General features: G+C 57.9%; 63 protein-coding genes (2 of these 63 only partly in view). 41 read left to right on the forward strand and 22 right to left on the reverse strand.

The features are described 5' to 3' along the window. The 5 genes from QDY28_RS05495 to QDY28_RS05515 all read left to right on the forward strand — a co-directional run. Positions 1–174: the 3' portion of a hypothetical protein gene (locus QDY28_RS05495; protein ID WP_331380652.1), read on the forward strand. 258 nt of this gene lie to the left of the window's left edge; the window shows 174 of its 432 coding nt (coding positions 259–432); its start codon lies beyond the left edge, outside the window; it ends in the stop codon at positions 172–174. A gap of 110 nt (positions 175–284) precedes the next feature. Further along, positions 285–1,358 carry a hypothetical protein gene (locus tag QDY28_RS05500; protein WP_331380653.1) on the forward strand — a complete coding sequence of 358 codons (1,074 nt, stop codon included), beginning with the start codon at positions 285–287 and terminating at the stop codon, positions 1,356–1,358. 19 nt (positions 1,359–1,377) lie between these two features. After that, complete coding sequence (locus QDY28_RS05505) at positions 1,378–1,815, forward strand: hypothetical protein (RefSeq protein ID WP_331380654.1); 438 nt, start codon at positions 1,378–1,380, stop codon at positions 1,813–1,815. Further along, complete coding sequence (locus QDY28_RS05510; RefSeq protein ID WP_331380655.1) at positions 1,812–2,426, forward strand: DUF6362 family protein; 615 nt, start codon at positions 1,812–1,814, stop codon at positions 2,424–2,426. The genes QDY28_RS05505 and QDY28_RS05510 overlap by 4 nt, the downstream gene beginning before the upstream one ends. 147 nt (positions 2,427–2,573) lie before the next feature. Beyond that, positions 2,574–3,578, forward strand: coding sequence for a DUF2806 domain-containing protein (locus QDY28_RS05515; protein WP_331380656.1), 1,005 nt, complete (start codon positions 2,574–2,576; stop codon positions 3,576–3,578). Positions 3,579–3,772: 194 nt separating this feature from the next. Here the strand turns inward: QDY28_RS05515 and QDY28_RS05520 are convergent, their stop codons facing one another. Beyond that, positions 3,773–3,958: a hypothetical protein gene (locus QDY28_RS05520; protein WP_331380657.1), complete on the reverse strand. Its 186-nt coding sequence runs from the start codon at positions 3,956–3,958 to the stop codon at positions 3,773–3,775. Between the two features lie 150 nt (positions 3,959–4,108). Here QDY28_RS05520 and QDY28_RS05525 point away from each other — a divergent pair, with 150 nt between their 5' ends. The 18 genes from QDY28_RS05525 (at position 4,109) to QDY28_RS05610 (ending at position 22,897) form a co-directional block, all read left to right on the forward strand. Further along, positions 4,109–4,324 (forward strand): Acb2/Tad1 domain-containing protein, encoded by a 216-nt coding sequence (locus QDY28_RS05525; protein ID WP_331380658.1) that lies wholly within the window; start codon positions 4,109–4,111, stop codon positions 4,322–4,324. 339 nt (positions 4,325–4,663) lie between these two features. Next, entirely contained in the window at positions 4,664–5,137 is a 474-nt protein-coding gene (locus QDY28_RS05530) for a terminase small subunit protein (RefSeq protein WP_331380659.1), read from the forward strand. Then, positions 5,118–6,575: a terminase gene (locus tag QDY28_RS05535; RefSeq protein ID WP_331380660.1), complete on the forward strand. Its 1,458-nt coding sequence runs from the start codon at positions 5,118–5,120 to the stop codon at positions 6,573–6,575. The genes QDY28_RS05530 and QDY28_RS05535 overlap by 20 nt, the downstream gene beginning before the upstream one ends. Next, positions 6,575–8,689 carry a hypothetical protein gene (locus QDY28_RS05540; protein ID WP_331380661.1) on the forward strand — a complete coding sequence of 705 codons (2,115 nt, stop codon included), beginning with the start codon at positions 6,575–6,577 and terminating at the stop codon, positions 8,687–8,689. The genes QDY28_RS05535 and QDY28_RS05540 overlap by 1 nt, the downstream gene beginning before the upstream one ends. After that, the gene (locus tag QDY28_RS05545; protein WP_331380662.1) at positions 8,686–8,997 is read left to right on the forward strand and encodes a hypothetical protein; all 312 of its coding nucleotides are present in this window, start codon (positions 8,686–8,688) and stop codon (positions 8,995–8,997) included. Before QDY28_RS05540 ends, QDY28_RS05545 begins: the two co-directional genes overlap by 4 nt. Positions 8,998–9,031: 34 nt before the next feature. Continuing rightward, complete coding sequence (locus QDY28_RS05550; RefSeq protein ID WP_331380663.1) at positions 9,032–10,099, forward strand: hypothetical protein; 1,068 nt, start codon at positions 9,032–9,034, stop codon at positions 10,097–10,099. Positions 10,100–10,116: 17 nt separating this feature from the next. Continuing rightward, positions 10,117–11,091, forward strand: coding sequence for a phage major capsid protein (locus tag QDY28_RS05555; RefSeq protein ID WP_331380664.1), 975 nt, complete (start codon positions 10,117–10,119; stop codon positions 11,089–11,091). Between the two features lie 19 nt (positions 11,092–11,110). Next, a complete protein-coding gene (locus tag QDY28_RS05560) occupies positions 11,111–11,899 on the forward strand; it encodes a hypothetical protein (RefSeq protein ID WP_331380665.1) in 789 nt (262 codons plus the stop codon). Positions 11,900–11,912: 13 nt separating this feature from the next. Further along, a complete protein-coding gene (locus QDY28_RS05565; protein WP_331380666.1) occupies positions 11,913–12,185 on the forward strand; it encodes a hypothetical protein in 273 nt (90 codons plus the stop codon). A gap of 57 nt (positions 12,186–12,242) precedes the next feature. After that, positions 12,243–12,830, forward strand: a complete 588-nt coding sequence (locus QDY28_RS05570) for a hypothetical protein (RefSeq protein WP_331380667.1) — start codon at positions 12,243–12,245, stop codon at positions 12,828–12,830. A 15-nt stretch (positions 12,831–12,845) separates the two neighbouring features. Further along, the gene (locus tag QDY28_RS05575) at positions 12,846–13,547 is read left to right on the forward strand and encodes a hypothetical protein (protein WP_331380669.1); all 702 of its coding nucleotides are present in this window, start codon (positions 12,846–12,848) and stop codon (positions 13,545–13,547) included. Next, complete coding sequence (locus QDY28_RS05580) at positions 13,544–15,097, forward strand: hypothetical protein (protein ID WP_331380670.1); 1,554 nt, start codon at positions 13,544–13,546, stop codon at positions 15,095–15,097. The genes QDY28_RS05575 and QDY28_RS05580 overlap by 4 nt, the downstream gene beginning before the upstream one ends. Next, positions 15,094–15,510: a GNAT family N-acetyltransferase gene (locus QDY28_RS05585; protein ID WP_331380671.1), complete on the forward strand. Its 417-nt coding sequence runs from the start codon at positions 15,094–15,096 to the stop codon at positions 15,508–15,510. Before QDY28_RS05580 ends, QDY28_RS05585 begins: the two co-directional genes overlap by 4 nt. Continuing rightward, on the forward strand, positions 15,476–16,675 hold the full coding sequence (locus tag QDY28_RS05590) for a tail fiber domain-containing protein (RefSeq protein ID WP_331380673.1): 1,200 nt from the start codon (positions 15,476–15,478) through the stop codon (positions 16,673–16,675). The genes QDY28_RS05585 and QDY28_RS05590 overlap by 35 nt, the downstream gene beginning before the upstream one ends. Then, entirely contained in the window at positions 16,675–19,269 is a 2,595-nt protein-coding gene (locus QDY28_RS05595) for a hypothetical protein (protein WP_331380675.1), read from the forward strand. Before QDY28_RS05590 ends, QDY28_RS05595 begins: the two co-directional genes overlap by 1 nt. A gap of 3 nt (positions 19,270–19,272) precedes the next feature. Beyond that, a complete protein-coding gene (locus QDY28_RS05600; RefSeq protein WP_331380677.1) occupies positions 19,273–21,300 on the forward strand; it encodes a hypothetical protein in 2,028 nt (675 codons plus the stop codon). A gap of 259 nt (positions 21,301–21,559) precedes the next feature. Further along, positions 21,560–22,528 carry a hypothetical protein gene (locus QDY28_RS05605; RefSeq protein ID WP_331380679.1) on the forward strand — a complete coding sequence of 323 codons (969 nt, stop codon included), beginning with the start codon at positions 21,560–21,562 and terminating at the stop codon, positions 22,526–22,528. Between the two features lie 12 nt (positions 22,529–22,540). Then, positions 22,541–22,897, forward strand: a complete 357-nt coding sequence (locus QDY28_RS05610) for a hypothetical protein (protein ID WP_331380681.1) — start codon at positions 22,541–22,543, stop codon at positions 22,895–22,897. Between the two features lie 77 nt (positions 22,898–22,974). On the opposite strand, the gene QDY28_RS05615 is transcribed toward QDY28_RS05610, so the two are convergent. Both QDY28_RS05615 and QDY28_RS05620 read right to left on the reverse strand, forming a co-directional pair. Beyond that, positions 22,975–24,075 (reverse strand): acyltransferase family protein, encoded by a 1,101-nt coding sequence (locus tag QDY28_RS05615; RefSeq protein ID WP_331380683.1) that lies wholly within the window; start codon positions 24,073–24,075, stop codon positions 22,975–22,977. Positions 24,076–24,348: 273 nt separating this feature from the next. Further along, positions 24,349–24,672, reverse strand: a complete 324-nt coding sequence (locus tag QDY28_RS05620) for a hypothetical protein (protein WP_331380685.1) — start codon at positions 24,670–24,672, stop codon at positions 24,349–24,351. Between QDY28_RS05620 and QDY28_RS05625 the strand changes: the two genes are divergently transcribed. From QDY28_RS05625 to QDY28_RS05640, 4 genes are all read left to right on the forward strand, one after another. Next, positions 24,671–25,405, forward strand: coding sequence for a peptidoglycan-binding protein (locus tag QDY28_RS05625; RefSeq protein WP_331380686.1), 735 nt, complete (start codon positions 24,671–24,673; stop codon positions 25,403–25,405). The genes QDY28_RS05620 and QDY28_RS05625 overlap by 2 nt on opposite strands. Positions 25,406–25,458: 53 nt before the next feature. Beyond that, positions 25,459–25,794: a cell wall anchor protein gene (locus tag QDY28_RS05630; RefSeq protein ID WP_104823879.1), complete on the forward strand. Its 336-nt coding sequence runs from the start codon at positions 25,459–25,461 to the stop codon at positions 25,792–25,794. A 12-nt stretch (positions 25,795–25,806) separates the two neighbouring features. Beyond that, positions 25,807–26,058 (forward strand): hypothetical protein, encoded by a 252-nt coding sequence (locus tag QDY28_RS05635; RefSeq protein WP_331380689.1) that lies wholly within the window; start codon positions 25,807–25,809, stop codon positions 26,056–26,058. Between the two features lie 128 nt (positions 26,059–26,186). After that, entirely contained in the window at positions 26,187–26,588 is a 402-nt protein-coding gene (locus QDY28_RS05640) for a hypothetical protein (RefSeq protein WP_331380690.1), read from the forward strand. A gap of 53 nt (positions 26,589–26,641) precedes the next feature. Here QDY28_RS05640 and QDY28_RS05645 read toward each other — a convergent pair whose 3' ends face one another. The 6 genes from QDY28_RS05645 to QDY28_RS05670 form a co-directional block, all read right to left on the reverse strand. Further along, on the reverse strand, positions 26,642–26,929 hold the full coding sequence (locus QDY28_RS05645) for a hypothetical protein (protein WP_331380691.1): 288 nt from the start codon (positions 26,927–26,929) through the stop codon (positions 26,642–26,644). 528 nt (positions 26,930–27,457) lie between these two features. Then, positions 27,458–27,748, reverse strand: coding sequence for a ribbon-helix-helix domain-containing protein (locus QDY28_RS05650; protein WP_331380692.1), 291 nt, complete (start codon positions 27,746–27,748; stop codon positions 27,458–27,460). A 16-nt stretch (positions 27,749–27,764) separates the two neighbouring features. Further along, positions 27,765–28,109, reverse strand: coding sequence for a hypothetical protein (locus QDY28_RS05655; RefSeq protein WP_331380693.1), 345 nt, complete (start codon positions 28,107–28,109; stop codon positions 27,765–27,767). Beyond that, on the reverse strand, positions 28,099–28,383 hold the full coding sequence (locus tag QDY28_RS05660; RefSeq protein ID WP_331380694.1) for a hypothetical protein: 285 nt from the start codon (positions 28,381–28,383) through the stop codon (positions 28,099–28,101). The genes QDY28_RS05655 and QDY28_RS05660 overlap by 11 nt, the downstream gene beginning before the upstream one ends. 80 nt (positions 28,384–28,463) lie before the next feature. Further along, positions 28,464–28,763 carry a hypothetical protein gene (locus tag QDY28_RS05665; protein WP_331380696.1) on the reverse strand — a complete coding sequence of 100 codons (300 nt, stop codon included), beginning with the start codon at positions 28,761–28,763 and terminating at the stop codon, positions 28,464–28,466. Positions 28,764–29,158: 395 nt separating this feature from the next. Further along, positions 29,159–30,073, reverse strand: coding sequence for a hypothetical protein (locus QDY28_RS05670; protein WP_331380698.1), 915 nt, complete (start codon positions 30,071–30,073; stop codon positions 29,159–29,161). A gap of 504 nt (positions 30,074–30,577) precedes the next feature. Between QDY28_RS05670 and QDY28_RS05675 the strand changes: the two genes are divergently transcribed. The 7 genes from QDY28_RS05675 (at position 30,578) to QDY28_RS05705 (ending at position 35,588) form a co-directional block, all read left to right on the forward strand. Further along, positions 30,578–30,796: a hypothetical protein gene (locus QDY28_RS05675; protein WP_331380700.1), complete on the forward strand. Its 219-nt coding sequence runs from the start codon at positions 30,578–30,580 to the stop codon at positions 30,794–30,796. A gap of 154 nt (positions 30,797–30,950) precedes the next feature. Continuing rightward, positions 30,951–31,412, forward strand: coding sequence for a hypothetical protein (locus QDY28_RS05680; protein ID WP_331380701.1), 462 nt, complete (start codon positions 30,951–30,953; stop codon positions 31,410–31,412). Positions 31,413–32,677: 1,265 nt separating this feature from the next. Further along, the gene (locus QDY28_RS05685; protein ID WP_331380702.1) at positions 32,678–33,454 is read left to right on the forward strand and encodes a pentapeptide repeat-containing protein; all 777 of its coding nucleotides are present in this window, start codon (positions 32,678–32,680) and stop codon (positions 33,452–33,454) included. 41 nt (positions 33,455–33,495) lie between these two features. Then, positions 33,496–33,993, forward strand: a complete 498-nt coding sequence (locus QDY28_RS05690; protein WP_331380703.1) for a GAF domain-containing protein — start codon at positions 33,496–33,498, stop codon at positions 33,991–33,993. 186 nt (positions 33,994–34,179) lie between these two features. Beyond that, complete coding sequence (gene msrB / locus QDY28_RS05695) at positions 34,180–34,629, forward strand: peptide-methionine (R)-S-oxide reductase MsrB (RefSeq protein WP_331380705.1); 450 nt, start codon at positions 34,180–34,182, stop codon at positions 34,627–34,629. Beyond that, positions 34,626–35,159, forward strand: a complete 534-nt coding sequence (msrA, locus tag QDY28_RS05700) for a peptide-methionine (S)-S-oxide reductase MsrA (protein ID WP_331380706.1) — start codon at positions 34,626–34,628, stop codon at positions 35,157–35,159. The genes msrB and msrA overlap by 4 nt, the downstream gene beginning before the upstream one ends. Then, a complete protein-coding gene (locus tag QDY28_RS05705; protein ID WP_331380708.1) occupies positions 35,160–35,588 on the forward strand; it encodes a DUF6314 family protein in 429 nt (142 codons plus the stop codon). 12 nt (positions 35,589–35,600) lie between these two features. Here QDY28_RS05705 and QDY28_RS05710 read toward each other — a convergent pair whose 3' ends face one another. The 3 genes from QDY28_RS05710 to QDY28_RS05720 form a co-directional block, all read right to left on the reverse strand. Continuing rightward, positions 35,601–36,500 carry an alpha/beta fold hydrolase gene (locus tag QDY28_RS05710; protein WP_331380709.1) on the reverse strand — a complete coding sequence of 300 codons (900 nt, stop codon included), beginning with the start codon at positions 36,498–36,500 and terminating at the stop codon, positions 35,601–35,603. A 215-nt stretch (positions 36,501–36,715) separates the two neighbouring features. Continuing rightward, the gene (locus QDY28_RS05715; protein WP_331380710.1) at positions 36,716–38,158 is read right to left on the reverse strand and encodes an alpha/beta hydrolase; all 1,443 of its coding nucleotides are present in this window, start codon (positions 38,156–38,158) and stop codon (positions 36,716–36,718) included. 243 nt (positions 38,159–38,401) lie between these two features. After that, the gene (locus QDY28_RS05720) at positions 38,402–39,292 is read right to left on the reverse strand and encodes a LysR family transcriptional regulator (protein ID WP_331380711.1); all 891 of its coding nucleotides are present in this window, start codon (positions 39,290–39,292) and stop codon (positions 38,402–38,404) included. Between the two features lie 169 nt (positions 39,293–39,461). On the opposite strand from QDY28_RS05720, the gene QDY28_RS05725 reads away from it, so the two are divergent. Further along, a complete protein-coding gene (locus tag QDY28_RS05725) occupies positions 39,462–40,292 on the forward strand; it encodes a class I SAM-dependent methyltransferase (RefSeq protein WP_331380712.1) in 831 nt (276 codons plus the stop codon). Between the two features lie 57 nt (positions 40,293–40,349). On the opposite strand, the gene QDY28_RS05730 is transcribed toward QDY28_RS05725, so the two are convergent. The 6 genes from QDY28_RS05730 to QDY28_RS05755 form a co-directional block, all read right to left on the reverse strand. Next, on the reverse strand, positions 40,350–41,414 hold the full coding sequence (locus QDY28_RS05730; protein WP_331380713.1) for a 3-deoxy-7-phosphoheptulonate synthase: 1,065 nt from the start codon (positions 41,412–41,414) through the stop codon (positions 40,350–40,352). A 538-nt stretch (positions 41,415–41,952) separates the two neighbouring features. Continuing rightward, positions 41,953–43,014, reverse strand: a complete 1,062-nt coding sequence (locus QDY28_RS05735; RefSeq protein ID WP_331380714.1) for a porin — start codon at positions 43,012–43,014, stop codon at positions 41,953–41,955. 408 nt (positions 43,015–43,422) lie between these two features. Further along, complete coding sequence (locus QDY28_RS05740) at positions 43,423–43,770, reverse strand: hypothetical protein (RefSeq protein ID WP_331380716.1); 348 nt, start codon at positions 43,768–43,770, stop codon at positions 43,423–43,425. 221 nt (positions 43,771–43,991) lie between these two features. After that, complete coding sequence (gene cysN / locus QDY28_RS05745; RefSeq protein ID WP_331380717.1) at positions 43,992–45,473, reverse strand: sulfate adenylyltransferase subunit CysN; 1,482 nt, start codon at positions 45,471–45,473, stop codon at positions 43,992–43,994. 1 nt (position 45,474) lies between these two features. Beyond that, entirely contained in the window at positions 45,475–46,428 is a 954-nt protein-coding gene (cysD, locus tag QDY28_RS05750; protein WP_331380718.1) for a sulfate adenylyltransferase subunit CysD, read from the reverse strand. Between the two features lie 128 nt (positions 46,429–46,556). Continuing rightward, positions 46,557–47,291 carry a phosphoadenylyl-sulfate reductase gene (locus tag QDY28_RS05755; RefSeq protein WP_331380719.1) on the reverse strand — a complete coding sequence of 245 codons (735 nt, stop codon included), beginning with the start codon at positions 47,289–47,291 and terminating at the stop codon, positions 46,557–46,559. A 489-nt stretch (positions 47,292–47,780) separates the two neighbouring features. On the opposite strand from QDY28_RS05755, the gene QDY28_RS05760 reads away from it, so the two are divergent. Next, entirely contained in the window at positions 47,781–48,227 is a 447-nt protein-coding gene (locus QDY28_RS05760) for an RrF2 family transcriptional regulator (protein ID WP_331380720.1), read from the forward strand. An 8-nt stretch (positions 48,228–48,235) separates the two neighbouring features. On the opposite strand, the gene QDY28_RS05765 is transcribed toward QDY28_RS05760, so the two are convergent. After that, entirely contained in the window at positions 48,236–49,597 is a 1,362-nt protein-coding gene (locus QDY28_RS05765) for a chloride channel protein (RefSeq protein WP_331380721.1), read from the reverse strand. A 170-nt stretch (positions 49,598–49,767) separates the two neighbouring features. Between QDY28_RS05765 and QDY28_RS05770 the strand changes: the two genes are divergently transcribed. Both QDY28_RS05770 and QDY28_RS05775 read left to right on the forward strand, forming a co-directional pair. Beyond that, the gene (locus QDY28_RS05770) at positions 49,768–50,154 is read left to right on the forward strand and encodes a DUF6152 family protein (protein ID WP_331380722.1); all 387 of its coding nucleotides are present in this window, start codon (positions 49,768–49,770) and stop codon (positions 50,152–50,154) included. 10 nt (positions 50,155–50,164) lie between these two features. Then, positions 50,165–50,635 carry a DUF6644 family protein gene (locus tag QDY28_RS05775; protein WP_331380723.1) on the forward strand — a complete coding sequence of 157 codons (471 nt, stop codon included), beginning with the start codon at positions 50,165–50,167 and terminating at the stop codon, positions 50,633–50,635. Positions 50,636–50,678: 43 nt separating this feature from the next. Here the strand turns inward: QDY28_RS05775 and betA are convergent, their stop codons facing one another. The 3 genes from betA to betI all read right to left on the reverse strand — a co-directional run bounded on the left by betA (position 50,679) and on the right by betI (position 54,576). Beyond that, positions 50,679–52,328: a choline dehydrogenase gene (gene betA, locus QDY28_RS05780; protein ID WP_331380724.1), complete on the reverse strand. Its 1,650-nt coding sequence runs from the start codon at positions 52,326–52,328 to the stop codon at positions 50,679–50,681. Between the two features lie 164 nt (positions 52,329–52,492). Further along, positions 52,493–53,962 carry a betaine-aldehyde dehydrogenase gene (gene betB, locus QDY28_RS05785; RefSeq protein WP_331380725.1) on the reverse strand — a complete coding sequence of 490 codons (1,470 nt, stop codon included), beginning with the start codon at positions 53,960–53,962 and terminating at the stop codon, positions 52,493–52,495. Next, positions 53,959–54,576 (reverse strand): transcriptional regulator BetI, encoded by a 618-nt coding sequence (gene betI, locus QDY28_RS05790; RefSeq protein WP_331380726.1) that lies wholly within the window; start codon positions 54,574–54,576, stop codon positions 53,959–53,961. Before betI ends, betB begins: the two co-directional genes overlap by 4 nt. A gap of 146 nt (positions 54,577–54,722) precedes the next feature. On the opposite strand from betI, the gene QDY28_RS05795 reads away from it, so the two are divergent. From QDY28_RS05795 to QDY28_RS05805, 3 genes are all read left to right on the forward strand, one after another. Next, positions 54,723–55,271, forward strand: coding sequence for an HdeD family acid-resistance protein (locus QDY28_RS05795; protein WP_331380727.1), 549 nt, complete (start codon positions 54,723–54,725; stop codon positions 55,269–55,271). A gap of 232 nt (positions 55,272–55,503) precedes the next feature. After that, entirely contained in the window at positions 55,504–55,755 is a 252-nt protein-coding gene (locus tag QDY28_RS05800; RefSeq protein ID WP_331380728.1) for a ribbon-helix-helix domain-containing protein, read from the forward strand. A gap of 208 nt (positions 55,756–55,963) precedes the next feature. Further along, positions 55,964–56,058, forward strand: the beginning of a protein-coding gene (locus QDY28_RS05805) for a GGDEF domain-containing protein (RefSeq protein ID WP_331380729.1). The gene runs 1,711 nt beyond the window's last position; only the first 95 of its 1,806 coding nucleotides appear in the window; it begins with the start codon at positions 55,964–55,966; its stop codon lies off the right edge, out of view.

Here is a 56,058-nt window from a genome sequence, read left to right on the forward strand (position 1 = left end):
CGCAATGCCCATAAGGCGGTGGGCTGGGTCCGGGATATCGCTGCTGTGAAGTTCGATCCTACAGGCAATCGCGCATATCGCGATCATCGGCTCGGCACGTTCGGTGCGGCTTCGGAGGTCAAGCGTATCGATCCGGCCACCTACCTTGCCGAGAAAGCAGCGCGGGGTGAATAAAGCACAACCAAGTTAGTTCGCAATACACAACCATAACATTTGTTCCGATAATGTTCTGTGGTAATTAATGCAACAACGCAACTCTCGTCGGCGGCTCAAGGAGCGACTTGATGGATGGAAGTGCTTTAGTGGTCTATCCGATTTTTAATGAACGACCCTCAGAGGAATACATCCAGGGCTGGCACAGGCACATGGATGAGACCGGATCGCCAGAAACATACGAAAACGTCTCCACGAACAAACCGGACGCCTTGGAAAATGTCGTCTTGCTATCAGGGGAGCTGCAGGTCCCGCCAGCCAAGCGGCTAGGAAATAGATTGGTGCCATGCCCGATTTGCTCGCCCACTACGCCAAAGTTTTCGAAGGGGAGGATGGCTTGGTTTCCAGATGAGCAGACGGTTAGATTTATTGGGCATGACTGTGCTGCTCGCCATTTTGGTGAAAATTATCGGATAGCTGATCGACGTTACAAGATTGAACAGCGCTGCCGTTTTTACCAGCACATGTGGCGAAACTTCGAGCCGCGGATCGATGGCCTGGAGCAGTTTATCGATGCATTGATGCCGGTCGCGAAGGCTGTGCAATTCACTAGGGAGCATTTGGACGGCAACGCCGATGGCTTCGCAGCCTTCTTACGTGGTGAACTATCGCGGCACGACGGCCGGATTTTTATCAAGGAAGATACCGGCGCGAGAGATCGAGGTCAGATAATTTTTTCAGATGTTTTATTGGGGGTGGTCGACGGTCTCACGTTTATATCTCGCAACTTCCGACCCCATTCGACCTTGCTCTCAATACTTGACGTTTGCGCCGACATTAGGATGCCGTTGCCAACTTGGCAGCCCATCGATGGAGACAACGACACCGCCAAAGAAATCATTGGGCGTGGACGCAGGGCAGAGTGGATGCTGAAAACGCTTCGTTCGCTGCGCGACGACATACAGGATGCGACACAGTTCTTGCGGGATAAAAATTTGGCATTGCTTGAACAATGGGGCCGAAATGATCAATCCCCCTTCATCTCTCTGGTTTTTCGATGGGAGGGGATCGGCGTACATTTGCGTGCCGAGACTTATGTGGGCGCCTACTACTGCAACATGGTCGTCCTTGATGATTTCTACGGAAAACCGATTCCGAGTGCGCTATCGCCAGCCTTGGATCCGCTGACATCTACGCCGGTCTAGCAAACTGGATGATGCAAAGATGTCAGAGGCAAAGAGTTATCATTGTAACATCCACAAGATTGCGCGCGAGTGCGGCGTGTCGCTGCTTGATTGGCAACTTCACAGTTCGACCAGCCGAAAAGCTCGACAATGCTTCTGCAAGCCTACCATCCGCGAAATCGGGCGCAGGCACGGCGAGGAGCACCTTCGCCTAGTCCTGATGCTCATCACCGGCAATTCGCGCAACGCCGGCGAACTCTATGCCGATGTCCTGAAAGCTGTGTCGCGTCTTCTCATCGCCAACCCGGATCTCGTGCGCCGGCCGTCGCTGGTGTCAGACTTCAATTCGATCGACTTCGGTGCCATCCGCCGCGGGGCCCGGTCCATGAAATACGGAATGCCCATGAGCGATGAGATCCTTGTGGCGCTCCGTCAGCAACTCGGCCTCTGGCCATATCAAGGGGAAGAAGCGGCATGACGATAGCATTCGCCGAATGGACTTACGAACAGGTGCGAGCCCAGATCATCGAGGCGGCATATACGCTGCGCGCCTCGCCGGGCGACCTGGGGCCGCGTTTGGCATCCGGTGCGATGTCGGACGTAGTTCGGGACATGATGGAAGCGTACGGCTACCAGGAGGCCAAAGCACCGCGCATCCCCTCGGCCGGTGCGATCAGCCGCATGTACGAGGTTTGGGATTGGGTGAATACCTACCTGAACGAAGAACAGCGCAAGCGCGTTTACGAATACGCGTTCATAAAAACCCGCAAGGGCATCTACCTCGACCGCTATTTGCGGAAAATCGACATATCGCGAAGAACTTTTGAGCGCCGCATTCAGTTTGATTGTCAACGGATTGCGGACGCTCTCAACCAAAAACACCGCGTCCGGTTGACAGTGACCTTTGACGAGGTGACGCAAATCGCCGTAGAAGACACGTCAATAACGGTAGCTTCGAAGAATTGCGCGACGGACTGGCGCGATGACGAGGTGACCGGCCAGAAGGCGCAGGTAAGAGCCGACGTTCTTGCTCACGCCCACTGGCGCAACGAACGCCGTCGGCAGCTCCTGGAGCGGACTGAACGGTAGAGCCGCAATCGACCCTTCTCGATCGAGAATTCGAACACCGGTTACCGGGCGCGGCAGATAATCCGTGAGCAATGGTAATCGCCTGAGTAAAAGACTCGACTTAACCGCGAAAAAAATGATCTGTTTCCCTCGAATGGGGATTCGATCATGTCTGAGGAATATACAGCAAAACTGCCCACAAGTTGGGTTGATGTCGTCAAGTCTTTGTCGGAAGGCGGCTTGCCTCAAATATTGGCGGGGCCAGCCGGTAAGGCAATTAGTCGATTGGTTGCTGGCGCGACAGACATTCCCGCGGCATGGCTCGACGCACGTGCGCAACGCATCAAGGACGATACCACGGCCAGGAGCACGATAATGAAGGCTGTAGCGAAGGCATCGGCCGACGCCGCGGTGGCCGATCCACAATTGTTGGACCGTGCCCTCTCCCGATACATCTCTGACCTCCATCGTAAACAGGGAAATCGAGAAGCTGTTGCTGAGAAGGCGTTAGAGCAACTTGCTGACGAGCCGGCTCCAAGCGAAAGCCCAGGCCCCTCAGACGATTGGATGAATGTCTTTGAGGAATATGCCGAAAAAGCAAACTCCGAAGAGTTGCGGCAAACTTGGGCCAGAGTGCTCGCCGGAGAAATTCGAAAGCCAAGTTCGTTTTCCCTCCGAACATTGCAGTTCCTATCCGTTCTGGATAAGCCCACCGCAGAAGCTTGTGAGACCGTACTGGCCCGTGTTTTCGACCGAGGCTATGTAGCTGTGGACGAAGAAATAAGTGGCGAGCTATTTGAAAAAATGAAGGTCGCTCGCCTTTCCGGTTTGATAGGTCAAGTAGATGCTGACACGTTCTGCTCAAGAACAACTAGCGAAACCGGTGTGGCGATTTTTTCTTTCGGCGATGATGGAATTGTCGCTCGAGGCAAGCCGAACGCTGTTATCAGAGTCCCATGTGTTTCCGTCACTGTGATAGGTCAGCAACTCTATCCCATTATCCAGCCAAAGGCGGATGAGCATGCGGTGAACCGCTTAGTGGAAATACTACAACGATGCGCCGAAGTGGAAAGCATTCAGCGCGGAAAAGTTAAAGAAGCAAATGGAACTACCAGCGCCTTTGGGTTGCAGACGATATGGAATAGACCTTCGGCTGCCGCTCCGGCTAATTGAGTTACCAATTCCTCGCAAGAGGACAAGAATACGGGCGGCGGATCGCAGCCGAGCGTGGTGAAAACCTGCGAAAGAACGCTACGCTAGTCGGTTAAACGGCAGACGAAAGCCCAGGTAGGCTGCCACCCTTCGGGGCCGATTATGGTGCGCCCGTCCACACAACCCGCCACAGCAACCAGTCTGCGGTTTTTGTCCTAAGCTCGCCCTGATGAGGCGACAGAAGGATTGGTCGTCAGGAGACGTACGACCTCCGCCGCCAGCTCTGTCACATCGTAGACAACCGCGGCGCCATGGTTGCCAGTTGCAGTCGTCACTATCTGCGTACGGTCAGGAAGCGCTACCAGCGATACGACCTGGTTTGGGTTTACGAAAACAGGCATCGCAGCTTGTCCAATCAGGGTCAATTGCACGAAGCTCATCTCATTCCTCCGGCAATGAAAGCGGTCTTCGCGCTTTAAAACGCAAGAGATTGAATAGAGTTCAGCACAGTCCGCTCCGTAACTGGGGCGGTTTTTTCTTTGGAGAGACTGATGCATCCGTCAACTTACGAGTACCTGAAGCCCAGTGAGGAGCAGATCGCCGCGATGGCAAAACTTCGCGAAGCCGCAGCAGCGTATGGGCAAGCATTAGCCGAGCTGCTCCCCGATGGTCCTGACAAGACGTTCGTGATCCGTAATCATCGCTCCAATGCCATGTGGGCTAATGTGGCTGTTACTCGCCACCCAGACGGAACGCCTCGCGTATGACTTGGGATTAGGGAGCAGCATTAGCGTGATCACCTTTCCGCTGTGGTGGTCGCGGTTCTCGGCCTAACAACTTGTTTGATTGCCGCAAGTGCATTTCAGTTCGACTTAGAAGCTCGCGCGATCTGGCAACCGCCTCTAGACTCTGCGAAAATGTCGTAAGACGGTCCTCGCTAATCTTTATTCCTAATCTGACATAATTGATCATGTCGATACCCCTTACAGCCATAGGGTCCGATCGCTAATTATATCGCAAAAATGCATTGGCAGACAAGTGAAGCGCTATCTTGGCCGCCACGACAATCAATGCAATTTCCACCCAGCCGATCAGAAGGCAGGAACATGACAGGCAGACCATCAGACTTCACTCAGGCAATTGCCGACGCGATCTGCGAGCAACTGTCAGAAGGGAAAAGCCTCCGTACGATTTGCGGCGATGAAGACATGCCGGCGAAGGCCACTGTCTTTCGATGGTTGGCTGCTCACGACACCTTTAGAGACCAGTACGCACGCGCTCGCGAAGCTCAGGCCGATGCCCTCTTTGACGAGATTCTTGACATCGCCAACACACCGGTGACCGGCGAAAAAACCAAGATCGATGCCGATGGCAAAGTAATCGAGATGACCAAGGCCGATATGATTGAGCACCGTCGCCTACAGATCGATGCCCGCAAATGGGTGGCCGCAAAGCTGCGGCCGAAGGTCTATGGCGATAAGCTCGACGTCGATCTGACCGGCGCCCTTGCTTTCGTTGTAAGCGCTAAGCCTGTGACCGAGGAGCAATGGCTCAAAGAGCATGGTGGATCTGACACGTAGAGTCGTCTGGGCACCGCAGGAAGGTCCACAGAAGGCACTCGTTGATTGTCCGTTCCGTGAAATCTTCTTCGGAGGAGCCCGAGGCGGCGGCAAGACGGATGGTGTGCTGGGCAAGTATGCCATCAAGGCTGCGATGTATGGGTCTGCCTTCAATGCGTTGTTTTGCCGGCGTGAGCTGCCGATGCTTGATGACGCGATCGAGCGCAGCAAGGAGATTTACGGAAAGATCGGCGCTGGCTGGAATGACCAGAAAAAGACGTGGGTATTCCCTGGTGGTGGTCGTCTCCGCTTTCGACCTCTGGAACGAGTCCAGGACGCCGACAAATATCAGGGCCAGAACGTCAGCGATGCTTGCGTGGAAGAGGCCGGCCTTTATCCCGACTCCAAGCCTATCGATCGGCTGTTCGCGGTCCTGCGTTCGGCAAGAGGTGTTCCGACGCAATTGCTCCTGACCGGTAATCCGGGTGGCGCTGGCCAGCACTGGATAAAACAGCGGTATATCGACTCCGCGCCGATGGGAATGACGCCGCTGGTCAGGATGTTGCCGAATGGCAAGCAGCACCGGTTTGTCTTCATCCCGAGCCGGATCGAAGACAACAAGCTGCTGATGCAGAACGACCCGGACTATGTGAACAACCTCTATCTGGTCGGCTCCGATCAGCTCGTGAAAGCATGGCTCTCCGGTGACTGGAACGCGATCGAGGGCGCATTCTTCGATTGCTGGGATACGTCGAAGCATATCATTCGGCCGTTTGCGATTCCGTCTGACTGGACGCGTTTTCGGTCGATGGATTGGGGCTCTGCTCGGCCGTTCTCTGTCGGCTGGTGGGCAATTGCCTCTGATGACCATCAGACCGAAAACGGCATTATCCCACGCGGTGCAATCGTCCGTTATCGCGAGTGGTATGGCTGCAAGGCCGGTGAGGCCAACGTCGGATTGAAGCTGACGGCCGAAGAGGTTGGGCGAGGTATCGTGGAGCGCGACGGTAGGGATCGCATCGCTTACGGCGTCCTTGATCCTGCGGCTTTCTCCGAAGACGGCGGACCATCCATTGCGGAGCGCATGGCGCGGGCTACCGCTTACAAAGCTTATTTCAAACCGGCTGACAATGCTCGCGTCTCGCAGCGTGGTGCGATGGGCGGCTGGGATCAGATGCGAGCACGTCTAAAGGGTGATGGAGAGCGTCCTGGCATGTTCGTCTTCTCGACCTGCAAGGATTTCATTCGAACCGTACCGCTGTTGCAGCACGATCCGGACCGCCCTGAGGATTTGGACACCGATGCGGAAGATCACGTCGCCGACGAAGCTCGTTACGGCTGCATGTCGCGTCCTTACGTCAGACCAAAAGATGATCGGCCACAGCCGCCGAAAACATTGAGAACCATGACCTTCAACGACCTTCTGGAATCCACCCCGTCCCGTAGCGAGAGAGTTTGATGGCATACGAAGCGACGGAAGATCAGCAGGACGCGCAGAGCTATGACCTCGTCAAGGTCGGCGCGCATTGGCAGCAGGAGATCGAGCGAGCCAAGCGCTATTTCCAGAAATGGCGTGACCGCTGCGAGAAGATCGAAAAAATCTATCTCCAGCAGCAGAACGACAGCGGCACACAGGCCAAGCGTAATTTCCCAATGCTGTGGGCAAATATCTCGGTTCTTCAGCCGGCCGTCTATGCCAGGGTGCCTCAGCCGGCCGTCGAGCGTCGGTTCAAGGATTCAGATCCGGTGGCGCGTTCTGCCTCTGAGATGGTCGAGCGCAATCTCTCCTACCTGATGGAGGCTGCGGACATCGATTCCACGATGCGCGAGTCTCGCGACGATTTCCTGTTGTGTGGCCGTGGGACAGCATGGCTGCGCTATGAAGCTGATATCTCGCCGCTCGATTTGGGCGTTGAACCATCCGAACCGGCCAACTCTGGCTTTCTCGGCGGCGGCATGGGCGACAATGGTGGGCCGCCGCTTGAGCAGATCACAGACGAGCGCGTCTGCATCGACTATGTGCATTGGTCGGATTTCCTGCATTCGCCGGCCAGGCGCTGGAAAGATGTGACGTGGGTCGCCCGTCGCGTGCCGATGACCGATGGCGAGTTGAAGGAGCGGTTCGGCGAGCAGGCCGTCATTCAGATCGCCAGCCTTGGGATTGGCTCCGATCAGGGCAAGAACGACACCGACCGCGCTCAGAACGAGGGCAAAACCTACGTCTGGGAGATCTGGTGCAAGACGGAAAATTACACCGTTTGGATTGCTGAGGGTTCGCCGACCGCGCTTGAGGTTTCGGAGCCGCCGCTCGATCTCGAAGGTTTTTGGCCTTGCCCACGTCCGGCTTACGGTACGATCTCAACGGGCTCGCTGATCCCTGTTCCTGACTACGTCTATTATCAGGGCCAGTGCGAAGAAATCGACATCCTGACGAAGCGCATCAATAAGCTCTCCGATCAGTTGCGTCTCAAGATTTTCTATCCCTCGGGTGACGGTTCGGTTTCGCCGGCGATCGAAAAGGCGATGCGGCCCGAAAACGACACTGTGATGGTGCCGATTCCCGAATGGGCTGCATTCACGGACAAGGGCGGTTCCAACGCTATCGTCACGCTGCCGATCGACGAGGTGCAGAAGGTCATCACAGCCTGCATTGAGAACCGCAAGCAGTTGATAGACGATGTCTATCAGATCACCGGTATTTCGGACATCGTGCGCGGCGATACGCAGGCATCGGAAACGGCCACGGCGCAGCGCATCAAGAGCCAGTGGGGATCGATCCGCATCCGCGACCGTCAGAGCGAGCTTGCCCGCTTTGCCCGAGACATCGTTCGCATTGCCGGTGAGATCATCTGCAATCAGTTCCAACCGGAAACGCTGATGGTCATGAGCGGCATTCAGTTGCCGACGATGCAGCAGAAACAGATGGCTCAATTCCAGATGCAGCAGGCGCAGCAGATGGCGGCACGCGCGCAACAAATGGGCCAGCCCGCTCCTCAAGCGCCGCAACCGCCTCCGCAGCTCGCACAGATGATGCAACAGCCGACGATCGACGAGGTTGTTCAGTTGCTCCGCAATGAAAGCATGCGCGGCTTTCGTATCGACATCGAGACGGACTCCACTATCGAGCCCGACGAGGACGCCGAAAAGCAGCGCCGCATGGAGTTTGCGCAGGTCATTGGTCAATTCATTGAGCAGGCTGGACCAATCGCGCAGCAGCAGCCCATGCTTATCCCTGTGATGGGCGAGGTCATGTTGTGGGTGTCGCGCGGTTTCCGGGCTGGCCGCCAGCTCGAAACATCTCTTGAGCAGGCGATTGGCCAGCTAAGCCAGCAGGCGACCGCTCCGAAACCGCCGCCGCAACCATCGCCGGGCGAGCAGATCAAACTGCAAACGACGCAGGTGAAGGCACAAGCCGAGCAGCAAAAGGCTCAGTTAGGTGTCGCCCAGGCCGAGGCAGAGCATCGCATGGGCATGGAAAGAATGCGCGGCGAGGCAGCGCTGAACGTGATGCAGCATCAGCAGAAGATGCAGCAGGCGGCGGCGCAGCCGCAACAGCCGAGGATGATGCAATGAAGCAGCGTTTTTGCCGCGTCTGCGGTGGCTGGCACGAACTCGACCGCTGGCCCCACAATTGTCTGCCGGAGCGCAATCTCGCAGCATCCGATCTGCCGGCGCCGCATTTCGTCAGTGACACGATCGAAATCCAGTCGATGCTCAACGGCAAGATGTACACGAGCAAATCCACCATGCGCCGTGATTATCGCGCCGCTGGTGCCGAAGAGATCGGCAACGAGAAGCCGCAGCCGATCGAAAAGCCGAAGTCGGATCGCAAGGGCATCCGTAAGGCTTTGAAAGAAGCATATCAGCAGCATTCCGCCTGAACGGGCATCAATCCCCGAAAAAGGAAAATCTCACATGTCAGACCTGAATAACGGTGCCGTCGTGGACGGTGGCGAAGACACAATCGTTGCCGATTCTCCTCCGATCAGCATTCGCGACAGCCTCAAGGCCGCGATGGCGCCGGAATCGACCGAACCTACGCAACCGGCCGATAACCGGGCCCGCGACGAGGCTGGCCGATTTGCCGCCAAGCCCGTCGAGCAGAAGACGACGGGCGCCGCTACTCAGCAGCCCGTACAGCAGCAAACCACTGGGCAGGCGCCCCAGCCTGAAGCAACCGCTGCGACGCAGCCAGTTGCCCAGCCTGTGGCGCAGCCGGCGCACAAAGCCCCTCCTGGCTGGTCGGCAGAGGCCAAGGCATCATTCGATACGCTTCCCGACCATGTAAAAGCCGCGATCAGCAATCGCGAGCAGGAGGTCGATAACGGTTTCAAGGTCCTGCAAGATTACAAGGGGCTCGAAGAGTTCTCGCCGTATGTGAAAGCGGCCGGCACGACATTCGCAGCTTCGATGAAGCGCGCGCTCGACTGGGAAGCGTCGTTGCAGCGCGATCCGGTCAACACGGTTCTGCATGTCGCGCGCCTCGGCGGCGTCGATCTTTTGCAGTTGGCCGCTCATCTTCAGAATGCTCCTCGACAGCAGCCGGCGCCCCAGCAGATGCAGCCGCAGCAGCCGCGCGTCAACGTCGAGGAGACGGTCAACCAAGTTTTGCGGAAACGAGACGTTGAAACTCAGCTCAACGCTTTCCTTTCCGATCCCGCCAACGTGCATGCCGAAGTTCTCATTGATGATATGGCGTCCCTAATCAGCACGGGCCGCGCCAAGGACCTCAAGGAAGCTTACGACGCCGCATGTTGGATGCGTCCTGACATTCGCCAGCAGCTCATCAATCAGGCTGCGCCGGCACCCGCTCAGGACGAGCAAGCAAGGCGCGCCGCTGCGGCAGATCAAGCCCGCAAGGCCTCCAAATCCATCACCGGCTCTTCCGCCCCTGGCCCCAGTGCAAACGCCGGCGTCGGAAAGTCATCCTCACTTCGCGACACGCTCAAAGAGGCTATGGCAGCCCAGGGCGGTCGCGTCTGATCATAGGGTAAATCCACATGGCAATTTCTCCGAACCTTTCGGAAATCGTCACGACCACCCTGCGTAACCGCAGCGGTGTCATCGCTGACGACGTAACGAAGAACAACGGGCTTTTGTCCCGTCTCAACAGCCGCGGCCGCAAGAAGCCCGTTTCCGGCGGCCGCACCATCGTTCAGGAACTGCAGTACCAGGAAAACAGCACGTTCAAGCGCTATTCCGGCTACGACCTCCTGAACGTCCAGCCCTCTGACGTCATCACGGCGGCAGAATACGACTACAAGCAGGCCGCTGTTGCCGTCTCGATCTCCGGTCTGGAACAGCTCCAGAATTCCGGCGAGGATGCGGTGCTCGACCTGCTGGAAGGCCGTATCGAGAACGCTGAAATCACGCTTAAGAACAACATCGCGCTCGACTGCTATTCCGATGGCACGGCCGATGGTGGGCGCCAGATCGGCGGCCTCAATCTTCTGATCTCCACGTCTCCGACGTCTGGCACCATTGGCGGCATCAACCGCGCCACATGGGCTTTCTGGCGTAATCAGAAGTTCTCCGGCACGTCGGACGGCGGCGCCGCTGTAGCGTCCAACAATATCCAGTCCTACATGAACCGGCTCTATCTGAGCTGCTCGCGCGGACCGGATCAGCCGGATCTCATCATCGCGGACAACAATTATTTCCGGCTCTACTGGGAATCGTTGCAGGCGATCCAGCGCATCACGTCCTCGGACAAGGGTATGGCAGGCTTCAACTCCCTCCAATACATGGGCTCCGACGTGGTGTTCGACGGTGGTTTCGGCGGTGGTGCACCGTCCAACCAGATGTTCATGCTCAACACCAAGTACCTGTTCTACCGACCGCATCGTGACCGCGACATGAGCCCGATTGGTGACGATCGCATGAACCCCAATCAGGACGCTCTCGTCCGTCTCTGGGGCTGGGCCGGCAACATGACGATGAACAACGCCTTCCTCCAGGGCGTCCTGTTCGCCTAAGCCAGAAAGGATCAATCAAATGGCTGTCGCTCGTACTCAGACAGAGCGTTTCGGCGCGAACCCGTTCCAGGTGGACGGCCCCTTCGTTTCCGGCTCTGGCATTCCCGGCCCGAATTTCACGCTCGGCTCCCTCGCATGGGGCGATGCCGAAGCGGAATGGGTCTATTGCAAGCTCGTGCTTGCCTCGCAGACGACCTTGCAGCCCGGCATGTGGCTGCAATGGGACAAGGACTATAACGCCAACCTGCTGACCACGGCTACGGCTGTTGTCGGCTATGGCGTTGGTGTCTTTGCTGGTGCCATGCAGCCACCGACCATCACAGGCGGTCCTGTTGGCACCATCACGCTTGCCGCTGGCACCTATTACCTGTGGGTGCAGCGTGCCGGCCAGGCACCAGCTCTCGTCAGCGCAACCACCACGGCGGCACTCGTCATTGCCGAGACCACGACAACCGCTGGTCAGGGGAACGTCCCGGCGTCGGCCACCGTTGGCACGAAGCAGATCACCCCTGTTTCGTTCCAGACCGCGAACATCACGTTCACGGCTACGACGGTCAACGGTTCCAACGTCCTGACCCTCCTGTCGGGCGCGTCCTCGGCGTCCGGACCGTTCATCGGCGCATCTATCGCCGGTACCGGCATTCCGGCGTCCACCACGGTCACCGGTATCACCTACGGTCCGAATGGAGTTGTTCAATCGATCACGCTGAACAACAACGCCACGGCCAACGGTACGGCAATCACCATGACGGTAACCGGCGTTCTCGAAGCCCGGTTGATGTGGCCGTACATCGCGAAGACGAACTGAGGAGTAAAATTCAATGGGCGTCGTCCAAGCACTGAAATCAGCCGTCGCGGAAGCCCGTTCACTCGGCCGCGACGTCCCGCCGGTGATCGAGGAGCTTTTGCACCTCATTGCCGAGACCATCGACCCTCCGGCACCGGATGCTGTTGTTGAGGAGACGAAGCCGGAAGCGGCCGAAGAACCTCAGCCCGCATCGGAACCAGCCGCCGTCGATCCCGATGCACCGCAGCAAGAAGCTCCGGCTCCTGAACCTGTGCCATCGGAACCCGATCCGGCACCACAGCAATAATCATGGGGCTCTTCGGAGCCCCTTTTCCTTTCCCCGCCATCAACAGCGAGAGCAACCATGTCCGAATCAACCGGAATTTATGCAGCATTCACCCTTGAGCCCGTGGAGCAGTCCTTCAAATCCAAGGAAGCCGGCCGGCCCATCTTCGAGGATCGCGAATTCGTTCGCATCGTCATCGCCGGCGACAAGAACACCGAAGTTTTTCGCGAGGCAACCGACACCGACAAGGAACGCTTTCATGAGCCCTATGCGCGCTTCAAACGTGGCCTTGGCGAACGTGAGCAGATCGTCGGTACGCCGCTGGCGCAATGGCCGCTCCTGAAGCCGAGCCAGATCAGGGAATTCGAGGCGATCAACATCTACACCGTCGAGCAGATGGCGGCGCTCTCCGACACGATGAAACAAAATATCGGAATGGGTGCGCATGAAATCGTCGCTGCTGCACAGGCATTCCTGGCGAGCGCGAAAGACGGCTCTGTAGCCTCCGCTCTTGCTGCTGAAAACGAGCGCCTCAAGACTGACCTCGATCTACTCCGCGAGCAGGTGAAGGCACTCTCCGATCGCCTGGAAGAAAGCGAACGCGGCGAACGTCGCGGTCCAGGCCGGCCGCCGAAGTCGGCTCGCGAAACCAATCTTGAACTCTAAGACCGAGATCCGCGCATGTCTCTCTTGACCATCGTACAGCAGGCGTGCGCGACCCTCTCGATCAACGTGCCAGGCCTCGTCATCGGCAATCCTGATCCGACAGTGACGCAATTGCTGTATTTGGCGCAGGAAGCCGGCGACGATCTGGCCCGTGACTATGATTGGTCCAACCTGCATATTCTGCGGCAGTTCACGACGACCGGTGCTTATCCGGAACCGAATGCACTGCCGACAGATTGGCAGAAATTCGCCGATAATTCGGTCATCTGGAATAATTCGCGCCTGTGGCAGCTCAATGGCCCCGTCGATGCCCAGACGTGGCAGCGAAACACGGTGATCAACTCCAATCCAGTCCCGCAAATCTGGCGCATCCTGCAAGGTGACCTCGACATCTATCCGAACACGGTCGGGGAGACGATCAGCTTCGAATATATCTCGTTGAATTGGGTGAAGCTCAATGCCGGCGGCACCAGCACGACATTTGCATCTGACCTCGATACGACGCTGTTTCCCGAACGGCTCGTGCGCCTCTCACTGATCTGGCGCTGGAAAGATGCAAAGGGGCTTGATTTCGGCTCGTCGCTCGACAAATTCGAGCGCGCCAAGGAAAACGACATCGGTTCTGATCGTTCTGCGGCGGCTAAAACCCTGTCCATGCCGAACCGCGGAGAAATCCCGGATAATTATTGGCCCGGCATCATCACGGTGACGCCATGAGAGCTCGTCGCCAGGCTCTTACTGCGCGCACGGCACTTTCTGCGCCGTGGCTTGCTCCCACCGGTGGGTGGCGCACGGACGTTACTTTGGGCGACATGCCGAAAAACGCCGCCTATCAACTGGATAATTTTTTCCCGGAATCGAACCGCGTGAGAGCGCGCTATGGATCGAATATTTTCGCATCCGGCCTTGGTGCCACGGTCCAGACGATTATTCCGTATTCCGGCGCATCCAATAAGTTGTTTGCGGCGGCCGGGACGAAAATATTTGACATAACGTCGGGTGGCGTTGCGTCGTCGGTCGTGACAGGACAGACCGGCGCCCGATGGTCTGTCCAGCAATACACCAATGTCGGCGGATCTTTCCTTCGGCTCGTAAACGGCCTCGATACGCCGCTGCTCTATGACGGAAGCACGTGGTCAACGACGGCGATCACCGGCACAGGATTGACGGCCAATAATCTGTCCGTGGTCGTGGCCTATCGGTCCAGGCTTTGGTTCATCGAGAAGAGCACGACGAAGATCTGGTATCTAGCGACTGATGCCGTGAGCGGCGCCGCAACGGCGTTCCCGGTCGGCGGCAGCATGAAATACGGTGGTGTCCTGGTCGGGATGGGCGTTTGGACGATCCCTTTGCAGACCGGCATTCAGCAATGCCTCGTATTGATGTCTTCGGAAGGGGAAATCCTCGTCTATCAGGGATCGGACCCGACGACGGCGAGCGGCTTCTCTCTGATGGGCACGTTCAAGGTTGGTCACCCGCTCGGCTATGACAGGTGCTTCCTGAACGTCGGCGCTGATCTCGCAATCATGACGACGGATGGTATTATCCCGATCACCAAGGCCGTTTCCCTTGATCGCGGCGCGACCGACCTCGGGGCGGTTACCGCCGGCATAGCGCCGACCTGGCTGCAGACGGTCTCGGATCAGGGAACGATATCGGACGAGTGGCAATTGACCGGCTTTGCGCGGCGCAGAATGGCCATCGTCAATCTTCCTGAGACTGCTGGCCCATATCAGTATGTCATGAACACGGAAACGGGCGCATGGTGCCGGTTCTATGGTCTGGCCTCGACATGCTGGGGCACATGGCAGGATCGGCTATTCTTCGGCAGGGCGGACGGCAACGTCTGCGAGGCTGAAGTTGGATCTTCAGATTCCGGCAATCCCATTGACTGCTTGATGGTCGGCGCATGGCAGACATTCGGAGACGGCATTTCTCCAAAATATCCGACCATGATCGGCGCGAACCTCCAAGAAGGGGCGCAGACGACGTTCTATCTCGGCGTCTCCGCTGATTATTCGGTTACCATTCCGGCTGCGCTGTCGAACCTACTGCCAACGACGAAGGCCGCCAAATGGGATGTGTCCCTCTGGGATGCCTCTTATTTTGCGGGGACGACGCTCGGCAAACAATATGCCACGGCGACGGCAACAGGCGTATCTCTCGCCCCGGTTATTCGTGCGGTGATTTCCGGCGATTCCACCTCTATTTCGGAAGCGGGCGTCATCGGCGGGACAGTCCTATACCAGAAGGGGCAGCCGGTTTGATCGTCTCGGAACCGAGGCAGGACGTCGCCGCATGGGTCGGGCAGAGGATAGGCGTCGAGTTCCGGCCCCCATACACGGCGATTGCAGAGGTTCGGGGTGGCAAGATCATTGCCGGCTACGTCTTCAATGTCTGGACGGAATATGACGTGGAGGTGTCGCTCGCGGCTGACCGGCTATCGCGTTCGCTGATCAAATCGGCCTTCTCCTATGTCGTGGATAATCTCGGCTGCCGCCGTGCCACCTTTAGGACGCGCGCTGACAACGTGAATGCCCAGAAATGCCTTGAACGCCTCGGAGGGCGCCTGGAAGGGCGCCAGAGAGCCTATTTCGGCGACTGTGATGGCTTGCTCTACGGAATTATGAAAGAGGATTTTCCCATTGGTCAGCACCCCATCACCGCCCAAAGCGCCTGATCCGCAGGCAACCGCATCGGCGCAGACGTCGACCAATCTGGCGACCGCGCAAGCCAATGCTGCGATGAACAATGTCAATCAGGTCACGCCCTACGGCAACCTGACTTATTCGCAGACCGGGCAGAACTTCATCGCCGATCCGAACGGGCAGCAATATTACGTGGATGGCAGCGGACAATATCATTCGTCGCTGCCAACGCACAGCGTCACCACGCCAGGCTCCCCGGGCACGCAGAGCAGCGTCGTGCGTTATGACAAGAACGGCCAGCCGATCTATACGAATACCGGCGCGACGGCCGCGAGCACCAAGGATGTAGCCTACACGCCGGATGGCTGGACAGCCACAAAAGGCTATTACGTCCCGACCTACACAGCCACTCAGACGCTCTCTCCCGAACAGCAAAAAATCCTCGATCAAACGCAGCCCGCGCAGCTAAACCTTGGCACGCTCGCCAATCAGCAATCTGCGAAGATGATCGACTATCTCAATCAGCCGGTCGATCTCAGCGCTCAAAATCTAGACAACTACACCAATACCCACTGGATGGGTGGTTTCAACAACACGTGGGACCGCAATCAGGCGAACCTTGACCAGAGCTTGGCCGACAAGGGTATCTCGATCGGCTCCGAAGCCTATTCAAACGCCTATCGCGATTTCACCAACAACAAGCAGGCGGCGAACGACCAGTATCTCGGCGACATGTATGACCGGGCGCAGTCGGCAATCCTGGCGCAGCGCAACCAGCCCATCAATGAGATTTCGGCACTCTTGAGCGGATCGCAGGTCACCCAGCCGAACTATGCGTCGAGCACATCGACGAGCACTATTCCGACTACGGATTATGCCGGCATCGTCAACCAAGGCTACCAGAACCAGATGGCCGGGTATAACGCCCAGCTTCAGCAGTCCAACGCCGCAATGGGCGGCCTATTTGGTCTTGGTTCGTCGCTTTTGGGCGGGTGGGCGATGTCCGACAGGCGTCTCAAGACGAATATCCGGCAGATCGGGACAATGACCAATGGTCTGAAGCTCTATGCGTTCGATTACATCTGGGGTGAACCGTCCGCCGGCTTCATGGCTGATGAAGTTGCCGAGATGGTGCCGGATGCCGTTCGCGTAGGCCCGGGCGGCTTCCTCATGGTCGATTATGCGAGGGCTGCATAATGTCGTTCATTTTCAATCCTAGCGCCGGTGAAACTGAAAGCTCCTCTGCCGTCGATATGCGCCGCCGGTTGGCTGCGGCAATGTTGCAGCAAGGCATGCAGTCTTCGCCGATCCAATCGCCATGGCAGGGAGTGGCGCGTCTGTCAGAGGCCCTTATGGGCGGTCTCGCAGCTCGACGCCAGTTCCAGCAGGAACAGGACGCCAACACTCAGATCATGTCGGCGATCACCGGACAGCCATATACCCCACCGGCCCAGTCTCCGGGCTTGTTCGGAAGCCTTTTCGGCGGCGGCAAAGGCGTCCCTGCATCTTCTGGCGCGCAGAGCGAGATGGCCGCGAGAAATCCCGGCGCAACCGGCCATGTTGCTGATCTCTCCGGCCTGGACAGCAACCAAATCTATTCTGGTTTCATGGATACCGTGAAAAACGGCTATGATGGCCCGAATGGCAAAATTGCTGGCATCAGCAATCCCTATGCGCTCGCTGCCGTAGCCTCCACAGGAAAGGCCGAGAGCGGTTTCTCTCCTAGTAATGCGGCCGGTTCATGGAATGATGGTGTCAATAACGCCGGCGGCATCATGTCTTGGAATGGGCCGCGCCTAGCTGCGATGCAAAGGTTTTCCGGCGGCGGAAACGGCACGCCGCAACAGCAGGCGCAATTCTTCCTACAAGAAAATCCGGCGCTCATCACTGCTTTGAACAACGCCAAGAGTGTCGACGAAGCCCAGCACCTGATGAACAACGCATGGGCATTCAAGGGCTACAACGTGCCCGGTAATGCCAATGCTGCCAATCGACTCGCCACCGCTCGGGCACTTCTGCCTCAATTCGCGCAGGTAGGTGCTCCGACGCCCGTTGCACCGCCGTCTCAGACACAGGTCGCGAGCCTCGATCCGTCTGCGGGTCTGGCATCCGTGCCGCAATCGGGACCGGCTGTTCCTCCCCCATCGCCGACCGCGCAGCCCGACAACATGGCAACCGTAACGCCAGATCAGATGCAGGCAATGCTCGGTCCGCAGCCGACGCCGGGGTATGTCGACCCCATGGTGACGACGGCATATAGGCAGCCTCAGGCAATACCGCCGGCGGCAGACGCTATCAACCAGCAAGCGCCCGTAGATCCTATGCAGACGGCTTCCCTTGGCCCGAATGCGGGTGCAGTTTCGCAAGCTGCAGCCCAGCCTCAGATACCGGCTCCTGCAGCTTTGACCCCACAGGCTGCCTCGCCTACGCCGGATCAGAGCGCTCCGCGAGCCCAAATCGCACAGGCCATGATGAACGCTACGAATGGAGCATCGAACGCGATTGCCAACAATCCGCGTGCGCAGGGCCTCCTGGCGGCGATGATGAATCCGTACGCCTCTCCGCAGGCTCGGGCGCTCGCCGGCTCCGTACTGCAAACGCAGATGCAGCCTCACACCCAGATCGTCCAGAATCCGAATACCGGTGCTACCTATCTCGTCGATACCTGGACCGGCGCCAAGCAGCTGATCGACCAGGGACAGACCCCAGACAGTGAGCTTCAGAAGGATGCAAATGGCAATCCGATTGGCATCTTCAACAAGCGCACGGGTGTCTATCAGAAGATGGGCGATCCTTCCGCCCAACTGGATATCGTGACGCGTCCGGATGGCTCCATCATCGCTGTGAACAAGATCACGGGGCAGCAGATGGCCGCTCCGGCGGCCGCCATGAAGACGGACAGCATCGTCGAGGGCCCGGTTGACCCGCAGACCGGCTATCCGACGAAACTGCTTTGGAACCCTGTCGACGGCGTCAAGGGCACTATTGGCCCGAATGGACAGCTTTTGCCTGCGGGTTCTGAGCAGGCTCCTCAGCAAGCCGGAAACGCATCTGTGCCCCCTCCAGGTGTCGATCCGAAGAAATATCGCGAGACGATGGCAACGCGTGCCGCAGAAGCCGCTACGCCATCGGCGAAGGACGAAAACGAATTTGCCTCAAGCATGATGGCTCGGCCCTCCTATAAGGAATATTCGGCTGCCGTTCCGACGTGGAATTCCTTTACCCAGCATATCCAGGACAACACACCGGCCGCCGACAAGGCCATCGTCGACGACTTCGCCAAGATCCTGAACCCGGGCAGAGCAGTCACCACCGGTTCGTTCCAGCTCAACATGGATGCGCAGTCGGTGCCCGAATATCTGCAGGGCCAGATCCTCAAGGCCTTCACCGGCAATGGCGAGCTGGGACAGGACGCCCGTGCGCAGATGGCGAAAATCGCTGAGCTCAAGATGCAGGAATACCAGAAGGCGTGGGACATCGATGCGCAGCAGGGTACGAAAATCGCCAAGTCTCACGGTCTGACCGTCGAAAACGTCATTCCTGACGTCCCAGACGTGGACGGTATTGACTTCTCGAAGGTCAACACCCTCAAGACGACGGCAAGCGGTACCGGGCCGGCAACCGCATCGCCACCGTCGACGACGGCGCCCACTACTGCGCCCTCTGCGATGCCAACGGCGACCGGTCCAAATGGGGAAAAGATCAAGTGGAACGGCAGTGCATGGGTGCCGGTCTCCGGGCCTACAATCGACCCTAATTCGAACGTAAACCACATCCCGAACGGAAATTGATCGATGGCCAATATCCCACCGCCGCCGGCCGGTTTCACCATCGATGCCCCGCAGACGGCGAATGCTATCCCTGCGCCGCCGCAAGGCTTCACGCTTGATCAGCCCCAGCAAGGAACGGGAAATACCGATACGGGCATCGCACGGCTGATCAGCGGTCAGCCTGCGGCCGGTCAGGGCGATTTGACGGCAAACAACGCCGTGCGCTCCGTCGCGACTGGCGTTCCCATCGTCGGTGGTATGCTGAACCGTATCGACGCCGCTACGAATGCTACGCTGGCTCCGATCTTCGATCCGATTTTGCCCGACAGCTATCAAAAGCTGCCCGAGCAGAATTGGAGCGACCGGTACCAGCATGCACTTGATATTCAGTCCGGCAGAGATCAGGCGTTTCATCAGGAGCATCCGTATGTCGATACCGGCCTGAATGTCGCCGGTGGCGTTGCCGGGACCGTGCCGGCGATGATGGCCGCGCCTGGCGCGTTTGGTATTGGCTCAGGTCCGATCCTTGCACGATCTGGAGTGGCGGGCGCGGTTGGTGCGGGCATAGGCGGTACGGACGCTGCTATTCGGTCCGATCTCGATCCTCGTCAAACTGCTATGGGCACAGGCGTCGGTTTCCTAGCCGGGGCCGCGGGACCAGCGATAGGCAAAGCGATTGGTGCAGGCGTTCGGTATTTCACTCAGCCATCCGACGCCATATCTGACCTTTCCAGTGCTGCCCGAAACTATATTGGGCAGGAACTCGCCGACCCGACGAAACTTGGCGGCTATCAGGAGCAATTGGCGCGACTTGGTCCGGATGCCACGTTGGCCGACGTGTCCCCCGAATGGATGGGTGTTGCCCGCGGCGCGGCCTCTCGCCCCGGTACGCGTGACGCGATCGTTCAGACGCTTCTCGATCGGCAATCCGGCGCTAATGCGCGTCTCGCAACTGATCTCGATTCGTCATTGGGGCCGGCCGTTGTGCCGTCACAGGTCGATCAGGCGCTACAGGCAAGCCAGCAGCAAATTCTCCCGCTCTATCGCGAGGCCTTTGCCAACGCGCAGCCCTTCGATACGCAGCCGATTGCTGACGCGCTCGCACAGGACGTCAATCAACTCCGAGGCCCGGCACAAGCGGCAATGGCTCGGGTGCGCGGGATGCTTAATGTCAGCGGAAGTGATCAGCTTTCGAGCGATCCGCGCGTCATGTTCGAAACCCGGCAGGCGATCGATGGGATGCTCTCGGGCGAAACTGATCCGAAGGTGATCCGCGCCTTGTCGGAAGCGCGCCAGATGGTCGATGATGGTCTGACGCGGGCCGTCCCTGGCATCAAGGACGCCGACGCCGCCTATGCCGAACTTGCCCGTCAGCGTGAGGCGCTGCAGCAGGGCCGTCCGGTCCTGAACAATCAGGCTACGGCTCTCCGACCTCAGGAAGTCCAGGACATGCTCCAGCAGGGCGCATTGCCTCAGGGGCAGCAGATCGGACCGTCTGGCGTGCCGACGCGCTTGCAGCAGGGCGTCCGCGCCGAGATCGACCGCGCCGCCGGCACGAATGCGATCGACACGACCGCGTTGCGCAATATCGTCCGCGGCGAAGGTGACTGGAACCGGGAAAAGCTCGGGATGCTGTTCGGGCAAGACAATGCCGATCAGGCTCTCAATGCGATCGATCGCGAAACAACCTTCGGGCAGACGGCCAATCGCGTGACCGCAGGCTCCGATACGGCCATGGCAAACCGGTTCGGCAATTTCCTTGACGATGTCGGTAAGCCGACTGAGATCCCAGGCGACCTCACGGCAATGGGTGTTGCAGCCCGAAGCGCCAAGAAGGTCGCGAATGCATTGTTGGAACAGCGCGGCGAAGATCTGGCCGCAAAGTTCGCGAATGATCTGGGCCGCGTCTCTGTCGCGACAGGTACGACGCGCGATCAGCTTGTGCAGGCTTTGGTCGCCCGTGCGCAGCAATCTGGCTCAACGGCAAATCCTGCCGTCCAGAACCTCATCAATGCTGTTGTGCAGAGCGCAGGACGGCAAGCGTTACGATAGGTTGCGGAAATCGCGCGAAATGATGCCGAAGCATCCGAGCATCAGGGAAACGCCGAAGACAGCGCCAAGTACAAATTCGAGGCCCATGAACCTCAGAAACCACGTCAAACCGCCCATGATCACGGCGAAAATGACGAAACAAATGGCGATTAGCAGATTTTTGCGGTCTTGGGACATAGCGAGAACATATAGCAGTTCTCCGCATCAATTCAATTGCAAATAGACGCTCTCTTGGGCGCCTTTTTCTATGGAGACATGAATGCCAAGAAATGGCTCTGGGGTCTACTCGCTGCCGCCTGGCAGCACATTCACCCCCAACACGCTCATCCAAAGTTCTGTCGTCAACGGGATCAACACCGACCTTGCTACAGACGCCAACACGCCACGTCCGATCGTGGCGGGAGGAACCGGTGCCTCTACGGCTGCTGGTGCGCGATCGGCCCTTGGACTTGCTACTGGCACATTCGGGTTCATCTATGGTCTTATGCTTTCCAACAATGCCGGCGATACTGCAAACAGCATCGATATAGCCGCGGGTACTGGCGCGGAGGAGGGCGTGTCAGCTCCTAATTTGATGACGCTTGCTGCAACGCTGACAAAGGCATCGAATGTCGCTTGGGCAGTAGGCTCGGGAAACGGCAGTCTTGATACGGGAAGCATTGCGGACGGAGTGTACTACGTCTGGCTTATTCAAAGGTCGGATACGAACGTCGTTGATGGGCTGACCTCTACTTCGCCTACATCCCCGGTGATGCCGGCCAGCTACGACAGAAAGAGGCGGATTGGAGCATTCGTCAGAGCATCCGGTTCTATCAGGCAGTTTTACCAGGACGGCGATAACTTTTTCTATAAGACGTCTTTGCTGTCCGTCTCGCAAGTAAACCCCGGGACATCCGGTGTTCTTGTGAATTTGTCTACACCGGCTATCAAGAGCGAAATCATTTTCAACGCCACGCTCCAAAACAGCAGCTCGTACAATTTTAGATCGAGCGTGCTGTTTTCATCGCCAAATCAAAACGATGATGTTCCTAGTGAACTGGTCGCTCCTCTCCTTTCCATAGGTGGCTCTATCAATGCCGCTGGCGGCACGTTTGACCCTGCGGGGCAGTTCAGAATCCTGTCCGACACGTCTGGTCGAATCCGATACCGAGTTTTGAATTCCGATGCGTCGGTCACTTTGAAGATTGCAGTCGCTGGATGGGTAGACACCCGAGGACGGCTGGGCTGAAGGAGAATCCGAATGTTCGTGCAGCGAAATAATGATGGTGCAATTTCCGGCGTATTCATTGAAATCTGTCCAGGGGTCGCTGAAGAGGCGTTGCCGGACGACGACCCAGCCGTTGTCGCGTTCCTCAATCCGGCGCCCAGACCTGTCGAAATCGTATCTGCGCGCCAATTCAAACTGCAGCTTCTTGCGGCCGGCTTACTGGATCAAGTTGATGCTTGGGTAAAGACGCAGGATCGATCGGTGCAAATCGCCTATGAATATTCAGGCGCCTTTGTGAAGGATTCGCCGATGATGCAGCAAGGCTTCGCTGCCATGCAATTCACGTCCCAGCAGATCGATGACTTCTTTAATGAGGCGGCGAAGCTCTAGTGCTGGCGCGCCTACATAGTCGCGAGAACCATATCGGCTATGACCCCACCGCAAGAACGTTTATCATGCCCTTCCTCTCATGCTGCCTTTGACGAAGCTGGGGAAGTGGTGGGCGTTTTCTCACTCGCTACCTGAGCCGAAAGACTGCGCCCCCAGTTTCTGATGGGTGTTTCGAAAAATCGAAAACAGATCTCGGCCAGGATGGCGGTCAACAGAAGGGCAATGACGCTGCGCCAGGTCGTTGTATTTGCAAGAGGGAATCGCTGGCCGATCTCGATGGCCAAAAGAAAGATAGGATAGTGAATAAGATACAGTCCATAGGACCGCGTGCCGATCCAGCGTAATGGAATCCTCCATGCAGAGAACGGCAAGATGTATTGTTGGCGTTGAATGGCAAGATAGACCAGGCTTGCGGCGACAATCGGCATAACCGGAATGAACTCGTGGACAACTCTCGGGACGTACGCCGGCGCGAGAGGAAGCGCAATTATCAGGAAACAAGCGAGTGCCACCCCATAAGGCATTCCAATCCGAAGCTTGGGCAACCAGGCTTCCTTCTCGGCAATGTAGATCATCACCCCTAGGCCTATCGGAAAAAGTGGGATGACGGCGCCAAGCCAGGATGGCAGAGCCAAGAGGATTGGCCAGATAGTCGCAAGAAGGATCAGGCGCGACCTCGACGTTTTTACCGCAACAAGGAGAAAGGGGAATGCAAGATAAAACTGCTCTTCCAGCGAAAGCGACCAAAACACCCCATATATATCGCCATGCGGCGTGATGGTGTAGAAATTGAAGTAGTTGAATATGCTGGCGACCGCAGCGGGAATATTCTTCTCGATTGAGCCGAATGCTCCAGATGAATTGAACCATACGCAACAGGCTAGCGGTATCCCGGCCCACAATACGGCCATTGGCGAAATTCTGGTGATGCGCCTGATCCAGAAGCGCAGGAATGTGGCGCGAATATCCTCGCCGGTGTCGATTTCGGGGATAAGGGTGGCGCTGATCACGTAGCCCGAAATGCTGAAGAATAAGATCACCCCGAGATTGAACATCGTGTTCTGCATAAAGAGGTCGAGGATTGGAAACTGGTGGAGGGTTAGCGCGTCCGAATGTCTGAACATGACCATGGCAATCGCCACTGCGCGCAATCGATCGAGTTCTTCGTTCCTCTGCATCGAGCTGATCCCCACAAACAGTAAGTCTTTCTTAGCGACTGGGGCAGCTCCTCACTATTGTAAAAAGGCAACTATCGGTAGATTTTGTATCTGCTAACGTTCTTAATCGTGTCTGCCGATTTCGGCTACACCTCCTAATCCGCCACACACTCTTGAAAAGGTAATCTCATGGATCGCGCGAAGTTCTTCGCAAGCGCTCGACCAACCGTGTTCGCGGGTTACCTACGGAACTGCAAGTCAATGGGCCGAAAGCCACAACGCGAGTGAGTGTCGTCAGTCGCGGATGGAGCCAATCCACTGATCCTCAACCGTCTCGCCTTCTATCAGCTCGCGATATTCGACGATCGAGCCATTGCGCCGACGCATAACGGGCCCTTCAATCCTGTTGCCATTGATGTCCACAACCGGTGTGTGGGCCAAATACGGGCGCCATTTCTTGGAGATCAGGAAGGTTAACATGCTCAGCTCCGACAGCTCGGTGGCAGTAGCGTTAGCATAACGCAATCGATGATCCAAAACGACATTCTCACGGATAAGATTTGGTCGGTCCAGACCGACTACGCACGTTCCATACTCAAAATACAAGGACTTCACCATGCGTCTCTCCGCAAACGGAGCGGCCGACATTCGGCTGCACGAAGGTTTTTCCGCGTCCTGGTATGCCGATCCTGGCGGTGTGGGCACGATCGGTACCGGCTTCACCTGGGCGTCAGCAGCGTTTCGGGACTGGTGGGCAAGGAACCGGCCGGGGCAGACATTCGCCCGAGGCGCCACCATGACCAAGGCAGAATCCGACGCGGTTCTGCAACTTGTCTCCGATGAAGAATACGGCGCCGCAGTCGATCGCTTCCTTTCTGGCCGCATGACGCCACAGACCGTTTTCGATGGCGCAACGTCAGTTGTCTTCAACTGTGGTGCTGATGCTCTGTCTTGGACATGGGCAACTGCAATCAAGGCATCTGAATACGATCTCGCCGGTTCTCGCCTGCTGACGACAGCAGTAACGCAGAAGAGCAGAGTTCTTGCCGGTCTCGTCGCACGGCGCAAGGATGAAGCTCGATTGATCTCGAAAGGCATCTATGCCAGCGGCGGGGTAGGGGCGACGATGCCAGATCCAGCAATGGCGGATGGCATTCTTGAGCGCGGCGAGCGAGGTAGTTCCGTCCTCCAGCTTCAAGAGCGTCTGATCGCGCTTGGCTACACGCCCGGCAATCCGGATGGCATCTTCGGATATGGCACGCTATCGGCCGTCCTAGCCTTCCAGCGCGCTTCGAAGCTAACGGCGGACGGTGAGGTCGGCCCGAAGACACTCGCCAATCTGGCGGCATAACACCGGCCGCGCGGCTCGCGGTAAACCCTCCGAACATCGAAGGATATCTTCTAATGCGCATCCTCCATCTCGCGATGGCGGCCAGCCTCGTTCTGTCCGCTGTTTCCCTCTCCGCATGCAAGACCACGAGTCAGGTCGACACTGCCATTGAGCAGAACCTGCCCAAGGTCTGTTCGGCGCTCGAAATCGCTCACGTCGCGTTCTCGGCTGTGGCCGCCACCGGCAAGCTGAAGGCCGGCACAGTTTCCAAGGAAGCCGCGGCTTATGCCGGCGTTGAGACGATCTGCGCCGATCCATCCCACACTTCAGTCGTCGATGCGGTCGTGAAGGTCGCACAGGCCTACGCGGTTGTCAGCAGCGCCCTCCAGCAGGCCAAGGCCGCTCAGTAAAGGAAAGCCACCATGTTCAATACGAACGCCATCCATAACCTCCTCAATATCCTGATTGCCGTTCTGGCGGCCGTCACGGCATTCCTGATCGCCACCGGCTGCACACAACTGGAAACTGGACTGCTCGAATGCTCGCAGTCCTGGATCAGCCCCAAATACGCCGCTGCGATTGTCGCGGTACTGGGCTCGTCGAAGATCCTGATCAATATCGTCCGCGATGGGTTTGGCGGTTTGATCAAGCCTCAGCCTCCTGTCGAGAAATGAGCAGCGCCGTTCTGCTGACGTTATTCTTCCTCTGTGCCGGCACCCTTGCGCTCGCTATCGGTGCCGGCCTCCTCTCCATACCGCATTGAAAGTGAAAGATGGTGGCTGACGAAACCGGAGATGAAGAGATGCAAATCCCGGAACGCGCGAAGAAGATGGGGGCGAATATCAACACCCTCGTCGGAATTCTGTCGATCGCCTCTTCGGTCGGCATGGGTGTTTGGGTCACAGCGAACAAAAGCCGCGACATCGAGGACCTGCAGGGCTGGCGAAAAGACTTCATCGTCCAGACGGAAGCGAATTCAGCCCGCGTCGATCAGCGCCTGCAGGCGATCGAAACGCGGCAGTCGACCGCTGAAGGCGATATCAAGACGCTCGGCTATCGCATGTCAGCAAGCGAGCAATCGGTCGGCTCGGTGCTCGCCTCGATCAAGGATCTGACGTCCTCGGTCAACGAGCTGAACGGTGACGTGAAGGTGGTGCGCGAAATTCTGCAGCGGCAGGATCGCCAGAGCGGCAACCAGCGTTGAGGAGCCATTATCTCTCGAAGATTTCGCCGTGACATTCGTCACACGCCGAACGGTCAATGACGTGCTGTTTTACTCTTCTGCCGGTGAGGAAGGAGCGGTAAGTGTTTGACCATGAATGGGTTCGCTAGGAGCGGCCATCCGCTGGCCAGCATAGCAAGGTGATGTTCGTTATGAACTCCTTGCTCATATAGGGTGACGATGATTGCTGCCAGTCGCTTGGCTTCATCGGCGTTATCCATAAGGTGCAACTGTGCGAGGACCTGCGCGAAAGCACGTTTGCAAATCTCTAGGTCGCGCTGCCCCAACATTTCATCATGGCTTGGAATGTATCTATTTACCATCGATCCATCCTCATTCTGTGATCGTGAGGCTTGATACCGATGACCTATCTCGCACATTGCAATCGAAATCATTCCACGCGGTCCCCAACCGGTCATGTGCCGAGAAGGCGGTATACAACGCAAGTTTACACCTCGGTGATAATTCGCGCAACCTAAAGATACAATCCTCTAGGGTAGCCGCATTGGCGCTCGCCGATAAGTGCTAAGGGTGCCCGCTGCTTCATTGCTGAGCGGGCGCTGTAGTAGGGGACGTTGTGGTGGCTGGCTGCTGTGTCGTCGTCTGGGATGGGGTGACGGTACTTGTGGTATTGGCGTGCGGCCAGAAAGTCCAAGCGAGAGCTGCGACCACAACAATCGCAATGATAACGATCCATGGCGTCCATGGCTGTCGGCGTACAGGTGTCGTTCTGAGATCTAGGTTGGGCTTGTTGACGTCGTTGCTCATCGGAGTGCTCCTTTGAGACGTAACCTTTAGCCGCAACCAAGGTTCCCGGCTAAGCGGGGTTGCGTCGGAGCCGCCATTTGCCACTATGCCTGTCCATCCACCTCCCCATCCTCATCCAGCTCCCGCACCGGCAAATAGGCGTTTGTCTCCAGCCATTCTTTGATGATGTAGCGGATCATGTCGTTGCGGGTTTTGCCGAGTTCATCGGCGATGCTGTCAATCGCTTCCTCAACTTGTTCATCGAGGGCAATCGAGCCCGCATTTCGGAGCATCAGCGCAGCGCGCCGCAACAGGATCTGCAAATCAGGCCGGGGGACGTCTGCAATCTGATTAGCGGCATCATCGAGAGAGGAAGCAAAGTCACGCATCGTCATTACTGAAATCAGAGACTTAGAAGATGGCAGCCTTGATCGCTGACCAGTTATTGATGATAGCAACTGCTGCTACGGCAATGGAAAGAAGGGTGGCGGCCTTCGCAGTTGTAGGGAGGCTATTGACGCGACCCTTTAGTTCTCCGAAATCGACCGCTGAAGGCGCGGAACGCAACATTCCTTTGATCTCTGCCGTATCTTGCAAGATCTTCTTCGTGTCGTCTTCAAGGGCTTTAACGCGGGCTTCCATGCCGTCAAATGTGCCACCTCCGCCTCCTGATTGCAACGTTGCTTGATTCGGTTCGGCATTCACATAGGCGTCTCGGAGTTTGCCGACCAAGTTGATTACGTTTTCATTGGCCACTGTTTTCTGCTCCAAGCGTCTTTAGAGAGTGTGTTATCGCCGCAAACATTGCGTCGCGCGATTTGTGCCAATGAACCACTGCTTCTCGCCAATCGAAGGACCCATAGTCAAAATTATTCGCCAGGTATGATCTGTTTACGCCCTCCACGCACGCAACCACTGCCGCGAGTACGGACGCCAGCTCTTTTTTTGTCGCCGGCTCGTTCGAGTTTTCGAACATCTTGTTTATCGCAACGGAGAGCGAGTCCTCGAGCTCTCCAACAACGCCGCTCATTGTCTTGTCCCCTTCTGTCGTCCCATGTGCTGCCGGAACGAATTGCGGCTCATAATGTCAGGAGTCATATAAAAGTCGAGTCAGCCGCCCGAACGAATCCCACCGCCCGTGAATGGCTCGAATTCATCATCGCCGTCAAGATATTCCAGCTCGTGGTCAATATGGTCGATTGCCCAACAGAGCGCTTCGATCTCGTCGTTTAGATGATCGACCAGATCTTCCGTGATGATGGCGATATCAGCCGCGGGCAAGGATGCTTTGCTGTTGATGATCTTAATCGCGTCAGCTTCAAGGCCGGCAAGATGGTGCTTCGCCCGCTCGATCTGGAAGAGCAGCTTGTGGCGGCGGTCGAGCAGGTATTCTCTCGTTTCATCGATCATTGCTGCATCTCCTTATTCTCCTGGGAGTCGGTTGTTACCTCCGAAGGTAACTTTTGCGGCCATCGTCGGTGATGCAGAAATGGCCGCCGCGTGGCCCGACGCAATACGACCCGCCTCGGCATGAGCAATCCGATGAAGACGTCGGCTTCATATCCGCCGGCGTCGATCCGAGCAAGGCAGCCCCGCCCATATAGACCTCACATGATTTCTTGCTCGCGCTGACAGATCCATCATTGCAGATGAAGGTTGATCCCTGACAGTGATCAATTCCGCCTTTGTGGCCGCTGCAGGGAGTGTTGGTCGCCCAGCAATTCGTCGGTGCCAGGATAAAAGCCGCCCCGACAATCGCCATCCAAACTCTCATTGAGTCCTCGAAGCGGCGGGGCAGCCTCGGATCATTTTTCATTCGTCAGCTGCCTCGGAGCGTAGAGCTGAGCTATCTGCTTTGCCTGATCTTTGCCGCCAGAAAGCAGTTTCGCTTTCCGAAGAATGTATTCCGGATATTTAGTTGGAAGATAAACATTCCTGAACCACCGCCGAAACTCAACCAGGCATTCCTCTGGATAAGCCCATGCTTGCTGGGGGTTGCTTTTTGCCTGGGGATAGTAGCTCGGGTAATAGTGATTGTAGGGTATTCTCTCTCCAAACGTTTCAGAAAGATCATTTTCTGTCCAATGGCGTCCCCATATGCCGCCAACGCTGCCGTCAGGAATCGTCTTATCACTAATCGGCAGTCCGGCGTTGATAAGGTCTACGATCATACCATTGGTCTCATTAAACACGATGAAATGAGCGTCGGGAGCGGCATCATTCAGAAGCGAAACTCGATCGTTGAAATATTTCCACTTATCGATCGGCTTGTAGCCAAGCGCGTCGTAGATGAATTTATTTAGGCCGTACCGCGCTAAACGCCGGTAGTTGGCCAGAGCGGTCTCGTTCTTCCTCTGCGCCTCGAACGCGTAATATTCAATAAATGCCATGCAGACCAGGTCTGAGTATGCATAGTGGGGCGAGCCGTTCTTCTGGATTTCCATATAAAGAGTAGGGGACTCGTACCCAGCTTCTCGCAGGTAGTTGGAAAACCATCGGGCCCGGCCTGGAGGTTCCATACCTGTGCCAAAGTTATCTTCCCATTCCTTCGATATTTCGTGAACGGTTGATCGAGCGGCGCCGCAGATCGCGGCCAGACCAACTTGCGTCAGATACGCCATTCCATTTTCAAGAACGCCCATTTCGATGCCATTAACATTATTCTCTATCTCGACCCCAAGATCGAGTTGTAGCTGTTTTTGCGGTGCCGGAAGCTTCATGAGTTTTCTCCTTAACTTATTGAAATAATTGAGAATTATGGGTGCCGGTTGCTGACCGAAATATGCTTGCGAGATTTGCCCATAGCTCCCGACAAGGTCTCACATGTCAATGCAAAAGCTGCACCACCATAAGCACTACCGTGGTGAGGCCGGCGCACACCGTCATGACTGTTAAAACCGAAGTCGACATCATATCGCTCCTCACATGAATTTTTGGAGCTGCCTACCGCAGCGGTAGGGGTCTGTCGCGTGACAGATCGCGTGACATAGGGCCGTGCCATCCGTCGCGGCACGCAGAGGATGCGCTCAATCTCGGCTTGAGCGGAAGGCCTCTTCTGTCATCACGTTTCCTCCATTTCGCTGCAATCTGGCCCATAATCGATCAATGCCCTGTCCATCTTACAAAATCCGAAAGGGTAAACGGCCTCCCGATTGGACAGTTTCCGCAGCGTCGCTTTAAAACTTCCCGGCCGCGACGATTACCACTTTTCAAAGGACGAGCGAATGTCGGAACTCGATGACCTTTTGAGACAGAAAGCTGAATTAGAAGCAAAAATTCAGGAAGTAATGGCAGGGGAGGTGGAGCGTCTGAAATATCAGTTTGCCGAGCTTGCTTACAAACTGCGTGAACTCGGTGTGCTTCCTGGCGCCGTCGTCGATGCTTTCACGGACAAGGCCGGTACGTTTAATTCCTATCGAACGATGAAGGTCAAGAAGGCTTAGCCGGAATATCAAACCGGAGTGAGCAGGATTGTCTCTTGCATACTTTGCAAAGAATGCCGCAACCGCTCAACGGATGCGCGCGAGATTGGAGAGATCGGGGTTCACGCCCAGCGGACAGAAGCTTTGGACCCCGATCGAAGACGATTTTTGCAGGATGCTCTATTTCGATCAGTTTGCGCTTAGGCAAATTCTTCCCCATCGAACCCACAACGCTATTCAAGCTCATTGTCGTAAATTGGGCTTTGGGAAGCGATATCAGAGATGGGGACCTCTGGAGAGGCAGAAACTCCGAAAGATGTATCCGGAGGCTACGCGTGAGGACATTTGTGCCGCATTTCCAAATATCGATTGGCTGAACATCCAGGCCGTTGCCCGGTACTATGGGTATAGAAGGAAAAAGAAGCCCTATAAACTCACTGGGATTGCAGCCAACGATCAAGCTCGAATTCGGTGCTATGAGATCGGCTGGATCATGCGAGATCTCGATGAGGAAAGCGGCACCGGGCGCTACTTCCAGACCCGCGGCCACAAATCAAAATATCCCAATTTCAGAGCCATCAATCGCGCTGTGATGGCGTTGGGCGGCTACTTAGAAGTCCGTTGGAACGATCAATGACTGCAGAACTAGCCGAAGCATCTCCCAAATGATCTGTATTTGTCACGCTTCCTACATCCAACCCGCCGACGGGCAAGAGCACGAACGAAATTCAGGAGGGCTTCCCTCGCTTCCTCTGGCAATTCAGAAAACTGCATGATGGACCTCGACGGTATCGAACCGACGACCAGTAAATTATGTTTTTCCGAGAAAAATCAATATTGACGCCACCCCGTTTCGGACCGGAAGAAGGTGAGAACAAATGGTCCGTGCGGACCGATTGCGGACCGATTGAACGGACAGAACCGGAACAGACAGGGACCACGTGGATTTGTCTGTCCCGGAAATGGTGGGTTTTCGCGAAGCAATCTCCGTTCGGGACGTGGGGGTCGAGTGTTCGAATCACTCCACTCCGACCAGCTTGAAAAGCCCGCATCTGCGGGCTTTTTTCGTTTTTAGACTTCGGTGCCGAATTCTTCACGGCAATGACTGGGTCATTTCTCTTTATCGTCCTTGCGTGCGGTCGTCCAAGCGCTGCCACTCGACGGATCTGAGTGATCGGCTGTCAGTCTTTGAAGGGTTGATGCCGTGGTCTTCAGAAGGACGATTAATTCACTAATGGTCCGAGCGGTTCTCGCACCGAATGGTTAGACGTTCAGGTTGAGGACTTGAAAATTAAAAACCAATTTAATTAATTCAAAATTCCTTGAAATTTAAATATTGAATGATATTATCTGATCGTTAGGCGACTTTCCGCCTACGTGGCTGCACCTGTAGCCACACTGGGCCGCCCACATCGTCCCCGACCGGCGGCCCAATTTTTTGTCACTATTTTAAATTTTACTGATGTGAGACGTGCCTGGCTGCCGGCAATAGCAATAAGGGCAGCAGTCAACGCCGCGGCGAAGCCCGCCACTTGCTTGTTGACAAAAACTAAGGTCGCCTTACTATTAGGCTGCTAGATTAGATTGACCTCCAATCTGCGCCCCATGGTGGTCTGGCCGTTTCCCTCGGCCAGGCCACTTCTCGTTTGACGGGGCTCCTGCCGACGCCGCTTGCGATATAATGTTGCCGCGCTGCAGGTTCTTCCCGAATGCTCCGGTTATGATTATCCTCTCCTCAAGGCCTTCTATCGGCAAAACAAACTGCAGATGGCGGTTGCCGCATGATATCTTTTTCGGCATGGCGTTTTTCGTTGCGGACACACTATATACAGAGTTGGAACGGAACGGCCCACTCGATGCCGAGGAGAGGCGCCCGCGTGGGAAGTGAAGCGAGGGACAAGAATGCAGTCTTGGCGGAAGCGAAATGCCGGCAGCGCGGCTTTGAATTGGTTTGCAGCGAGGGGAAGGTTCGTCGCTGCCGGTCTTTCCGGGTTGACGCTGGCTGTGGCAATTCTGCTCGCATCCGGCGTTCATAAATCCGCGCAAGCCGGTGATTGCGGCAATGTGGCTTCGCCGGGTCTCGATTGGAGCGAATGCAGCAAGACCAATATCATGCTGCAGGGCAGTGATCTTCAAAAGGCCAATCTCGCCGGCGCCCATTTCGACAGCACCGATCTCAGCAATGCCAATCTCACCGCGTCAAATCTGGAAAAGGCAACGCTGGTGCGCACATGGTTGAAGAATGTGCAAGCCGAAGGAGCGAACTTCTCGCGGATCGAAGCTTATCGCTCCGATTTCAGCAACGCCGTGGCCAATGGCGCCGTATTTGCGAGCGCCGAACTGCAGCGGGGCGAATTCGGCGGCGCTCAGCTTACCAACACCGATTTTCAGAAGGCCGAGCTTGGCCGCGCCGATTTCGACAAGGCCGTGCTGGGGGGAACTAATTTTTCACTCGCCAATCTTTCCCGTGCCGCTCTGAGCGGCGCGATGATCAAGGGCCCGGTCGCCTTCGGCGGCGCCTTCATGTATCTGACGCGTATCGAAGGGCTCGATCTCTCGGCCGCCACCGGCCTGGAACAGCAGCAGATCAATCTTGCCTGCGGCGATAAGGCGACCAAGTTGCCCGCCGGCCTGAAAGCGCCGGAGAACTGGCCTTGTCCGCCTGACGACAAGGACTGAGTAATCCGCCGGTAAAGACACAAGCGAAAGGCAGCAATCCGATGTTTGTCGAAAAGACGATCCAGCACGACAGCAAACCTGAATTCTACCGCGAGCTTGCCGCGCAGTTGCAGGCGCTGCTCGACGGCGAGACCGATCCGATCGCCAACGCCGCCAATACCTCGGCGTTGATCTACCAGATGCTGCCGGACCTCAACTGGGCCGGCTTCTATTTCCTGCAGTCGGATGACGAACTCGTTCTTGGCCCGTTTCAGGGCAAGCCGGCTTGCGTCCGCATCGCCGTCGGCCGCGGCGTGTGCGGGACGGCGGTCGAGGAGGAGCAATCGATCCTTGTCGAAGACGTGCATGCTTTCCCAGGTCACATCGCCTGCGATGCCGCCTCCCGTTCGGAGCTGGTGGTGCCGCTGTTTCGCGATGGCCATGTTTTCGGCGTCATCGATCTCGATAGCCCGCTTGCCGGCCGCTTCGACACCGACGACCAGGCCGGCATCGAAGCGCTGGCGGCGATCTATGCTGCTGCCTGCGATTGGGATGACTGATTGCCGCTAGATGGCCGGCGCATCACGCCGCCGTGTGCGATATGGCAAATCGCTTGCTCCATACCTATATTTCCGTCGCAACCACTCCCGCGACGCTCATCGAGCTTGATGTCTGTAACGATATCGAGTGTTCTTTCGTAGCCTGGTCGAGTTCGAAACACGCGTCTGAGGGCAAGGAGAACAGGAATGCAGAAGTACAGCAAGACGTCCGAGGCTATAGCGAAGCTGTCTCCCGAGCAGTACCGCGTGACGCAGCAAAGCGGTACCGAGCGTCCGGGCACGGGCGAATATCTCAACAACAAGCAGCCTGGCATCTATGTCGACATCGTATCGGGCGAGCCGCTGTTTGCCTCCTCCGACAAGTTCGATTCCGGCTGTGGCTGGCCGAGCTTCACCAAGCCGATCGAAGCTGCCAACATCAACGAGCTGACCGATCTCTCGCACGGCATGCTGCGCACCGAGGTGCGCTCCATCCATGGCGACAGCCATCTCGGCCATGTCTTCCCCGATGGGCCGCAGGATCGCGGCGGTCTGCGCTATTGCATCAACTCCGCCTCCCTTCGTTTCGTGCATCGTGATCGCATGGAAGCCGAAGGTTACGGCGCCTATCTCGACCAAGTGGAGGATATCCGATGACTACGGAACGTGCAGTTCTCGCCGGCGGTTGCTTCTGGGGCATGCAGGACCTCATCCGCCGTTATAAGGGCGTCATCTCGACACGCGTCGGCTACACCGGCGGCGACGTCCGCAACGCGACCTATCGCAACCACGGCACCCATGCCGAAGCAATCGAGATCGTCTTCGATCCCGAAAAGATCAGCTATCGCGATCTTCTGGAGTTCTTCTTCCAGATCCATGACCCGAGCACACGCAACCGTCAGGGCAACGATGTTGGCACGAGCTATCGCTCGGCGATTTTCTATACGAGCGACGAGCAGAATCGGGTCGCACTGGATACGATCGCCGATGTCGATGCCTCCGGTCTTTGGCCGGGCAAGGTCGTCACCGAAGTCACGCCGGTAAGCGATTTCTGGGAAGCCGAGCCGGAGCACCAGGACTATCTGGAGCGTATTCCGAACGGCTATACCTGCCATTTCGTCCGCCCCGGCTGGAAGCTGCCGGTCCGGCAGTCAGCCGCCGACGCCACGCAGCGCGCCGCATCCTGAATGACGGACACGTGGCCGCCGAGGGCGGTCGTGGATGAATGGCTGAGACCCTATCTCGGCACATGGGACGTGAGGCGGAAGATCATCGACCGCCTCAACGCCTCTCTTATCCTCTTCGAAGGTCAGGCCTTCGTCACGCCTCACCAGTTCGAGGAGCATGGCGACACGACGACGGACTACGCGACGCTCAGAAGCAGCCGCACCTACCGGCTATATAGTGAGTCTGAGCATGTCACAGTTTACTTCCCCGATCTCAGCGAATTCATCTGCATCGGAAAGGACGCCTCCCAGCGCCTTGTTCATCAATGCGGGCCGGACCTTTATCGCGGCCGCCTTTTCTTTCGCAGTCCAGATGCCTGGGCCGAGATGTGGCATGTGCAGGGGCCGCGAAAACACTACGTGAGCCTTGCGCACTATCGGCGCACCTAGGCTCTTCCATATTTAGCCCGCTAGACCAAGCCCGGGGAGGTCGTCTCGACGACTCGGGAGCTCCCTTGCGGCTGTGGTCTCCCTGGAATGGGCGTCCCGTGCAAAATGGGATAGCTCATTGTTGAACCTAGTAGGATTTTCCAGAAAAGGCGCGTGCCCCGTCTCGGGGTACCACGATGCTGTAGCTTCAGGGCACAGTGCCAGAAGGTGCCGCCCCATCGCCGGCAGGACCACCGTGTCCTCCTGCCCTTGGCTTACCAGGACAGGCACCGTAAGTGCGGCCAGTACGTCGTCGGAATCAATCTCGCGAGCCAGCAGAGCAGCCCGAATTTTCGCTGGCACGGCCATGTTCCAGCAAATTGCCGTCTCGAATACATCGGAAGGCAGTTGCGAATAGGTGCACCCGCGCACGAAGTTGCGGATTGCTTCGATGTTGCCGGGCAGGTCTTCACCCGTAGCACCAATGACATGATCGAGGAAGCCAGGACCAATCAAGGTGCCGAGCGCCGCCTTGTTTAGCGTCGTTGCCCCGGCCACAAAGTTGATACCCTCAACATGTGCAGTTCCATGGGCGCGGAGATAGTCGCAGATAATGAAGCCACCGTATGACGAGCCCACAAGAACCGGCCTGCCAAGGTTGAGTTGATCTATGATGGCGGCGATATCCTCTGCCCAAAGCTGCGGTTGAGTATAATGCTCTGCTTCAAGCGGTGCGTCCGACATGCCGTGACCGCGCAGATCCAAGGCTACGAGGCGGAAATCCGCTGCAAGCATGCTTTCATATTGGTTTTTCCAGCAAAGATGGTTTTGAGACCATCCGTGAATGAAGACGATCGAGGGCGCGTCTTCTTTTCCCCATTCGCGAACATGCAGTCGCAATCCTGCGCCGCCAATAACGTTATGAACCTTCATCGTCGTTCCTCCTTGTCAGCATCGCAAACTGTTGGAAGGATTCTATTCTGCGGGCGTGAGAAAGAATGTGGAAGGAACCGTTGAAAATGCCGGCCCACCGTTGAAAGAGCGCGCAGCAGCCGAAGTGTGACGTCGCTTCCACCAAACGCCGGAACGTCCTACCCAGTTGATGGCGCCTCCAAAGCGGTTAATTGTCAAGGCGGCATGGTCTTGGGCTACGTTGTTTCGGCGACGAAGCGCATTACCTCACGAACAAACTGCTCAAAGGCGGGTTCGCTGGCGAGGAGAATGTGATTGGCGCTATCGAGATCGACAAATCGAGCCCCAGGGATGCCGGTCGCAAACTCCCTTCCGGACTGAAAAGGAACGACAGCATCTTTTCTCGCGTGCAAGACGAGCGTTGGAACCGTCACCTGCGACAGCATATCCGAAACGTCGATGTCTCCGAATGCCTCGTGCAGGCGACCGGCGTTACCGGGCGACACGGAAATGCGCTGCAGTTCGTCAAACCAATCCATTTGCACCGGGTCCGCCCCGGGAATGAACATGGCAGTGAACAGATGCCGAAAAACCGGATTGTGCTGACCCCATCCTTCCCGGATCAATGCGGTCATTGCCTGATGCGTGGCCACCTCGTGGCTATCACCTCGCTTGCGCCAGCCTTTTACGAATCCTCCGTAGAGAATGAGCCCCGAAACGCGTTCGGGATGGCGAACGGCATAGGCAACGGAAATGGCGCAGCTTTGCGATACACCCAGAAGCGTGAATCGATCGAGGCCCGCTGCATCGACCACGCTCTCCAGATCCGCAATCATCGCCTTAAACGAAATGTCCTCGGCAACCCAGTCCGAAAGACCGTTACCGCGTTCGTCATAGCGTATGAGCTTCGTCTTCTCCGAAAGCGCGTCGATCCAATGCTTCCATACCGGACTTTCCCAATCATACTGCAGATGCGACATCCAATGTGCGGCTCGCACGATTGGCGATCCGTGGCCACACACCGCGTAAGCAATAGTTACCCGGTCGACGGTTTTGCAGAAACGAATTTCCTGCGATCTCTTGCTCCGGGTCACCGGTGGCGATGGGACATCCAGTGAAAGTCGAGACGGCTGGTTTGGGGCATCGCGAGAATCCTTGGCCAGCCCACTCCCGGAAACCGAAGGCTCCGACCACCGCTCGGGCAGATCATCGGCGGCAATCTCTTCGGCAAGGCGAGCGAGCACCAGGGAATAAACATTTACCCGCTCGGGGCTATCTTGAAGGCGTCGAATGAGAGCACGCAGAATCCCCGCGTGCACCCGAAGTGCCATATCCCGGTGGTATAGCCGCCAGGCTTCAAAATTCGGGCAGTGCGGCAGGCAAAGGCCTTCGAGAAATTCACCGCGAAAGGTCTTGGCAAGCGACTCCAATGTCTCCCTGTTCAAGACGTCGAGGTCAGCCGGTCGAAGGGAAGCGATGCCCTTGAAGTCTACGTCGATTGTCTGGGGGCTGAGGAGAACGCAGTTGTGGTCCGCATGCAGGCGCACATGACCTTCATCATTCACGATTGGCCTGAGTTTGTGGAGGCTCCACCTCAGGGAAGCCCGGGGATCGTCTGGAACTTCCCAAAACATCTTGCAAAGATGCTCGCGACGTTGGGGTCTTCCGATGACGGCCAAATAGCCAAGAAGGGCGCGGGTTTTCTTCGACTGCGGCAGAGGCAAAAGCCGTCCCTGCTGCCTGACGTTGAGTTCGCCCAATACCTCGATGGTTAGCTGGCCGACCATGATACACTGACCCGACGGAGTGTTCAGCGACAGCTTAGAGCAATGCAGCTCAGGAGGAAATCGTCCGGTTACTGTTGGGTGAGCAACGGCCGGCTGCCAGATTTCGCCGCGACAGCCTGGCACTTGCGCCCTTCGCTAGCCTATCGGGGCCGGATGCGAGGCCGAAAATGCCTGTGCTTCCTTCTGCAGCCATTCGCAGAACAAGACCGATTTGCGATTTCGCCGGGCACGCCGCAGCGCCACGTAATGATGGCCGCTGTCGATGAAACCCAACGGGGCGGCGAGGCGGCCGAAGCGGATGTCATCGGTCACATAGGGCCAAGGCGCGACGCAGACGCCGAGGCCGGCACTTGCAGCCTCCAGCATGAAATAGAAATGCTCGTATTCCACGCGCGCTCCGGCCTCGACGGCGGCGCCCGACCGCGACAGCCAATCGCCCCAGGCGCGAAGGCGGGTTCTGGTATGAAGCTGCGGAACGCCGGCGAAATTTTCCGCAACGGTTCTTTCGAGGGAAGGGGAGAGAACCGGGCCGGTCTGCTCCGGAAAAAGCGCGATGACCTCCGCGCCCTGCGGCCACGGTGCGGCACCGACTCGGATCGCAACGTCGAACCCGTCTCGCGTAAAATCCACCGGACGGGACGATGCCGTCAGGCGCACCTCGATGTTGGGATACTCCGCCTGAAACCGATATAGGCGCGGAATTAGCCACCGCATGGTAAAGGTGCCGGGGCAGGAGACGTCGAGCGATCCCTCTTCCGTATCGGCCACCGACCGCACCGACATGTCGATCTGATCGAAAGCGGAGACCAAGCCGGACAACAGGGTCGAACCTGCCTCCGTCAACCGCAGTTTGTTCTTCGGCCCTTCGAACAGCGGCACACCCAAGACATCCTCGAGATGCTGGATCTGACGGCTGACGGCGCTATGCGTCACGTTCAGCTCGTCAGCGGCTAGCGTCATCCGTCCATGTCGGCCGGCGGCTTCGAAGGCGCGCAATGCGTTGAGGGAGGGGATGCGGCGGGCCATGTGAGATTTCCGAACAAGTTTTGTTCGATCATATCGGTTTTCTTCCTGCACGCCATAATGTTTTGTCCCGCTTACAAAGTATTTTTTCTCCTTAAGGGAACAATGAAGTTCGGTATGCGAGAGGCACGAGGCTGCCCAGGGCAGCCAGATAGAAGAGGATGAAGACAGGATGGCCAACAGACATCAGGACGGCAGCGCCGGTGACGCAAATTACGGCGTGATCGGCACCAACTATGCGAAATACCGCCAGCCGGATCTGCATATTGCGGCCTTTATCCATGCTGCATTGGGCAATGCCCGCAGCGTTCTGAATGTCGGTGCCGGCGCCGGCTCCTATGAACCCATTGATCGCACCGTGACCGCGGTTGAGCCGTCCGCGTCGATGCGGGCGCAACGGCCGGCGCATCTGCCCGCCGCCATCGATGCCACTGCCGAAAAGCTTCCCTTTGCGGATCATAGTTTCGATGCCTGCATGGCGACGTTCACCGTGCATCAGTGGTCCGATCTGGTCGCGGGCCTTGCCGAGATGCGGCGGGTCACGCGCGGTCCCGTCCTGATCCTGACCGGCGATCCCGAAGAGCTCGATGGCTTCTGGCTCGTCGATTATGCACCGGAAGTGATCGCGGTGGAGGCGCGCCGTTATCCGCAAATGGCGACCATTAACGAAGGATTGGGCGGCAATGCCAAAGTCATTCCGGTTCCGATTCCGCTCAATTGCACGGACGGTTTCGGCGAGGCCTATTATGGGCGCCCGGAACGCCTGCTGGAGCCGGGTGCACGTCTCGCCAATTCCGCTTGGAGCTTCGTCGATGCGTCGATCGGCGACCGCTTCGTTGCCGATCTCGGACGCGATCTCAAAGACGGCACGTGGGATGCAAAATACCGGCATCTGCGCACGCAGCCGGAATTCGAAGGATCGCTGAAGCTGATTGTCGGTGAGGGCGATCCTGAAACGAAGGAGAGTGCTTTGTCCTTACTCGCTTCGCGAGGGCAGGCTTAAAAGCGGCCGGGATCGTTCACCCAAGGGTATTGGATGAACGATCCCTGGGTCGACATATTATTGGCGAGACACCCGCCGTCTTGTTTGTGCGGCTCGGGCCAGTTCCTCCAATGTGCGGACGGAGGTGGGCCAATCAATGCAGCCATCGGTGATACTTTGGCCATAGACCAGTGTTTTGCCGGGAACCAGATCCTGGCGGCCGCCGACGATATTGCTCTCCATCATCATGCCTTTGATGCGACGATCGCCGGCGGATATCTGCTCTGCGACGGAGCTGACGACCGTCGGCTGGTTCTCGGGGTTCTTGCCGCTATTGGCATGGCTGACATCGATGATGATCCGCGGATCAAGTCCTGCCTGCTGAGCCTGTGCCGATACCGCTTGCACGCTGGCCGCGTCATAGTTGGGTTGCTTGCCGCCGCGCAGAATAAGGTGGCAATCCTCGTTGCCGCGTGTCGAGGCAATCGCTGCCAGACCTTCCTTGGTGACGGCCGGGAAATGATGCGGCTGCGAGGCCGCCACGATCGCATCGAGCGCTATTCTCGCGTCGCCATTCGTCCCATTCTTAAAGCCGACCGGGCAAGAAAGACCTGAGGCGAGCTGGCGATGCACCTGGCTCTCGGTCGTCCTCGCACCGATCGCACCCCAGCTTACCAGGTCGGAAATGTACTGCGGCGTGATCGTGTCGAGGTATTCGCAGCCGGCCGGCAGTCCGATTTCGTTGACATCGACCAGAAGGCTCCTTGCGATGCGCAATCCCTCCTCGATACGGTAGCTGCCATCAAGATGAGGATCGTTGATGAGGCCCTTCCAGCCGACCGTGGTTCGGGGCTTCTCGAAATAGACCCGCATGATGATTTCGAGATCGTCGGCGAACCGGTCGCGCTGTTCCTTCAAGCGGGCGGCATAGTCTCGCGCCGCGACAGGATCGTGGATGGAGCAGGGGCCGATCACGAGGATCAATCGATCATCGTCATTGTTCAGGATGCGGTGAACGGCACGGCGCGTTTCCGTCACGGTCGTGGTGACGGCCTCATCCCGCGGGATCTCCGCTATAATGCTGGCGGGCGGGGTGAGGGCAGTGATTTCGACAATTCGCAAATCATCAGTGGATTTCAACACGGGATCGCTTCCTTTTTGGGGTCATACCGTGCCGACAAAAAAAGCCGCCAGGTAGGACTAGCGGCTGTTCGGGTCTATGTCGTTACGTCGATTTTACCTACGCACGGGCCCGCCTCCGCTGGGAGCAGCGGTACCAATAAAATCGCGAGGCGTTTGCGTAGACGAATGACATGCGGCCTCTCTACGATAAAAAAGGCGGCTTGTCGATGATGTTGAGGGCATGGCCGTAATCTTCACTCCGGCGATTTGCCGCTTTTGCAGCACGACCTTCCGGAACCGCTGGCCGTTTCGTCGGCCGGAGGGGAATTCTTTCCCAGACGACGCCATCGGTCTCGGCAGAAGCGCCGCAGATCGAAGTAACATTATATATAATATGACAAAAATAAAATTCTATCTCCGGATGTTGCGCATCCGGTTGGTAGCAATCAAGGAATGTAGGCGAAACCCGTCCCGGAAGGACCGGCCCAACTTCGCTGGAAGTCAGGCCGGCCTCCATCCGATCAGGGGTCAAGTCAGATCAGATCTCAGAAACGAGGTCTTAGAAGCTACGCTGGAAGCGCAGAACGCCAGCCCACTGGTCCTGGTCGATGGAGTCCCAGTTGGTGTAGGAAATTTCCGGCTGAACCAGCAGGTTCTTGACCGGGTTCCAACGAAGGTTGGCGGTAGCTGCGAAGATCTTCGAGTCGGTGTAAGCGACCTGAGCGTTAGCCTGGAGCTTGTCGTTGAACGGAACGGTGACGCCGCCCCAAACAGCCCAGTCGCCCCAGCCGATACCCTTGGCCGGGCCTGCGCCGTTTGCGCTGGCGTACTTGTTCAGCTTGTCGCCGTCCGTGTTCCAGCCGCCCATGACGAACGCCTTGAAGACGCCGAAGTCGGCATCGGCGCGAGCCTTGATGGCGCCTTCTTCGACGATCGAGTCATAACCGCCGACGATCTTGAAGCCGAAGTTGCCAGCCTTGTAACCAGCACCGGCAACGACGTCCGGAGCGTAGTGGTTCGAGCTGTTTTCGCCGTTGACGCCGGTTGCGCCAGAGCCGGAGTTGGAATCTTCGAGCGAGATGACCGCCGTGAAGCCGTTGCCGGCGTCGTAGTTGTAAGTCAACTGGTTGAGTTCGTACGGGCCGTCATAGACCACGTCGTCGTTGATGACGTTGCCGGCATAACCCATGTACAGGTTATACTGCGAGTCGAGCTTACCGATCGTGAAGCCAGCGAGGCTGATGTTGGCGAACAGAAGCTTCGTGGTCGTGGAGCCGCCTTCCTGCCAATCCCAACGGTAGACGGTGTTGGTCTTCAGCGGACCGAATTCGGTGTCGCTTGCGGTGTCGACGCTCAACTGAGCGCGGGTGTGCCACAGCGTGCCGGAACGGTCAGCCGGGTTGTAGGCGTTGTACCACTTGCCTTCGGTACGGACCATGCCGCCGATCTTGAGGCAGGTCTCGGTGCCCGGGATGAAGAAATAACCGGCGCCGTATGCGTCGCAAATGCGGACGTATTCGAGCGGTTCCGGCTCAGCGGCGACGACAGCGTCGGCTGCCTGAGCGCCGGAAACTACTGCGAGGGCAGCAGCGGAGCCGAGAAGAAGGCTCTTGATATTCATAAAAACTCCAATCCAATATAGATTGGGCACAGGCCATCGCGCCGAAAATTCGACGTGCCTCACCCTATCCCTGTTAAAAACCCCGACTCGGGAGAAACGGGCCCCACCCGCTTCTGCGCGTCATTAAGCCTGAATTCATGCAAAATTATATGATATATTTTTGCCGGAATGACGTTTTCGTGATTTTTCATTTTTAGTTGCAGGAAAGCAACATCTGCAAACATAGATGGTAAGTTTGCCGTAATATTGTCTGCGCAATAATCACTTTGGGGTAGGAAATTTCCCCGCCACCGAGGCAAATGTACGAAGACGCATACGTTCAGTCCTGAACGGCTGCACGCGAACAGATCGACGCCTGCAACGGCGTCGCCAGTTGGATTTAGCTGTGGTGGGCTAAAGAATGCTCGATTAATACAGAGCGGTTCGCTTCGAAGTCGGGGTTATCAGCCTGCTCAGCATGGCGCCGATTGCGATGCCCCAAAGGCCGCCGGACATGTCGACGATGATATCCATCGAAGAACCGTAACTTCCGGTCGCCAGGAAATGCGATAGGCCGAGCACCGAGACGCTGCCGATCATCAACAGGCAGGTGAAGGAAGGCGACTGCGGATAAGCAAGTCGAGCCAACATGCCCGCGACGCAAAGTGCGCCGGCACGATACATGTTGAAGGGATCGCCAAGTTGGGCCTGCAAATTGAGATGCGCAAAGGTCACCGCAACGAGTGCCGCGATGTAGCTCCAAGCGATAATTTTCAAAAACCGACCTGATATCATGGGGCTATTGTACAGCAATGACCAACCGAAACTCTAGTCTCCGGTCTTTCTCGAGAGTTGCGATTGCCGTCTTGCCGCGCACACATTTTGTGTGTTCGAGAAATATATTGTTGCGCGCCAGGCAAGGCTGAAGGCGCTTACAGCTCAGATTTTTCCAAAAAAAGGGGCCAGTCGGCCCCTTTTCATCATGAATTTGACGCCAATCAAATATCGCTGGCGGCGTTTGCCCAGATCTCCGCTGCCTGTGCTGCGGTCACGCGGCGAACTTCCGTTTCGTCGCGACGGCTGGAGAAGAGTTCGCTGGCCATGATCTGATCGGCAAGATCTGCTGGCAGCGACAGGAGCACCCGTTGGCCATCCTTATGGATGCCGCCGAGGTCGGCGCGCTTGCCGGTGATCATGCCGCCGGCGACCGTGTTGTTGGTTTCGGGGTCGATCAGGATGAAGGAGCCCGTCGAGCGGTTCTGATCGTAGGGATCGAAGACCGCAGCTTCGTCGAAGGAGAGGCGGACCTTACCGATCGCGTTCATCCACAGCGACTGTGCGGGTGCCCAGGCGCCGGTCTTCAGCTCAAGCTGAGCGATCGGCTGCACCTGTACGCGCTGGCGGCGGCTGCCGCTCTTCAGCCAATAGCGTTTACCGGGCTCGATACCTTCCGGCTGCAGCGCGACGATCTGCGCGTCGAAGGCGAGACCCGATTGCGGCTGGCTGTCAATCGCGACGATCATGTCGCCGCGCGAGACATCCACCTGCCGGTCGAGCACGAGCGTGATGGCGTCGCCGGCAACTGCAGCATTGCGGACGAGATCGAAGGTGACGATCTTGGAGACGTTGGCGACCATGCCCGACGGCAGGATCATGACGCTGTCACCCGGCTTCACCGAGCCGCCCGCAACGGTGCCCTGATAACCGCGGAAGCTTTCGCCCGGCCGCGAGACGCGCTGAACCGAAAGGCGGAAGCCGACCGCCTGCGCCGAACGCACGGTGGCGAGTTCCAGCGTCTCGACCAGCGTCGGACCGGTGTACCACGGCATGGCGGCTTGGCCCGAATAGACGACATTTTCGCCCTTCAGCGCCGACATCGGGATGGCGGTGATCTGCTTGACGCCGAGCGACAGAGCGAATTCGCGGAAATCATGCGAAATCTTCTCGAAACCGGCGCGGTCGTAGTTGGTCAGGTCGATCTTGTTGACTGCCAGCACGAACTGCTTGATGCCGAGCAGCGAAGCGATCGTCGCGTGGCGGCGCGTCTGCTCGAGAATGCCCATGCGTGCGTCGACCAGCAGCACCGCGAGATCGGCGGTGGAGGCGCCGGTCGCCATGTTGCGGGTATATTGCTCGTGGCCGGGCGTGTCGGCGACGATGAAGGAGCGCTTGTCGGTCGAGAAATAGCGATAGGCGACATCGATGGTGATGCCCTGTTCGCGCTCGGCCTGGAGGCCATCGAGCAGAAGTGCGAAGTCGGGCAGGCCGAGATCGTTCTGCTTGCCGGTGGAATCGCGCTGCAGCGTGGCGGCTTGGTCTTCCTTGACGGCCTTGGTATCCCAGAGCAGACGGCCGATCAGCGTGGATTTGCCGTCATCGACGCTGCCGCAGGTGATCAGGCGAAGCGGGCGCGAGTCGCGCACCTTGGCGGGCTCGGCGGCCGGCAGGGTGACGGCGTTTGCGGTTGCGGCTGCAGTCATCTCAGAAATATCCTTCACGCTTCTTCTTTTCCATGGAGCCGGATTGGTCGCGATCGATGGCGCGGCCCTGTCGTTCGGAAACCGTGGCAATTTCCAGCTCTGCAATAACGTCTTCAAGTGTGGTGGCAGTCGAGCGGATCGCCCCCGTCAGCGGGAAGCAGCCGAGCGTACGGAAGCGGATGACTTCCTCGCGCTTGACTTCGCCGGGCAGCAATTCAAGCCGCGGATCGGCGGCCATGATCATCATTCCGTCGCGCTCGACGACCGGGCGCTTCTCCGCGAAATAGAGCGGCACGATCGGAATGTCTTCGGCCTGGATGTAGCGCCAGATATCGACCTCGGTCCAGTTCGACAGCGGGAAGACGCGAACGCTCTCGCCCTTGCGGATCTGACCGTTATAGATGTTCCAGAGTTCCGGACGCTGATTGCGGGGATCCCAGCGATGGTCCGGCGTGCGGAAGGAATAGATGCGTTCCTTGGCGCGCGAGGCCTCTTCGTCGCGGCGCGCACCGCCGAAAGCAGCGTCGAACTGCCCTGCGTCGAGCGCCTGGCGCAACGCTTCGGTCTTCATGATGTCGGTATAGGGTGCCGAGCCGTGGGTGAATGGCGTGATGTTTTCGGCCTTGCCGCGCGGATTGATGTGTTCGATCAGATCGAGATCGTATCGCTTCACGATCTCGTCGCGGAAGGTGATCATCTCGGCAAATTTCCAGCCGGTGTTCACATGCAGCAGCGGGAAGGGAACGCGGCCGGGATAGAAGGCCTTGCGAGCCAGATGCAGAAGCACCGAGGAATCCTTGCCAATCGAATACAGCATCACCGGACGCTCGAATTCGGCCGCCACTTCGCGGAAGATGTGAATCGACTCGTTTTCCAGCGCCTTGAGATGCGGGTCGAGCGGCGGCTTGGTGCTCTGCGGATTGGAGAGTTCCGTATCCGGACGGCTATCGGGCATTTCTAACTCCAGAACTTCAGATGGTTCCGACCGGGAGGCTGGCCGGAATAATAAGGTGCGTTGGTTCCCGACAGCCTGGCGGCAGGTTCAACTGCGCCTCGACCGGTGCCGGGACCCGGCGGGACGCGTCACTGTGCGGCGGCTGCTTCCTCATGAACATGCAGGCCGCATTCGCGTTTCTCGTCGTTTTCCCACCACCACCGGCCGGCCCGCTCGGGCTCGCCCGGTTTGATGGCGCGGGTGCAGGGTTCACATCCGATAGAGGGATAGCCGCGCTGATGCAACGGGTTAACCGGCACGCTGTTGTCGGCGACATAGGCGCGGATCGCGTCGATGTCCCAGTCGGCAAGCGGGTTGACCTTTAGGAGGTTGCGCTCGGGATCGTATTCGGCGAAAGCCGTCTCAGCGCGATTGGCCGATTGGCCGCGACGCAGGCCGGTGACCCAGATCGTTGCGCCGGAAAGCGCTCGCGCAAGCGGCTTCAGCTTGCGCACGCCACAACAGGCATGCCGGGCTTCGACGCTCTCGTAGAAACCATTGAGGCCATATTTCTCCGCATAGGCATCGATGTCTGCCTGCTCCGGCTCGTAACGGCGGATGCGAATATCGTATTGGCTTTCGGTTTCGTCGATCAGCGCCAGCGTTTCGGGAAAAAGACGGCCGGTTTGCAGCGTGGCAACTTCGATCGGCAGACGGTGATTGCCGATCTCTGCCGTGATGACCTGGTCTTCGATCCCGAGGGAGGTCGTAAAAACGGCATGGCCGCCGAGGCCGGCAACCAGAGACAGACGGCCGGCGAGATCAAGCGCCGCCAACCGGCTGTTCAGCGTTCCGGCTTCTTCGATAGGATTGATGGCAGTCATGGAGATTCCTGTCCTGATATTGCCCCGGAGTATCGCAGCTTGTCAGGGGAGCGGACAGAAAAACGGATTTCGAAAGCTGGGGAATAGAGAGCAAATATCTCCATGAAGCCGCTTCCATGCGGAAAAGCGACCGCCTCGGCTATGAACCAAGACGTTTTGCCTCCTGCAGCAGGCCGGCGGGGCAGCACCGATAAGACTAGTCATATCTAAGTGCTTGCTTTAATGTCTATAGAAATAGTAGGGTTACACGGGGCTTGTCAAACGGAAATCGGAAGTGATGGCCAAAAAGATGCGAAACGCCGAATTTTGCCCTAAACTGCGGGCATAGCATAAGAATGAAAACAAGGCTGGGTTGCCGGTATTATCGAAGCTTTTCATGATCTGCATGTTTGATGCAGGATTGAAGCTCGGCGACAGTGTTGAGAGTTCCGAAACGATGTGGCCGATGTATCGGGTGAGCGCATCGTATGTGTGTGTAAACGGTTCGAAATGATCACTCAGAAAGCAAAATATGCGCTGCGGGCGCTGTCTGCTCTGGCTCAGGCCGAAGCGGGCGAACCGATGATGATTTCAGACATTGCCGCGCAGCAGAAGATCCCGAAGAAATTTCTGGAGCAGATCCTTCTCGACCTGAAACATCAGGGTATCGTCATCAGCCGACGCGGCAAGCAGGGCGGGTATCTGCTGCGCAAGCCCGCCAACGAAATCACCTTCGGCGAGATCCTGCGCATCATCGATGGACCGATCGCGCCGCTGCCGTGTCTTTCCATCACCGCCTATCGCCGCTGTGATGATTGCGACGGCGAACAGACCTGCGAAATCCGCCATGTTTTCGCAAGGGTCGCCGATGCGACCCGCAAGGTTCTGTTCTCGACCACTATCGCCGACGCAGTATCTCTGCCCAACAACGCGGAAGTCGCACGGCTGCTGGCTTGAATGAGGCCTCAGCCGGCGGCGTGCTCTTCGCCCGCTTCCTTCTCGATTGCCCGCCGCGCCCGGACCGCTGCTGCGATGAAGACGCGCGAGAGGCCGTGATAGAGCGGTTCGCGTGACAGGAGGCGCGAGGTGACATAGCCGATCATCGACACCGCCATGATCGGAATGACGGCCTGATGATCCCCGGTCATTTCCAGAATGATGACGAACGCGGTCATCGGCGCCTGCACGACGCCCGCAAAATAGCCCGCCATGCCAAGGATCGCCGCCAGCGCAATGTTGCTGCCGATGAGCACGCCGACCGTACTGCCGAAACCGGCGCCGACGGCAAGCGACGGCGCGAAAATACCGCCGGGAATGCCTGAGATCATCGACAGGAAGCTTGCCAGCAGCTTTTCGACAAAGAACAGCAGGGGCAGAGCATGCCCCTCCACGGCGCCGCGGGCTTGGTCATAGCCGGTGCCGAACGTGTTGCCGCAGGAAGTGACGCCGATCGCCGCGACCACAAGGCCACAACAGCCGGCGAGCATCAGCATGCGCTTGAGGGGTTGCGGCTGCGCCCACCGGCGGATGCGTATGCCGGCATAAAGTGCAAAACCGCTGAAGGCCGCCCCGAGCACGCCGCCACCAATGCCACAGATTAGGACGAGGCCCCAATCCGCAAGAGCAGTCGGAGCGGCATCCGCCGTACCGAAATAATTATAGCTGCCGGAGAGCCCGAGGGCCGCGAGGCCGGAGAGTATGACTGCGGTCAATACCAGACCATTGGCGCGCGATTCATAGGTGCGGCTCATCTCCTCGATGGCAAAGACGATACCGGCGAGCGGCGTATTGAAGGCTGCCGCAATGCCGGCTGCCGAGCCCGCCAGGATAAGCCCCTTGGCTTGCGCCATGCCGCCGAAGCGGGCAACCGCCAGCATGAAGGAAGCGCCCACCTGCACGGTAGGGCCTTCGCGGCCGATCGAAGCGCCGCAGAACAGCCCGAGAATAGTCAGCACGATCTTCCCAAAAGCAAGCCGGAGCGACAGCAGCTTCGTGCGGTCTTCGTCATGATGCAGATGTCGCGCCGCGATCGCCTGCGGGATGCCGCTGCCTTGAGAATTCGGAAAAAGAGTCGCGGCCAGCCATGCCGAGAGCACGAAGCCGAGCGGCGTCAGCACGAGCGGCAACAACCAGGTCCATTCGCCGGAACTCGTCACTCCGGCAAAGGCGCGCTGCGCCAAGTCGGCCAGCTTGGCAAAACCGACGCTGATCACCCCGATCGCTAAAGCCCCTGTCCAAAACACCAACCGCGGCCGCCAGAGATGGATCGAACCCCAAAGAACACGGGAGCGGCGGAGAAGCTTGGACTTGCGGTAAATGGGGGGCATGGCGATTTTCGCTGGAAAGGGTGAGATGATGTCGGCTTTGCGGCCGGAGGGTATGCATCCAACGCTTCTAGCGTCTTATCCCACCGCTCTTCAACTCTTGTTGATATGCCTGTCCATTCCTCAGCACTGCGCCATTTTCCCGCATCTGGGTAGGAAAAGGGGGAATCGGCATGTTTACTTCATCATCCAAGACGATTCTGGTCGTGGCCGGCCTTACGATTCTGATCGCAGGCAGTGCTGCCGCTCATCATGGCTGGTCCTGGGCGGAAGAGAAGACGTCCGAGCTGACGGGAACGATCCAGAAGATTTCGATGGCGCCGCCGCATCCGTCTCTCGACGTTGCAACCGCTGATGACGGGCTTTGGCGCGTCGAGCTCGGCAATCCGCGCCAGACGCAACGCGCTGGCTTCGTCGAGGGCTCGGCGAAGGCTGGTGATCGGGTTGTCGCCCTCGGCAACCGCTCGCTCGATCCGAACGAGAAACGCATGAAGGCGGTGCGCCTCACGATCGGTAACAAGAAGTACGATATCTATCCCGAGCGAATCGAAACCAACTGACCGGATCGCCATGGAGATCCTGGAATGGATCGGGGGCTTGGCCCTTGCCCATCACCTGAAGCGGTCGGCGTTGCTCTACATGGCCGTCAACGCGGCACATATTCTGGCAATCGCGTCCCTCATCGGCGCGATCTTGCCGCTCGACCTGCGTATTCTCGGGCTCTTCCGCTCGTTTCCACTGACAGTGCTGGGGCCGTTCCTTTCCCGCGCTGCCAGCGTCGGTGTTGTGGCTGCAATTATGACCGGCCTTTGCCTCTTTACGGTGCGACCTGTCGAATATGCCGGAAATCCAGCTTTCCTATGCAAGATCGGCCTCTTGGCTTTCGGCGTAGTCAACGCGCTGCTTCTTCACGCAAGCCCGGAATGGCGGCGGGCCGTTTCGCACGGCGTCGCCTCCTTTCGGGTGAAATTGTCCGCAGCAATTTCATTTTTTATCTGGATCGGAGCTCTGGTGGCGGGCCGGTGGATTGGCTTCCTGTAGAGACTGACCCGCCGCTAGCCCGTTTGCGCCTGAAATAGCTGCCTTACCGATCGCTCACCGCCCATCGCGGATTGATCCAGGGTTCCTGGTTCGATCGGGCCAGCCTTGGCTTGCCAAGAATATGGTCGGCAGCTTTTTCGCCGGTCATGATCGAAGGACCATTGAGATTGCCGTAGGTGACGTGCGGGAAGATCGAGCTGTCAGCAACGCGAAGGCCGTCGACGCCGATGACGCGGGTGTCGGAATCGACCACGGCCATCGGATCGTCCTTCGAGCCCATCTTGCAGGTGCCGCAGGGGTGATAGGCACTTTCCAAGTGCTCGCGCAGGAAAGCGTCGATCTGATCGTCGGTCTGGACCTCTGGACCTGGCTGGATTTCCGGACCGCGATATTCGTTGAAAGCCTCTTGCCCGAAGATTTCGCGCGTCAGCCGCACGCAGTGGCGGAATTTTTCCCAATCCTCCGGATGGCTCATGTAGTTGAAGCGGATGACGGGATCGGTGTTGGGGTCGGAGGAACGCAGCGTCACCGCCCCGCGTGATTTCGACAGGTTATAGCCGACATGCGCCTGGAATCCATGGCTCTTTGCTGCCGCCTTGCCGTCATAGCTGATGGCGACCGGTAGGAAATGATATTGAATATCGGGCTGTTTGATCCCTGGAGCCGATCGCACGAAGGCGCAGGCTTCGAACTGGTTGGACGTTCCGAGGCCAGATTTGAAGAACATCCACTGCGCCCCGGCAATGCCCTGCATGTACCAGGGCAGCCAGGAATAGAGCGACACCGGCTTAAGGCTGGTCTGCTGGAAATAGAATTCCATGTGGTCCTGCAGATTGGCGCCGACGCCCCGCCGATCCACCTTCACCTCGATCCCCATCTCCTGCAGATGTTTCCCAGGGCCGATACCGGAGAGCATCAGCAGCTTCGGCGAGTTGAAGGAGGAGGCGGAGACGATGACTTCGCGGTTTGCCTTGACGATCTCGATCTTGCCGCCGCGCTCGATTTCGACGCCTGTCGCGCGGCCGTTTTCGATCACCACCTTGCGGGCAAGGCAACGAACCAGTTGGACATTCGGCCGTTTCAGCGCCGGCTTCAGGTAGGCCGTCGCCGCAGACCAGCGCCGGCCAGCCCACGTCGTCTGCTCCATCAGGCCGAAGCCTTCCTGCTTGCCGCCATTATAATCTTCGGTTGCCTCGAAGCCCGCCTGCTTGCCCGCTTCGATAAAGGCATGGAACAGCGGATTGCGGGCATCGCCGCGCCGGACATGCAAGGGGCCGTCGGTGCCGCGCCAGCCCTCTTCGCCGCCATGCGAATGCTCCATCCGCTTGAAATAGGGGAGCACATCGGCATAGGCCCAGCCTTGCGCACCGAGCTCTTCCCAGCGGTTGAAATCCTCCGCATGGCCACGGACATAGACCATGCCGTTGATCGAGGACGAGCCGCCGATGACCTTGCCGCGCGGCGCGGTGATCCGTCTGTTATTGAGCTGCGGCTCCGGCTCGGATAGATAGCCCCAATTATAGCGTTTCATGCTCATCGGCCATGCAAGCGCCGCCGGCATCTGGATGAAGGGGCCGACATCGCTGCCCCCGAATTCCAGCACGATCACCGAATGCTTGCCATCCTCCGACAGCCGATAGGCCATGGCGGAGCCGGCGGAACCTGAGCCGATGATGACGAAATCTGCTTGCATGTTTATCTCCACGTGGCCGCCTCGATCCTTCGAGGCCCGCCTTTGGCGGGCACCTCAGGATGAGGCGGGTCGTCGCTTGTTCTTACGGCGAAGTTTCTCTCGACCTCACCCTGAGGTGCCGCCACAGGCGGCCTCGAAGGGCGAGGGCGAGCCCCGACTTTGCCTTAATAAGGCGCCTGCACCGGCCCCATGCCGACATAGACCGTCTTCAGCTCGGAATAATGCTCCAGCGCGGCCAGCGAATTTTCGCGGCCGAAGCCCGATTGCTTGGAGCCGCCGAAGGGGATTTCGACCGGGCAGAGATTATAGGTGTTGATCCAGAGCGTGCCGGCCTCGAGCTGGTCGGCGACGCGGTGCGCGCGGGTGAGATGGGCGGTGAAGACGCCGCCGGACAGGCCGAATTCGGTGGCATTGGCGCGAGCGATCACCTCTGCCTCGTCGTCGAAATCCAGCACGCACATGACCGGTCCGAAAATCTCTTCACGGGCGATCGTCATATCGTCGGTGACATCAGCAAAAACGGTCGGCTGAACGTAATAGCCTTCGCCGGCAACATTATTGGGAATGCCGCCGCCAGCCACCAGCGTGGCGCCTTCTGCCTTGCCCTTCTCGATATAGGACAGCACCTTCTCGCGCTGTGCCCAGGACACCATCGGGCCGACCTGCGTCGCCTCATCCATGGGATCGCCGATCACCATCGCCTCGGTGCGTGCCTTCAGGCGCTTCAGGAATTCGGACTTGATCTTCCTGTTGACGAAGACGCGCGTGCCGTTCGAGCAGACCTGGCCGGTCGAATAGAAATTGCCGAGCATGGCACCGCCGATGGCGCTGTCGAGATCGGCATCGTCGAAAACGATCAGGGGCGACTTGCCGCCGAGTTCCATGGTGACGTGCTTCAGGCTTCCGGCGGCGGATGCAGCGACCTTACGGCCGGTCGGCACCGAGCCGGTGAGCGACACCTTGGCAACGTCGGGATGATTGATGAGCAGCGGGCCGGTTTCACGATCGCCCTGAATGACATTATAGAGCCCCTTCGGCAGGCCGGCCTCGATCAGGATCTCGGCAATCTTCAGCGCTCCGAGCGGCGTGTTTTCGGAGGGCTTGAAGACCATGGCATTGCCGGCCACCAGCGCCGGCGCGCCCTTCCAGCAGGCGATCTGCTGCGGATAGTTCCAGGCGCCTATGCCGACGCAGACGCCGAGCGGGACGCGCTTGGTATAGGCGAAATCGCCGCCGAGCGGGATATAGGAGCCGTTGAGCCCGGCTGCCGCGATGCCGCCGAAGAATTCGAAACTGTCCGCGCCGGAGGTCGGGTCGGCGACAATCGTCTCCTGGATCGGCTTGCCGGTGTCCAGCGTTTCCAGTTCGGAAAGCTCGCGGTTGCGCTCGCGCATGATCTCGGCGGCGCGCTTCAGGATACGGCCGCGCGCCGTCGGGCTCATCGCTGCCCATTCCGGCTGCGCGCGTTTGGCGCTGGCGATCGCTTTTTCGACGATTGCGGGCGTTGCGGCATGCAGCCGGGCGACGACTTCACCCGTCGCAGGATAGATGCTTTCGATGGCGGTGCCGTCGGTATCCTCGACATATTCCCCATCGATGAAATGCGAGGCTTTCGGCTGGGCTTTGAGGGTCATTTTATCTGTCCTTTTGAAGGGGCGGCCTTTTGAGAAAGCGGCGCAAGCAGGGCGTTGATGTAATCTTCAGTAAGCGCGATCGAAGCTTCGATGCTGATCGGCGCCGATCTCAGACTTTGACGGATGTAGAGACCGTCGATCATCGCGGCAGCGCCTTCGGCGACGCGTTCTGCGTCTTCGCCCGGGCACAGCGCCTTGAGGTTCGCAAGCAGATTGGAGCGCAGCCGTCTCGCATAGATGACGAGGAAGCGGCGCGTCTCCTCGGAACGCTGCGCCTCGGCATAGAAGGCGAGCCAGGCGGCAATCGTCTCCGGCGCGAATTGATCGGCCTGGAAACTGACGCGGATGATGGCGGAGAGTTTTTCACGCGGTGTCTTTGCCGCGCCAAGCTCCGTCACCACGCTGTCGCGGAGCCGCTGTAGGTGACTCCTGACGGTCTCGATCAGCAACTGTTCTTTACTGCCGAAGTAGTGGTGGGCAAGGGCAGGAGATACGCCTGCCTGTTTGGCGATCTCGGACATGGTGACGGTCAACGAGCCGTGATCGCCGATCACGCGCATCGCCGCATCCACAAGCGCCTTGCGGCGCACCGGCTCCATTCCGATTTTCGGCATAAATCACCCCACGAGCTTGCCACATTGTATTTTTGATTGACTGATCAATCAACAAAAAAAGAGGCCGAGTTGATCGCAGTCAGAATCTCCTGCCGCTTTCCGAGATACATCCTGTATCATGCTCCTGGGAACGAGGAGGTACAGTCATGGTCAATGTTCTGGATGAAGTTCCGCCATCCGCCATGCGGGACAAATGGGGTTGGTTCGTTGCGCTCGGTGTGTTCCTGCTCATTTGCGGCGGGATCGCATTCGGCAATCTCTTCATCGCCACAGTAGTATCGGTCTATTACATCGGCATGCTGATGCTGATCGGCGGCGTCATTCACCTGGTGCATGCCTTCCAGGTCCGCGGATGGGAGCATATTCTGTTCTGGGTGCTGAGCGGTCTGCTCTATACGCTCGCCGGCATTCTTGCTTTCGCCAATCCGTTGCTCGCCTCCGCGGCACTGACGCTGTTTCTTGCCGTCGCATTGCTCATAGCCGGCACATTTCGTGTCTGGGTCGGACGCAAGGTGAAGCCGGAGCGGGGTTGGATATGGATCGTGATCGGCGGCGTGGTGACGGCACTTGCCGGCATAGCGATCGCTGTCGGCTGGCCGGTCAACAGTCTCTGGGTTCTCGGCCTCTTCCTGGCAATCGACCTGATTTTCCAAGGTTGGACGCTGATGGCCTTTGGCCTCGCTCTTAGGCAGTAGCGGTGCGTAAAGGAGGGGTAACGAACTACTACTTTTTGACAAGAAGGGTGAGCGGCGTTATTCTTTGAAGACTTCCGTCGAGGACGGAGTGGCGGTAACTGACGTAACGGCAGGCGCCGCTATCTGAAGCCTGCGTATTTATCGAGACGCATCTTCCGAAACTCCAGCGAACATGCATTTGAATATATCTCCGGCAAACAGTTTTCTTAAGAACTAAAAAGGGAGAAATATCATGCCGATGGTAACGGTATCCATCTCACCGCTTCAGGCTGCTGGCATCCGCACGGCCGTCGACACTGGAACGTATGCTTCGAGCAGCGAGGTGGTGCGCGAGGCTCTGCGCATGTGGGATGCCGCGCGCAAGCGCGGTGAGATCTGCGATGTGCCCCGCGCAGCCAATGATCCTGAGAGCGTGGCGAAGAGCAGTCGCTGCGTTGCCGATATGTTTGCTGACTACGAGGCGGAAAAACGCCGGCATAACTAAGCGGCGAATATGGAATTCTTTATGAAACTCTGAGCCGCCACCTCTTGCATCGAGTCGGCTCGTCAAGGTTAAGGCTCTTTTACCATTCACGAAACTTTCACATAGGGGAAAGGTTTCGTTGACGCTTGTGACGCATCTTGGCCCCAAAACGCTCCAAATCCAAAGTTTACTCAAAAACTTAGATCGAAATTCTTAAGTGGAGATGGGCATGTCCCAGACTGCCGCCATCGAGCCGGGCGTCTTGCGCCGGTATGCTAGCGATCAGATCGTCACGCTTGCTAAACTCGTTGTCGAAAATGCGTT

This window comes from Rhizobium sp. BR 362 (genome assembly GCF_036528765.1).
Taxonomy (GTDB): Bacteria; Pseudomonadota; Alphaproteobacteria; order Rhizobiales; family Rhizobiaceae; genus Rhizobium.

Coding starts and splice junctions, on each gene's coding strand:
- QDY28_RS05500 (WP_331380653.1), top strand. CDS start 285: ATGGATGGAAGTGCTTTAGTGGTCTATCCGATTTTTAATGAACGACCC.
- QDY28_RS05505 (WP_331380654.1), top strand. CDS start 1,378: ATGTCAGAGGCAAAGAGTTATCATTGTAACATCCACAAGATTGCGCGC.
- QDY28_RS05510 (WP_331380655.1), top strand. CDS start 1,812: ATGACGATAGCATTCGCCGAATGGACTTACGAACAGGTGCGAGCCCAG.
- QDY28_RS05515 (WP_331380656.1), top strand. CDS start 2,574: ATGTCTGAGGAATATACAGCAAAACTGCCCACAAGTTGGGTTGATGTC.
- QDY28_RS05520 (WP_331380657.1), bottom strand. CDS start 3,958: ATGCCTGTTTTCGTAAACCCAAACCAGGTCGTATCGCTGGTAGCGCTT.
- QDY28_RS05525 (WP_331380658.1), top strand. CDS start 4,109: ATGCATCCGTCAACTTACGAGTACCTGAAGCCCAGTGAGGAGCAGATC.
- QDY28_RS05530 (WP_331380659.1), top strand. CDS start 4,664: ATGACAGGCAGACCATCAGACTTCACTCAGGCAATTGCCGACGCGATC.
- QDY28_RS05535 (WP_331380660.1), top strand. CDS start 5,118: ATGGTGGATCTGACACGTAGAGTCGTCTGGGCACCGCAGGAAGGTCCA.
- QDY28_RS05540 (WP_331380661.1), top strand. CDS start 6,575: ATGGCATACGAAGCGACGGAAGATCAGCAGGACGCGCAGAGCTATGAC.
- QDY28_RS05545 (WP_331380662.1), top strand. CDS start 8,686: ATGAAGCAGCGTTTTTGCCGCGTCTGCGGTGGCTGGCACGAACTCGAC.
- QDY28_RS05550 (WP_331380663.1), top strand. CDS start 9,032: ATGTCAGACCTGAATAACGGTGCCGTCGTGGACGGTGGCGAAGACACA.
- QDY28_RS05555 (WP_331380664.1), top strand. CDS start 10,117: ATGGCAATTTCTCCGAACCTTTCGGAAATCGTCACGACCACCCTGCGT.
- QDY28_RS05560 (WP_331380665.1), top strand. CDS start 11,111: ATGGCTGTCGCTCGTACTCAGACAGAGCGTTTCGGCGCGAACCCGTTC.
- QDY28_RS05565 (WP_331380666.1), top strand. CDS start 11,913: ATGGGCGTCGTCCAAGCACTGAAATCAGCCGTCGCGGAAGCCCGTTCA.
- QDY28_RS05570 (WP_331380667.1), top strand. CDS start 12,243: ATGTCCGAATCAACCGGAATTTATGCAGCATTCACCCTTGAGCCCGTG.
- QDY28_RS05575 (WP_331380669.1), top strand. CDS start 12,846: ATGTCTCTCTTGACCATCGTACAGCAGGCGTGCGCGACCCTCTCGATC.
- QDY28_RS05580 (WP_331380670.1), top strand. CDS start 13,544: ATGAGAGCTCGTCGCCAGGCTCTTACTGCGCGCACGGCACTTTCTGCG.
- QDY28_RS05595 (WP_331380675.1), top strand. CDS start 16,675: ATGTCGTTCATTTTCAATCCTAGCGCCGGTGAAACTGAAAGCTCCTCT.
- QDY28_RS05600 (WP_331380677.1), top strand. CDS start 19,273: ATGGCCAATATCCCACCGCCGCCGGCCGGTTTCACCATCGATGCCCCG.
- QDY28_RS05605 (WP_331380679.1), top strand. CDS start 21,560: ATGCCAAGAAATGGCTCTGGGGTCTACTCGCTGCCGCCTGGCAGCACA.
- QDY28_RS05610 (WP_331380681.1), top strand. CDS start 22,541: ATGTTCGTGCAGCGAAATAATGATGGTGCAATTTCCGGCGTATTCATT.
- QDY28_RS05615 (WP_331380683.1), bottom strand. CDS start 24,075: ATGCAGAGGAACGAAGAACTCGATCGATTGCGCGCAGTGGCGATTGCC.
- QDY28_RS05625 (WP_331380686.1), top strand. CDS start 24,671: ATGCGTCTCTCCGCAAACGGAGCGGCCGACATTCGGCTGCACGAAGGT.
- QDY28_RS05620 (WP_331380685.1), bottom strand. CDS start 24,672: ATGGTGAAGTCCTTGTATTTTGAGTATGGAACGTGCGTAGTCGGTCTG.
- QDY28_RS05630 (WP_104823879.1), top strand. CDS start 25,459: ATGCGCATCCTCCATCTCGCGATGGCGGCCAGCCTCGTTCTGTCCGCT.
- QDY28_RS05635 (WP_331380689.1), top strand. CDS start 25,807: ATGTTCAATACGAACGCCATCCATAACCTCCTCAATATCCTGATTGCC.
- QDY28_RS05640 (WP_331380690.1), top strand. CDS start 26,187: ATGCAAATCCCGGAACGCGCGAAGAAGATGGGGGCGAATATCAACACC.
- QDY28_RS05645 (WP_331380691.1), bottom strand. CDS start 26,929: ATGGTAAATAGATACATTCCAAGCCATGATGAAATGTTGGGGCAGCGC.
- QDY28_RS05650 (WP_331380692.1), bottom strand. CDS start 27,748: ATGACGATGCGTGACTTTGCTTCCTCTCTCGATGATGCCGCTAATCAG.
- QDY28_RS05660 (WP_331380694.1), bottom strand. CDS start 28,383: ATGAGCGGCGTTGTTGGAGAGCTCGAGGACTCGCTCTCCGTTGCGATA.
- QDY28_RS05665 (WP_331380696.1), bottom strand. CDS start 28,763: ATGATCGATGAAACGAGAGAATACCTGCTCGACCGCCGCCACAAGCTG.
- QDY28_RS05670 (WP_331380698.1), bottom strand. CDS start 30,073: ATGAAGCTTCCGGCACCGCAAAAACAGCTACAACTCGATCTTGGGGTC.
- QDY28_RS05675 (WP_331380700.1), top strand. CDS start 30,578: ATGTCGGAACTCGATGACCTTTTGAGACAGAAAGCTGAATTAGAAGCA.
- QDY28_RS05680 (WP_331380701.1), top strand. CDS start 30,951: ATGCTCTATTTCGATCAGTTTGCGCTTAGGCAAATTCTTCCCCATCGA.
- QDY28_RS05685 (WP_331380702.1), top strand. CDS start 32,678: ATGCAGTCTTGGCGGAAGCGAAATGCCGGCAGCGCGGCTTTGAATTGG.
- QDY28_RS05690 (WP_331380703.1), top strand. CDS start 33,496: ATGTTTGTCGAAAAGACGATCCAGCACGACAGCAAACCTGAATTCTAC.
- msrB (WP_331380705.1), top strand. CDS start 34,180: ATGCAGAAGTACAGCAAGACGTCCGAGGCTATAGCGAAGCTGTCTCCC.
- msrA (WP_331380706.1), top strand. CDS start 34,626: ATGACTACGGAACGTGCAGTTCTCGCCGGCGGTTGCTTCTGGGGCATG.
- QDY28_RS05705 (WP_331380708.1), top strand. CDS start 35,160: ATGACGGACACGTGGCCGCCGAGGGCGGTCGTGGATGAATGGCTGAGA.
- QDY28_RS05710 (WP_331380709.1), bottom strand. CDS start 36,500: ATGAAGGTTCATAACGTTATTGGCGGCGCAGGATTGCGACTGCATGTT.
- QDY28_RS05720 (WP_331380711.1), bottom strand. CDS start 39,292: ATGGCCCGCCGCATCCCCTCCCTCAACGCATTGCGCGCCTTCGAAGCC.
- QDY28_RS05725 (WP_331380712.1), top strand. CDS start 39,462: ATGGCCAACAGACATCAGGACGGCAGCGCCGGTGACGCAAATTACGGC.
- QDY28_RS05735 (WP_331380714.1), bottom strand. CDS start 43,014: ATGAATATCAAGAGCCTTCTTCTCGGCTCCGCTGCTGCCCTCGCAGTA.
- cysN (WP_331380717.1), bottom strand. CDS start 45,473: ATGACTGCAGCCGCAACCGCAAACGCCGTCACCCTGCCGGCCGCCGAG.
- cysD (WP_331380718.1), bottom strand. CDS start 46,428: ATGCCCGATAGCCGTCCGGATACGGAACTCTCCAATCCGCAGAGCACC.
- QDY28_RS05755 (WP_331380719.1), bottom strand. CDS start 47,291: ATGACTGCCATCAATCCTATCGAAGAAGCCGGAACGCTGAACAGCCGG.
- QDY28_RS05760 (WP_331380720.1), top strand. CDS start 47,781: ATGATCACTCAGAAAGCAAAATATGCGCTGCGGGCGCTGTCTGCTCTG.
- QDY28_RS05765 (WP_331380721.1), bottom strand. CDS start 49,597: ATGCCCCCCATTTACCGCAAGTCCAAGCTTCTCCGCCGCTCCCGTGTT.
- QDY28_RS05770 (WP_331380722.1), top strand. CDS start 49,768: ATGTTTACTTCATCATCCAAGACGATTCTGGTCGTGGCCGGCCTTACG.
- QDY28_RS05775 (WP_331380723.1), top strand. CDS start 50,165: ATGGAGATCCTGGAATGGATCGGGGGCTTGGCCCTTGCCCATCACCTG.
- betA (WP_331380724.1), bottom strand. CDS start 52,328: ATGCAAGCAGATTTCGTCATCATCGGCTCAGGTTCCGCCGGCTCCGCC.
- betB (WP_331380725.1), bottom strand. CDS start 53,962: ATGACCCTCAAAGCCCAGCCGAAAGCCTCGCATTTCATCGATGGGGAA.
- betI (WP_331380726.1), bottom strand. CDS start 54,576: ATGCCGAAAATCGGAATGGAGCCGGTGCGCCGCAAGGCGCTTGTGGAT.
- QDY28_RS05795 (WP_331380727.1), top strand. CDS start 54,723: ATGGTCAATGTTCTGGATGAAGTTCCGCCATCCGCCATGCGGGACAAA.
- QDY28_RS05800 (WP_331380728.1), top strand. CDS start 55,504: ATGCCGATGGTAACGGTATCCATCTCACCGCTTCAGGCTGCTGGCATC.